Below are 57,671 nucleotides of genomic sequence, written 5' to 3'. Positions count from 1 at the left end.
TTATTCATCCACTCATAGCCACCGATTAGGTAGGCGCACTGTGTCACCAAGCCGGTCAACTGGTCGCGCAGCACAAAGGCCAAGGTTTTATAGTGATGGCTATCAGCGCGTTCCAGGTACGCGCTATCACGCCAATCCTGTAATGCACTGGCCATCAGGGGCCTAAGATAGGGTTCATGCTCACGGTAAAAAGGATTTGCGGGCAGCTCGATAAGCGCTTCCCAGAACGTGCGTATCAGCACGCCGTCGGTAACAGGCTTGTCTTTATCGATTAGATCATCGAGCGTTTGGGAAATACGAAACAGCATCTCGCAATATTGCGCGGCCGCTTCATTATTACGGAGTACGCCACGTAAAAACGTAGCTTCATTCTGACGGGGCATGCAGCACCTCACGGTGGGGCAATTTAAAGGATAATTGTAGCAGGGTTAGGGCGTTAGTTGCTCTTTGAATGCGGCAACGATGCGGTGCATCTCTGCTGGCGTAGCGGCATTTCTAATGTCTGCTTTCGCTTTAATTCGTTTTACTTCGATAGCGTGAGCGTGTTGCTCCCAAACCTCACGTTGCTGAATTACAGCCGCCGCTACAGTTGTTACTTCGACGCCGGTAGCCGAAGCTTCCGCCTCAATTAACGGTCCATAACCGTTAACCGCTTCGATCAATTTGCGCTGGTATATAGTTTCCTGTGCGGGATCAACGTGCCGCGCCTTAGCGGCTTCACTATCCACGAGAGCCAGGTAGTGACCTTCAGCATCCCTGCGGCTAATAAAAGTGTGTGCTTTAAGAGTGGTCAACAGTTACCTCCAACACTTCGTCCAAATAGTCGACCCGGCCACTAAGCGCAACCTGATAGATGCCCGGCACGTCGTATTCAATTACAAGCGGTTCGTCGTCAGTAATTATCGCCATTCCGTTTGTTTCAACATTCAAACCAGAAGGAAGTCCCGACATAGTCAAACTTAACCCATTGATTTTACTTCTTATCATTATTTTTTGTTTGGCTTTTATTTCATCATTCGATATGTCGATATAGTGAGTAGTATCATGAACATCCTCTTCTTCAGGAACTTCGATATACCGGAATCCACCAGTTATAACTTGCAAAATTTCTCCGGTTTGCTTGGCAACGGCATATTTAGGCATTAGCGATTGTCCTTGAGTGTAAGAGTACGGATGAAGCGTTGGTACGCATGGAACTGGAGCCCTCCGCCAGAAGTGCCATTTAGACGTAATTGTAGGATGAAAGTACGCCCTACGGTCCGCGCGGGGAGGACGATGGCAAAGGTATTTAGGCCCGTCCCAACCCGAGTCTGGTACCGCGTCGACTCACTGCTGCCGATCCATTCCTGGAGCCGCACTTCAGGCGAGTACCCGCCGTTGGCAGTCTGAAGAAGCACCGGATGCTGACGAGCAAGGATTCGATGCGAGTACCAATTTGCAGCACAGCGATCGGAGAACCACAGAGGTTTATTTGCGAGCCAAGAAGGTACTTCGAGTCAGCACCTTAGGGGCCGAAGAATTCATTTCTGATTAGACATTAGTCTATTGTGCACTGGTCTAGCCTGAGCTGTATAACGGTAGGTGTTCCCCTCGTTATACTTTCGCCCTTTTTTCGTACCCAGAAACGAAAAAAGGAACCAGCTAAGCAGCTGATTCCTTTCGAATAATGGCGGAGGGACAGGGATTCGAACCCTGGATAGGCTATTAACCTATGCCGGTTTTCAAGACCGGTGCATTCAACCGCTCTGCCATCCCTCCGGCTTATGGGTGCGTATAATAGCAGTATTCCCTTGGAAGTCAATACCTTCTAGCCCAATTAATACAATCGCAGGCCTACACGGGTAATCGTGCCCTTTTCCATTTCGCTGACGACCCAGTGAATACCATGCCAATCCACATCATCACCCACGACAGGATGCCCGCCCACGCGCAGTGCGACGAACTCGGCGAGGGTCATACTATGCTCACCCGGGCTTAGCGTTAAGCCATACGCTTGAGCAACGTCCTGCATAAGTGCATCGCCCTCTAATGTGAAGGTACCGAAGAATGCACGCTCATGTTTGAGGCCAGCATCGCCATTGAATAAGCGATTTAGCGCAGAAAGATCTTCTGTGCGCCCTATCACACAGATGACATCGTCTAATTTCAATCGCGTGCTGCCCTTGGGATGCAGCATGGTGTGATTACGAAACAGCGCTGAAATCAACGCACCCGACGGGAAGCGCAGCAGCCGGATGGGCACATCTTCGAGGTCCCGGTTTTCGACCACGTAAACAAACATCTCAAAATCGTTATCTGGCAAAATCCCCAGCGGCCCACGGCGGTTAGGCGTTGTGCCTACTGGCACCTCCACTTTTAATAATCGGGCTGCCAACGTGAGCGAGCCGCCTTGTATCAATAGAGACAACAACACAACCGCAAAGGCGACGTTAAAGTAAAGTGACGCATTTTCTACCCCACCAATGACGGGGAAAATAGCCAGCACGATGGGCACTGCCCCCCTTAAACCTACCCACGCGATAAAAAAGGTTTCACGCCAGCGAAATTTAAAAAATGGCTTAATGGTAATTAAGACCGCCAAAGGGCGCGCAATGAAGATAAGTGCCAGCGCAACCAAGCTTGCGGGCAATGCAACGTCCCACAGCTGGCTGGGTGTTACCAGAAGCCCGAGCACCAGGAAAAGGCCAATCTGGCTTAACCACGCCAGGCCATCGTGTACGGGAAGAATAAAGTTAAGGTGTCGGCCAGGCTGATTGCCGATCATCAGGCCTGCCAGGTAAATCGCCAAAAAGCCACTGCCTCCCAGTACGCTGGTAAGCCCGAAAACGCTAAAGCCCAGCGCCAATGCCAGCATGGCATAAAGGCCTGGCGCTAAATCCAGCCAGCGGAGAAGCTTGGCGCTTAGCCAACCACCGCCAATGCCGACAATCAAGCCAATACCAAACTGAGAAACAAAGAAGGTCAGGGTTTCAAATACCCCGCCCATATCACCGACCAAAAGCTCTACTAGCATTAAGGTCAGAAAAATCGCCATTGGGTCGTTGGTGCCCGATTCGATCTCAAGCGTTGCCCCTACCCGCTCGTTGAGGTTCACGCCACGACCGCTAAGCATTGAGAAAACGGCGGCAGCATCGGTGGAACCCACAATAGCGCCCACCAATAACCCTTGCACCAGCGTTAAATCAAACACCCACATAGCGATCATGCCCACGACCGCACTGGTGATAAAAACCCCGAAAGTCGCCAGCGAAAGTGCCGGCTTAAAACCTACCCGGAACGTTTTAAGGCGCGTACGTAAACCGCCATCAAGCAGAATCATGGCAAGCGCGAGGTGGCCAATTGTGAACGCCATTGAGTAGTCGTCAAAGGCAACGCCAAGAACGCCTTCCTCCCCTGCCAGCATACCTAGCCCCAGGAAGATGAGCAGAAGTGGCACACCAACCATTGACGAGAGCCGGCTCGCCAAAATGCTCAGTGCCATTAGAGAACCACCAATTAAAAAGAAGGTGTAAATTCCGTCCATGTCTCTCCGTCTCTACATCAATGCCACACTATTATTGCATGCTACCGGTAAATTTACTGTGCGAACTCAGCAGACCAACACGTTCAAGGCTAGTCACGCACCGTTTGTCAGGGATAAACTCCGCCATCTCGATATCAGGAGTTATGATTATGTCATGCTGCCTTTCTGGTTATAGGCACTTACGTTTTTTGATGGTGATTTTTTGTTTATTTTTCGCATATTCATTAGCTTATGCAGAACAAGACACGCCGAAGGAGGATCAGACACCGCTTTCTCTTGAAAGTGACATTATGATTCCTGACATGCTGTGGCCATCCGTTGACAGTGATGTTGTTGATGAAGTCCCCACTACGGCACTGGCACCTCCAGCTCCGCTTGAGCCGCCGCCACTGAAAAGCGTGCGTTTAATGCTGGACTGGTATCTTAGTCCTCAGCATGCGGCCTTGGTCGTTGCGCAAACGAGAGACCTGTTTAGCGCACAGGGGCTGGAAGTGGAGCTTCAAACACCGGCGGACCCTGCGATCGCCATAAAACTGCTGACAGCGGGAGAAGTGGATTTAGCGTTAACGCGCCAGCCATTGCTGCATCTACTTGCCCACGAAGATGTTCCCATCACGCGCATTGCGACACTGATTGAAACGCCGCTTAACGCCGTCATTGTCACTGGCGACGCTCAACCGGAAAATGCGACGCACCTGGCCGGACTTCATTATGGATACAACACTCGAGAAGGTGCCAACTTGCTGGTTCCCAAGCTCGTGCCGCGCTCCGTACGCCAAACCGATGCATTTTTAGAACCTCAAAGCGTTCATTTTAATGTGGTCAATGCGTTTACTGAAGAGAGCGTAGAGGCCATTGCTGACGGCTTTTATCATTTTCTGCCCGAGCAATTAACCTCAAACGGCATTGCCACGCATACCGTGCGCTATAGCGAGCTGGGCATTCCGCGCCATGATGGGCTAATTGTAGTGGCCAATAGCAACTCATTAGCCAAAAAAGCCGAGACGTGGTCGCGTTTTTTGGTGGCGTTAGAAGAAGCCAGCAACTGGATGGTGGAAAATCCGGAGTCCGCTTGGGAAACGCTGATTGGTGCTCACCCCATTCTTGATAACGCAACCAATGCCAACGCTTGGCCGGATATTCTGCGCCGGATCGCATTAAGCCCTGCTACCTTGAACGCACGCCGTTATGCAACGTTTGAAACGTATCTTTTACAGCAAGGGCTAATAGACGCTGAACTGCCCACATCACGTTTGGCCATTGACCCTTACACTCTTTAATCCGGGAGCGCTGATTGTTCAGGAGAAACTCGTAGCGGGGGCTTATCATTAAGACCTGTTAAGTGCAGGCACTGTTTTCAAGCAGCCTAGCGCTCATGGTGTTCCAAAAAGGCCTCAACGGCTTGCTGAAACGCCTCAGGCTGCTCTGCGTGAAGCCAGTGACCTGCGTTTTTAAGCGTTACTACGCGCGCCTGGGGCATCATCTCACGCAAGGCAGGCAGCATATCGTCCGTCACATAGTGCGACTGGGCGCCGCGAAGCACGAGCGTCGGGCCTTCGTAAGGGACTTCTCCCGCAGGCAAGTCAATAATATCGTCATACCCTCGCTGAATCTCATCCAGGCCTATACGCAGCCCCAACTCGCCTTCTTCGGTACGCGCTAAGTTGGTCGCCAGAAATAGCCGTGTAGATCGCGAATCAACGTGTTCAGCCAGCAGCTCATCGGCTTCACGACGATTTTTTGGCCGGCCTTCTCTAACACGCTTAAGGGCCGCAAAAATATCATCATGGCCATGCTGATAAACGACCGGGGCGATATCGCCTATTGTCAACGTCACTACGCGCTGGGGCGCCATCCTTGCAAGGCTGATAGCAACTTTACCGCCCATGGAGTGGCCAAGCACATGCGCCTGAGTAATAGAGAGACTATCGAGCAGTGCAATGACGTCCTGGGCCATCGTGGCATAACGCATATCATCGCTATGCGGTGAACGACCATGGTTACGTAAATCCACGGCAATGACGCGGCGCGAACGCTGCCAGACTTTCAAATGGGAGCGCCAGTTGTCGGCACTACCCATTAAGCCATGAATCACCACAAGCGGTGTCGCATCGGGAGCTCCTTCACTCTCCATTTCCAGATAGTGAAGGTCCACCGTGGCAGCATCAGTCATGTAAACTCCCTAAGCGTTGATTAATCATGTGATTGTCAACAAGGCCGTCATTGTTAAGCAACAACGATTAGCCGTACATTATTAAACCGTACGCGGAGATAGGTCGGTATGCCCCGTCCAAACCACCAAGCGGCGCGTCAACCAGGCAAGCAGCAAGCCGTACAAGGGTAAAAAGAACAGCAGGCTGATGGCGAGCTTTATGGCATAGTCCACCGCAGCAATTTCTAGCCAGTTTGCGGCCATAAAGGCGTCAGGGCTGTTATAGAATGCGGTGGAGAAGAACGCGTAAGTGTCAGCAAGATTGCCAAGCACTGTCGAGCATACCGGCGCTACCCACCAGGCCAATTGGCGCAAGCGATCAAATACCTGCACGTCCAGTAACTGCCCTATGACATACGCAAGAAAGCTTGCCAGCGCAATGCGCGCCACAAACACATTCCACTCGCCAAGTGCTTCAAACCCGGCAAAACTGCCTCGCGGGAATACGACCGACACAACATACGACACGACCAGAGCGGGCAACATCACGCGCAAGATGATGGCGCGTGCAGCATTTTTGCCGAAAAGGCGGACCGTTAAGTCAGTGGCCAGAAAGATAAACGGAAAACTAAACGCTCCCCAGGTCGTATGGAACCCAAAGAGCGTAAACGGCAGCTGAACAAGGTAGTTACTGGCAGCAATAATGCCGATATGGAAGGCGACCATTACCACGAGGCAACGGCGGTACTGCGTATCACTTAGTGCAAACATGCAAAATGACCTTTTTTTACAAGCCAAGAGGGGTTAGGGAACCCTCATAAGAAAGCGCATAGCGCTGCTGGCCGCGCATTATACGCGTTCTTAACTGCATTAAAAGTCGCCACCCTGCCTGTCAGCACTTAATTGACTCAATCACGCGGCGTTGCTTTATCGGCATCGCCGATAGCGCGTTCACACATGGCGATACGCACATCTTCCAGGCTTGCAGGGTCATCAATGGTGGAGGGGATCCCAAACGCCTTCCCATCTGCAATCGTGCGCAATAGCTTTCGCAATATTTTTCCAGAGCGGGTTTTCGGCAAACGGTTGACCACCAGCACCTGCTTAAAACATGCGATAGGACCAATATACTCACGGACACGCGCGATCAGCTCATTTTCAAGCGCTATTTCATCGCCGTTAAATCCATCCTTGGGAATCACCAAGCCAAGGGGGATTTGTCCTTTCAGCATATCGTGGATGCCAATCACCGCACATTCAGCCACCGCAGGGTGCGCCCCCACCACCTCCTCCATTTCTCCGGTGGAGAGCCGATGCCCTGCCACATTGATCACGTCATCGGTGCGCCCCATAATGAACAGATAACCCTCTTCATCGAAGTAGCCGCCGTCGCCAGTTAAGTAGTAACCCGGAAACGCCGCCATATAAGCGCTATGAAAACGCTGGGGGTCATGCCAAATGCCCACCAGGCACCCAGGCGGCATCGGTTGCTTGATAACCACACTCCCCTGCTCCATGGGTGCTGCGGGTTCGCCGTCGCGGCCTAACACCTGCACATTAAATCCAGGCACCGGCAAGGTCGCCGACCCCGCTTTAATAGGCATGGTTGCCAAGCCTGGTTGGTTAGCAGCAATCGGCCAGCCTGTCTCGGTTTGCCACCAGTGATCAATCACCGGCACATCCAGCAGATCATCCAGCCAATGAAATGTAGGCGGGTCAAGTCGCTCACCCGCTACAAACACGTACTTCAAGCTACTGATATCGTACAGGGAAAACAGCGCGGCATCCGGGTCCGCTTTTTTAATTGCCCGAAAAGCCGTGGGCGCGGTAAAGAAGCTTTTGACGTTGTATTCCTCAATAATGCGCCAGAAGCTACCCGCATCGGGTGTATTGACCGGTTTGCCTTCATAAACAACACTGGTACAGCCTCGCAGTAGCGGGGCGTAAACAATATAGGAGTGGCCTACCACCCACCCCACATCTGAGGCCGTAAAAAATACGTCGCCTGGCTCCAGGGCGTAAATTGCCTCCATCGAGTACTCAAGCGCCACCGCATAACCACCAGTATCACGTACCACACCTTTGGGTTTTCCCGTCGTGCCTGAGGTGTACAAGATATACAGGGGATCGGTCCCTTTTACGGGAACACATTCAGCAAAGGCGGCGCTGGCCACTAAATCCTTCCAGTTATAATCACGATCGCCCAAGGTAGCCGGTGCTATGTCACGCTGATAAATCACACAGGCATTCGGCTGGTGAGTACTTAATGCCAGCGCCTGGTCAATGATTGGCTTATAGGGAATGACCTTATCCACCTCAACACCACAGGAGGCAGCAACCACCACGCTGGGTTCAGCATCCTCGATTCTTGCCGCAAGCTCGTGAGGCGCAAAACCGCCAAAAACGACGGAATGGACGGCCCCAAGCCGCGCACAGGCGTACATCGCGACCAAGGCTTCAGGAATCATGGGCATATAAATCACCACGCGATCCCCTTTTTTTACGCCAAGTTCGGAAAGCGCACCGGCAAAGTAGGCTACCTGATCACGCAGTTGCCGGTAGGTTAGCGTTGCCTTGGCATCCGTTACAGGTGAATCCCAGTAAATAGCGGGCTGTTCCGCTCGGCCCTGCTCAACATGGTGGTCGAGCGCGGCATAGCAGATGTTGATCTCACCATCGCCAAACCAGCGAGCATGCTGCTGGTCATCATAGGTAAGAATCCGTGTGGGTGGCGTAAACCAGGGCAGGCGTTTGGCCTGCTCAGCCCAGAAGTGTTCGGGCTGACTGCTCGCTTGCAGGTAGGATTCTTGGTAGCGGCTCATAATGACCCTGTCTTTATTGTATTATCGAAGTAGCATTGAATAGCTTCTACTCTATAAAGTAATTGCCGTACTCACCCTCATACTATCGGCTAAAGACGGACAATGGGCCAGGGAAGACGTTAAAGAGCCAGCGTTATCATTGATTAACCGTTAAATGAAGATTTGGACAAAACTCACTAAATTACCGATTATTAAATTAATCATCGTTGCACTGCGGCGATGGCATAACAATTGATAAAAATGCATGTATAAACACTACAAATGACCGCTTCCCGTCCAGTGTAGGCAAGGAGATTATGATGTCTGCGTCCTCAAGCGCCGCTGCATGTCTGCTCGAAAATAACTGCCAAAACCTTGTATCAGCTACGAATTTATTAAAAGCCTTGGCGAATGAAAAACGCCTACAAATACTCTGCTTACTGGCCGAGGAGGAGCTTTCGGTCACGCAAATTAATCAGCAGCTTTCACTGAGCCAATCGGCGCTTTCGCAACATCTGGCTATTTTACGCAGGGATGAGCTGGTCAATACACGACGTGAGTCACAAACCATTTATTACTCCTTGCGTAGCGACAGCGCCAAGGCAATTTTAGACACCCTGGCGCAGCACTATACAACGTAAAAAACGCACTGTTTTTAGGGACTACCGATGCTGCCAGCCGGAGGCCTCCAGCATACTGAGAGCCTTTAGCGCGGCGTTTTCTACACCCGCCGAGACTGCCAAGCCTATTTTGCGGCTGATAGTTTTCGGCGCTTCAAGGCGCACATGGTATACATTGGCGTCGGCCATTCGTTCAACCAGATACGCCTCACTGGTGCCCAGACTATCGACCAACTGATTGGCAACGGCTTCGCTGCCGTACCAAATTTCCCCTGTTGCCAGAGTATCGATATCCATTTCAGGGCGGTGGTTACTCACGTAGTCCTTAAACAGGCGATGAGTATTTTCCAGGTTTTCTACAAATTTTTCACGGCCTTCCTGGGTGTTCTCGCCAATCACCGTTAGCGTGCGCTTGTACTTACCCGCCGTAAGTAGCTCAACGTCAATATCATGACGTTTAAGAAGGCGGTGAATGTTCGGCACCTGAGCGACCACACCAATTGAGCCAATTACCGCAAACGGCGCAGCTTTAATATGCTGAGCCGTACAGGCCATCATATATCCGCCGCTGGCCGCCACCTTATCGATACACACGGTGGTAGTAAGGCCCGCGCTTTGCAGCCTATCCAGTTGTGCGGCAGCCAATCCATAGGCATGCACAAGCCCCCCAGCAGACTCCAAACGTACCACTACTTCGTCATTGGGCTCAGCGACATCAATAATGGCCGATACTTCCTGAGCGAAAAGCTCCGTTTGAGAAGCTTTGATATCACCGTGAAAATCCAGCACCCATACTCTGTTCTTTGATGGAGTAGCCTCTTTGCTTTTCGCTGTTTTTTGACGACCTTTGTCTTCCTGGCGAAACCCCTTAAGCAGCTTTTTACGCGCGCCCTGCTCAGTGGCAGCCATGCGAAGACGGCGATTACGCGACTGACGCTGCTCATTGAGTGGCTCAATATGCAACCGAAGATCACTTTCTTGAGTTGCTTTGCTGCGCAAGATCAGCAAGGCGACGCCTCCCAGCAATCCAACAACCATCGTCGCTTGCACCAGAAAGGTGCCCATTCCTGCTATCCATTCACTCACGTATACGCTCCTGCCAAGGTTTAGCACTATCGTTCAATATCCGTTCGCACGGCTTGAACTAAACGATTGTTTAAAATACTCTCATTCACATTCATCGGGTCATTGATGATCCATTTATATATTTTACCGCCTTTGGAGAGATAGTTATGTCAAACAGCACGCTTGATAAGTTGAAAGCACGCTTTAATTCGGATGCGGCTGAGGGTATGGACGAAGTATTTCAATTTCACTTTGAAGATGCGGGTGATCACTACCTTGTTATCAAGGATCGCGCTCTGGATGTTCAGGAAGGCGAACATGATGACCCTTCGGTCAGCTTGAGCATGGGTACAGATACCCTCAAGGGTATTATGACCGGTGATATCAATGGCATGACCGCCTTTATGACTGGCAAGTTAAAAGCAACCGGCAACGTAATGCTGGCCACCAAACTCACCAGCCTGTTTCCCAACTAAACGCTCGCCGTGAACTTTTTAAGCCAGGGTGTTAGTGGCTTACTCACGCCATTTAGCCAAATGCGTTTCAATCAGTTCACGTGAAATGGAGTACGGCGGCGGCAACGAAGGTAGTTGCCGCGGCGAAAACCAGGCCGCATCGCTAATCTCTACCCCATCGATATTAATACGCCGCGTGGTCGCTTCAGCAAAAAAACCAAACATCAGTGAATGGGGGAATGGCCATGCCTGACTTTGGTGGTAGCGCAGCTTATCAACATGTACACCCACTTCCTCAAACACTTCACGATGGACAGCCTCTTCGGCTGACTCACCCGGTTCAATAAAGCCTGCCAGGGTCGAGTAACGTCCTGGCGGGAAACGTGGGCTTCGTGCTAACAGCATCGCTTCACCGCTGGTGACCAGAGTGATAATACACGGTGAAATACGTGGGTAGTTGCGATGCCCACACGCATTACAGTGCATGGCGAATTCAGCTTCAAGCCTCGTGGCCGCAGCGCCACAACGTCCGCAAAAACGGTGATTATCAAGCCATGCGCCAACCTGAAGCGCGGTAGAAATCAAGCTAAACCACCCGCTGGGAAGATCCGCCATCCATTGGCGCCCATCAATCCAGTCATCACCTGGCTCTTTATCAACCCATAGCGCTACTGGCTCGTCATTCCAGTAACACAACGGCTGCATTTGTTCAGTCCAAGGTTGATAAGGCTGAAGCGGCGTCAGTGCCTGGTCGCCCGATAGAGGGGCTGGCGCCAGTTGGCTGCGCGATAGACGAACAACGCGCCCTTCACGTACATGGTGCGGAATCTCACGCCTAAGCATTGTGATCACGTTCCTCAAACCAATTCAGCTTATGTGCCTGGCATTTTGCCTGATGAGCGGCGTGCTCTTGTGCGCTTGGACGGATGACACGCAACTGACCGGGTGTAAGCGTTAGCCGCTGAACCGATAGGCCTTCATTTGACGAATCGGCCTGCTGCTCTTCTGAAGACGTGGCAGCATCCAGCGTCAATGCCGTTTGCCCTCCCGTCATAGCCAGATAAACGTCGGCCAGAATCTCGGAGTCGAGCAACGCCCCGTGGAGCACACGGTGGCCGTTATCAATGTCATAACGCTTACACAGGGCATCCAGGCTATTACGCTGTCCTGGATGCAGCTCCCGGGCCATTGTGAGCGTATCCAGAACGCGGCAGTGCTCACGCACCGGACCTAATGGCGCTCCACTGCGCTGCTTATTTAACCGGCCAAACTCATGATCCATAAAGCCCACATCGAAGGGGGCATTATGAATAACCAGCTCTGCGCCTTCGATAAAAGCCCAGAATTCGTCCGCTATTTGAGCAAACACTGGCTCGTTTGCGACCTTTTCATCGTCAATACCGTGAATTGCCACGACTTCTGCGTCGATATGCCGCTCAGGATTGATGTATTGATGATAGGTACGCCCAGTAAAACGGCGATTCACCATTTCAACGGCGCCAATCTCTACAATGCGATGGCCATCCTTGGGGTCGATACCGGTCGTTTCGGTATCCATGATAATTTGGCGCATCACGCTCTCCTCTGCTGGTGCTCATCAATGGCTTCATTGGCGAGCGCATCAGCGCGCTCATTACCAGGGTGCCCGCTATGCCCTTTTACCCAGTGCCACTCTACCTTGTGTCGATGGGTCTCTTCGTGCAGCGCTTTCCACAGCTCGGCGTTTTTGACTGGCTGCTTGGCGGCGGTTTTCCAGCCGCGTTTAACCCAGTTGTGAATCCACTGAGTAATGCCTTGGCGAACATACTGAGAGTCGGTCCATAGCGCGATTTCACACGGCTTATTGAGCGTGCGCAGCGCCATAATGGCGGCCATTAATTCCATCCGATTATTGGTGGTGTCAGCTTCATAACCTTTTAAGGTCTTTTCATGCTCGCCGCTAGACAGCACCACCCCCCAACCGCCAGGGCCAGGATTTCCCCGGCATGCACCGTCGGTATATACCGTGACCTGCGGTAGCTGCTCGGCCGCTTGATTACTCAATCTTTCCATCCTTTATTAACAGGTATTGGCGCTACGTATCCTGATGAGACTGGTTATGCGCCGGTTTACCTCTGCGTGTAGCACCGAGCGATGAAGAGGAAACAGGGCGTTGTAGCGCAAACTTAATGCGTTTGACGTAAGCCGACTGCTGGCGGCGATGTGCCTGGATCATGTAACTTTCCCCCCAAGGCAAATTATGCCGACGCCCCAGCGCCTCTCGCCCTTCAGGGCAAGACGCATTCAGCAAGCCTCTAAAACAGCAATAGTCTACGCGTTCGACCTCAAAATCGACAAATGCTAGCCAGTCACGCAGTCGCCCAAGCTTGTGCCACTGCCCGTTCCAAGGGAATTCGGGCCGGCGTTTACGCCACTGATGTGCCAGGCCTTTAACGCTCAGAGGATTAAAACCAAAGAGCACCAGCATTCCGTTGTCCGCCGTCACTCGTGCCGCTTCTTGTAGGGTGTGGTGAGGGTTTTCCAATTGCTCTAGCCAGTGGTGGATGATAACCACATCCATACAACGATCAGGCAACGCCAAACGGTCAGGTGGGCAAACCAGCGTTGATGGGCTGGTGGCGAATTCAAGCGTTGGAACCCAGCGGACCGCGTGCGGTATCGACGACATGGTCATCAAAGAAGGCCCCATGCTTATCTCCAGGCTATGCCTACCCGCCCGGCTTTCAACCACGGGCCCCAGGCAAGCACGTTGCACGTCCCAAAGTGATCGACCAGCATCCGTTTTCCAGTAGGCCTGGCTATTTACCAAGCGGCTGGTCATCGCCTTATCGGCCGTTGTCGAATTTGACATGGACAGCGCTTCCCTCCAAAGTAACGGCTTTTTAACGCTTTCTATGTGTCTTTTCAACGTACTTATCAGCGTAATGACAGCAGGTTTGCAACCCTTAAAAGGATCTCGCCCATGATGAGCGTGACACCGATTCCCGCCCTTAGCGACAACTATATTTGGCTATTGAGACAAGATACCAGTCAAAGCGTTTGCGTGGTGGACCCTGGTGAGGCCGATCCTGTCATCAAGCTGTTAGAGCGTGAGTCGCTGACGCTGGACACCATTCTGATTACCCATCATCACCATGATCATACGGGAGGCTTGGCAACGCTCATCAAGCGCTACTCTCCCCATGTCATTGGTCCAGCGAATCCGGATATTCAGGGTATTAATCAGCATGTCGGTGACGGCGACACCGTGCGTGTGATGGGACGCCAATTTGATGTCATGGCAACCCCCGGGCACACGCTTGATCACATTAGCTTTTATACGCCGGGTATTCCGGCACTACTGTTTTGTGGAGATACGCTGTTTTGTGCAGGCTGTGGCCGTTTATTTGAAGGCACACCCGAACAAATGCACACGTCATTGAACAAACTCGCGGAACTACCTGCCGATACACTGGTCTTTGCTGCTCATGAATACACACAGGCGAATCTTGTATTTGCCCACGCAGCTGACCCAGAGAATGACGATGTGACTTATGCCTTAAGTGAGTGTGAAAAGGCTCGGGCATTAAATCGCCCCACCTTACCCAGCACAATAGGACGCGAGCTGAAAATTAATCCCTACCTGCGCGTCGGTACGCAAAGCGTACGCCAAGCGGCAGGAGAACAGGGAGCTAATGACAACGACCTCGCGACGTTCGCCACTCTACGTGAGTGGAAGAACCGATTTTAAGAACGCTCCAGAAACCAAATGAATTAAACTATGACCTATCGAACGATGCGACAGCGCTTGGTATTAAGCGCTGGCAGTACGGTAATTATGGGCTTGTTATTGGCCGCTGCCGCTAACTCACAAGCCTCAGCACTCTCATATAGCCCTTCTAATAGTGCTACTTCCTACACAGAGCACACGCCTTCAACGCAGGCGGCTTCGACTTCTTTCCACACCAGTTTTTGGGAAGACCTAGAGCTTCAGCATCAGGATGCCTGGACAGCGCTGCGTCAAACGTTTCAGTGGCAGGAGCTAACACTGCCCCCCAGCGCTCAGGCCCGCGTGGATGAGTGGATCGAATATTATCGCGCCAGCCCCGAAAACATAGCCACAATTACTGAGCGCGCCACGCCCTGGCTTGCCTGGATCACTCAACAAGTGAGTGATCGCGGCCTACCCGGCGAAATCGCCTTGATTCCGTTTGTCGAAAGCTCCTTCGACCCCAGTGCGCGCAGCCATCGTGGCGCAGCGGGGCTCTGGCAGTTCATGCCCAACACAGGTGATGCGTTGGGTCTGGTTCGTAACGGCAATTATGACGGGCGCCTGGACGTACTCACTTCCACCGCAGCGGCGCTTGATTACCTTGAGATGCAGGCGGATCAGTGGTACGAGGGCGGCATCATGCTTTCGTTGGCGGCTTACAACGCCGGAGCGGGCACCGTTAATCGCGCTCTACGCAAGGCACAAAATCAGGGGCTGGCGGGTGACTATTGGGATCTATCGTTACCGCATGAAACCATGCAGTACATTCCCAAACTAAAAGCGATCGCGACCATCATTAATGATCCGGAACGCTTTGATATTAGCCTGCCAGACATTCACATGGACCCAGCCTTTGCCAAAGTAAAACTGGAGCAACCCTTAAGTATCGCTCAAGCCTCACAGCTTTTAGATGTCAGCCAATCAGCGCTAGCCGAGCTAAACCCTGGGCTGCTTAACGGCAGCATCGACCCCCGCAATGTACAAACGCTTTTAGTACCTGAGGAAGCCGATACACAGGTATTAGCTCAGCTTTCGCAAACCACGTCTAGCGAACTTGCCTCGACACAAGCGCCCAACGTTCATCGTGTTGAACGTGGAGACAATCTATCCGCCATTGCCAGCCGCTACCAGGTTAACCAAAATGACTTGATACGCTGGAATGCGCTTGATCGACCTAATGCTTTACAACCAGGCCAACTCCTGACACTTTCAGGGCAATGAGTTGACAAGATCTGCTCACATGGGACGTAACCAATGCCACGTGGTGTGTTTGTAAAGACGCTGCTAATCGTTAGCTGCCTCATCATGAGTATGTCAGCCTTTGCAGAACCGACAGAGGCTGAACCTCAACCGCAGATCATGGCTGGCAATAGCCTAACGCCTGCAGATAGCGTCGCAAGCAACAATACATCGATTCAAACGGTGCATGGGCTGTCACTTTACGATAGCCCTGAGTTACCTGCCGACTTTGCCTATTTCCCTCATGTTAATCCACTGGCTCCCAAGGGCGGCACCATCACCCACACCGCCGTGGGCAGCAGCTTTGATTCCACCAACCCCTTTATCATTCGTGGCACGCCGGCCACCGGCGTAGGCCAGATATACGATACGTTAATGACCAGCAATCCAGGCGAACCCTTCAGCGTGTATGGATTACTGGCGGAAGGCGTCCGCTTGGACCCTGACCGGGAGTGGATTGAGTTTGACCTCCGCCCCGAAGCACGTTTTCAAGATGGCGAGCCGGTAACCGCGTACGATGTGGTGTTCTCCTTTAACCTGCTGCGTGAAGAGGGTAATCCTTTTTACGCCAGTTACTATGCCGATGTTGATAACGCCATTGCGCTAAATGAACACCAGGTTCGCTTCGAATTTAGCAGTACGGAGTCTCGTGAATTACCATTAATCGTCACACAGTTACCGATCCTCCCCCGCCACTACTGGGAACCCCGTGACTTTGCCGCCCCGACACTGACAGCACACCCAGGCTCCGGCCCTTATCGCATCAGTGACGTCGACCCAGGCCGGCGCATCGTATATCAGCGGGACGACGACTACTGGGGTAAAGACCTGCCTGTTAATGTCGGCCGCTACAATATTGATCGTGTGGTTTACGACTATTACCGAGACAGGGATATTGCCTGGGAGGCATTCAAGGCGGGCTTAACCGACTTCAGGACCGATGCCCGTGCGGCGACCTGGGCCATTGGCTACGATTTCCCGGCGTATCGCGAAGGGTTGGTGAAACGCATCACGGTGCCTGATGTAAATCCTTCGCTCATGCAGGCATTCGTATTCAATCTTCGTAAGGAGAAGTTCCAGGACCCGCGCGTACGCGAAGCGCTCAGCCTGGCGTTCGACTTTCCCTGGCTGAATACCAATATTTTTTATAACGCCTATCAGCGTACCGAAAGTTATTTCCAGAACTCAGAGATGCAAGCTGATGGCCTGCCGTCAGAGGAAGAACTCGCCCTGCTTGAGCCTTATCGAGAGGAGCTTTTAGCCTCTCATCGCTCTGAGCGAATATTTACCGATGCACTCCCTATCGACCAGCCGACGGACCTGCGCGAACGCTTACGCCGGGCGCTCGAATTGCTGAACGAAGCGGGCTACCAGGTGGAAGACGGCGTACTGGTTCATACTGAAACAGGCAAGCCCTTACAGTTAGAAGTGCTGCTTTACGATGCGAGTCTTGAGCGTGTGGTACAGCCTATGCTGCGCAATATGGCGCGTCTCGGTGTACAGACCACCATGCGGATCGTGGACATTAACCAATATCTTAATCGCCAGCGTAGTTACGATTACGATATTGTGATCAGCCATTTCCCCCAATCCAATAACCCCGGTAACGAACAGCGCGACTTCTGGAGTAGTGAGGCCGCCAAAGCGCCGCAAAGCCGTAACCGAATGGCGCTTGCTCACCCGGCAGTGGATGCATTAATCGAGGACATTATTAGCGCAGAGAGCCGGGAGAAACTGGATACAGCGACGCGCGCGCTCGACCGGGTGCTGCGCTGGGGTTTTTACACCATCCCCCACTATCACTCCGGCGAAACGCGTATTGCAGTATGGGACAAGTTCGGCTATCAAGAGCCTTTCCCGGAATACGCAATGGATTTAGATGCCTGGTGGGTCGATACCGACCGTGAAGCAGAATTACAGCGCCGTCACCGGCGTCGCTGAAGGGCTAAATAATAACGACTGGAGTGCACTCTGTGGCACGTTACACCCTACGCCGACTGCTACTGATGATACCGACGCTACTCGGCATCATGCTGCTTAACTTCATGATCGTTCAAGCCGCGCCCGGCGGCCCCATTGATCAGATGCTAGCGCGTTTTGAAGGCGCCAACGCCATGGCCAGCACACGTTTAGACATGGGCGGAGCAGATGTTCAAGTAAGCGATGATTCGCGGGGCGCACGGGGTATTGACCCCCGCTTTATCGAACAGCTGGAACAGCAGTTTGGGTTCGACAAGCCAGCCCATGAACGCTTTATCGGCATGATGACCGATTATCTTACGCTCGACTTCGGGACCAGTTTTTTTCGCGACCGCCCGGTGATCGAACTGATAATTGAGCGCCTGCCGGTATCCATTTCTCTGGGCTTATGGACCACCCTGCTGGTCTATGTGATTTCCATTCCACTAGGTATTCGTAAAGCCTTGCGCCACGGCTCACGTTTTGATGTGTGGACCTCAGGGCTGGTGGTGGTCGGTTATGCGATACCGGGCTTTCTATTCGCCATCCTGTTGATTGTGCTGTTTGCGGGCGGCACCTATTGGGACTGGTTTCCCCTCAGAGGGCTAACCTCTCCAGATTTTGCGGACCTTTCGCTAGGCGGCAAAATAAAAGACTACTTCTGGCATATCACGTTGCCCGTCACAGCGGCCGCTATCGGCAGCTTTGCCACGCTTACCATGCTGACCAAGAACAGCTTTTTAGACGAAATTCATAAACAGTACGTGCTCACCGCTCGCGCCAAAGGGGCTAACGAACAGCGCATTTTGTACGGTCATGTTTTTCGTAACGCCATGCTCATCATTATTGCGGGATTGCCGGCCGCGATGATTGGGATTTTCTTTACCGGCGCCCTGCTGATTGAGGTGATTTTCTCGCTTGATGGGCTGGGCCTTCTAGGGTTTGAAGCCGTTATGCAGCGGGATTATCCGGTCATCTTCGGCACCCTGTTTTTGTACACGGTCATCGGGCTTGTGCTAAAGCTGATATCCGATTTGACCTACGTGTGGGTGGATCCACGCATCGACTTTGCAACGAGGGAGTCGTGAAAATGAGCGCTTTTACATCACGGCTATCCCCCATTTCGCAGCGCCGTTTAGCCGCCTTTAAAGCAAATCGTCGCGCGCGGATATCACTTTGGTTGTTTGGCGTGCTGTTCATTATCAGCCTGTTTGCCGAGCTGATTGCCAATGACAAGCCGCTTATCCTGAACTACGACGGGCAGTGGTATACACCTTTACTGGTGGATTATCCGGAAACAGATTTCGGGGGCTTTCTTCCCACCCGTACTGACTATTTGGACCCGTTTATTCAACAGCAAATTAGCGACAACGGCTGGGCCATATGGCCGCTTATTCCGTTCTCCTATCAAACGCTGGATATGCAGATGCAACAACCCTCACCAGCTCCCCCGGATAGCCGCCACTGGCTGGGCACGGATGACCAAGGGCGCGATGTGCTGGCCCGCGTTATCTACGGTTTTCGGCTCTCTGTCTTTTTTGCATTAGTGCTTACGACAGGGTCGCTGGCGTTAGGCGTTCTAGCGGGCGGTGTGCAGGGGTATTTTGGCGGCAAGGTGGACCTTATAGGCCAACGGGTCACTGAAATATGGTCGGGGCTACCGGTACTGTTTTTGCTGATTATTTTAGCAAGCTTCGTGCAACCCGGTTTTTGGTGGCTGCTGGGCATTATGCTGCTGTTTTCATGGCTAGGCCTGGTCGATATTGTGCGGGCCGAGTTTTTACGAGCACGCAATTTGGAATACGTACGCGCAGCAAAAGCCATGGGATTGCCGTCTCGGCTGATTATGTGGCGCCATGTCCTGCCGAATGCCATGGTGGCTACTCTAACGTTTATCCCCTTTCTGTTTACCGGGGCGATTGGTACGTTAACAGCGCTCGACTTTTTGGGCTTTGGCTTACCACCGGGCTCTCCATCGTTGGGTGAGCTTGCCGCTCAGGGTAAGAATAATCTGCACGCGCCATGGCTGGGTATTACCGCCTTCATGACGCTTGCCGTGATGCTCTCCTTGCTTGTCTTTATTGGTGAAGGGCTGCGCGATGCCTTCGACCCACGCCACATTAATCAGCGCCAAACGCCTGCGCAGGACACCCAACATGCCTAAACCACTACTTCGGCTAACGGATTTCACGATTGCCTTTGATGATAATGTAGTGGTAGATGCGCTTTCATTAACGGTCAATGCAGGCGAAACGCTGGCGATTGTGGGTGAGTCCGGCTCGGGCAAGTCCGTTTCAGCACTGGGGGCTATTAACCTTTTACCCCGCAATGCCATGATAAGCGGCGAGCGCTGGCTAGAGGAGACTGACCTCAATCAACTTGGCAAGCGCGATTGGAACAGCGTGCGTGGCAACCGCGTAGGGTTTGTATTTCAAGAACCCATGACATCACTCAACCCTTTACACCGTATCAGTAAGCAAATTGGGGAAACCCTGCGCCTGCATCAAGGGTTAAGTGGGCAAGCGGCGCGAGCGCGGGCCAGAGAACTGCTTGAACAAGTGAAACTGCCCCGCGTTGATGAGCTGTTGGATGCCTGGCCTCATCAACTCTCCGGTGGTCAGCGTCAGCGCGTCATGATTGCCATGGCCATTGCCAATAACCCAGCACTACTAATCGCCGATGAGCCGACGACCGCGCTGGATGTCACCGTCCAGCAAGACATACTCGGCCTTTTAAAAGAGCTTCGCGATCAGCATGGCATGGGCATGTTGTTTATCAGCCACGACTTGAATCTTGTAAGCCGCTATGCCGAGCGGGTTTGTGTGATGTATCGCGGTAAGATTCAGGAAATGGGGCCAGTTGAAGAGGTTTTTCAAAACCCACAAAGTGATTACACCAAAGCACTGTTAGCAGCGGAGCCTGAAGGCCGCCCGGCAGCGCCTGCCAATACGGCGCCCTTATTAACCGCTCGCCAGCTAAGCGTTAGTTTTAAGCGACCCAAAACAGGGCTATTCAAACGCCAGCCTCCCCCCTTTGAAGCGCTTAAAGCAACCGACTTGAGTATTTCGCCCGGTGAAACGTTGGGCATTGTCGGCGAGTCAGGCTCAGGTAAAACGACGCTGGCATCCGCGATTATGCGCCTGGTGCAAAGTCAGGGAGACGTTATCTTAGGTGATGCTACCTTGAGCCAGCTTACGGGCAATGCGCTACGGCACCAGCGTCATCGATTACAAATGGTATTTCAGGACCCATACGGTGCGCTTTCACCGCGTATGCCGGTGTTTGGTATCGTGAGTGAGGGGCTACGTTTTCACTATCCTGCGCTTTCACTCGATGAAGTTACCCGCCGTGTGCAACAAACGCTGCTTGAGGTGGGTTTACCTGAAGGCTGTGCGGCACGCTATCCCCATGAGTTCTCCGGCGGACAGCGCCAGCGAATAGCCGTGGCCCGAGCCATTATTTTAGAGCCTGAACTTCTCGTGTTGGACGAGCCTACCTCAGCGCTGGACCGTACCGTACAAAAGCAGCTTGTGACGCTACTTCGTCAGTTACAGGAACGTCGTCAGCTTAGCTATCTATTTATTAGCCACGACTTAGCCGTAGTACGTGCCATGGCGCACCGTATTATGGTGCTAAAGGATGGTGAAGTGGTCGAACAGGGCCCCTGCCTTGACGTGCTGTCCTCGCCTCAGCATGCATATACTCAATCGCTGATTGCCGCCGCCCATTTGCCACGTTTTTTTGCTTAACGTTCTTTTGAAAAATGTAAGCAGGTAACTCTGATAGTAGGCGTTGCTTAAAGAAGTAAGATAACGGTATAAATTGAGTATTGAATACGCACTTGACCTACTGCCGTTTGGCCAAGTGCGCTTAGCGGCTGAATTTAGAAGCTGTCGATTTCTTCCTGCGTTAACTCGCGCCACTCCCCGGGGCCCAAATCATCCGTTAATACAACATCACCAATAGATTGACGGTGCAGCGCATTAACATGGTTACCCAGCGCGGCAAACATACGCTTAACCTGGTGATAGCGCCCTTCGGTCAGGGTAAGCTCCGCTTGTAGAGGCGTTATAAACCGGAGTAACGCAGGCTGCGTTGGTGTCTCTTCATCATCCAGCAGAATGCCCTGGGCTACCTGATTGATTGCCCACTCCGCATCGTTGCCTTCCATAGGCTCAGCCAAGTCGGCGATATAGACCTTGGCGCAACGATGACGCGGTGAGGTAACACGATGAGACCACTGGCCATCATCAGTCATCAGTAAAAGGCCAGTGGTATCAACATCCAGCCGCCCTACTGGTTGAAGACGCTCTACTTTGGGCAAATCAATCAAATCAATTACCCGTGGATACAGCCCGCGCCTGGCAGTGCACTCAACATCCGTTGGCTTGTGCATGATTACATAGCGAAGCCCGACCAGCGAAAGCGTTTCGCCGTTGAATTTCACCTCATCCTGCTCGGTATCAATCTGGGTGGCCGACTGCTTAATAGGCTCACCATTAAGCGTGACTTCGCCATTTTTAAGCGCTCGTTTTGCTAAACTACGCGTTAGCGGTGTGGTTTCACTTAAAAATCGATCAAGGCGCATTATTGGCCCACTCCTGGCAGTAACGAAAAGTGGTCGGCATCTTGCCAGGCTGGAAATCTTTCACGAAAAGCATTTAACTCCGTTTTATCAAGCGTCCCCGTTTCAATAAACGGCGTATTTTCAGGATGGTCGATGAGCGGTTCGCCCTTGAAATCGACCAGCATGGAGTCGCCACTGTAAGCAAGGCCCTTGGCATCTTCACCAACACGATTAACCCCCACAACATACGCAAGGTTTTCCACCGCCCGAGCCTGGAGCAGCGTTCGCCAAGGCTGCCGACGCGGTGCTGGCCAGTTGGCAACACACAGTAGCGCATCATACTCGAAGTGCTCTTGCGCTGCTGGCTGTTGACGCAACCAAACAGGAAAACGCAGGTCGTAGCAAACGCTTAACAGTAGCTTAAACCCCTTGAGCTCGACTATTTCACGCTGGCTGCCCATACCATAGCGTTCATGCTCGCCCGCCATACGAAACAAATGGCGTTTATCGTAATGGCGGATATCACCCTCGGGCGTGGCCCATATCATACGGTTGTAATACTGGCCGTCATCAACGATGGCCACACTCCCGGTTATGACACAGTTACGCGCTTTAGCTTGCGCTTGCAGCCAGGCGACGCTTTGACTTTGCGCCATGGGCTGGGCCATTTCGCGCGAGTTCATGGTAAAACCCGTTGCAAACATCTCGGGTAATACGATGAGATCGGTGTCACGGCTGTCCAGATCGCCCAACAAACGGACTAAATGATCATGGTTGGCCTGTGGGTCTTCCCAGCGCAAATCGCACTGTACCAGGCTCGTTCTTAGCTGACTCATGTCACGTCTCCTTTGCCAGTATGTTTTCGCAATTATGTGGTAGATTAGCATTTTTAAATAATGAGGCTGCTATGCTTTCCCCTCCAGCGCGTGATCCACAGGCCATCAAAGGCGTCACATTTGGGTTAGCAGCCTATATAATGTGGGGGTGTTTCCCGCTTTTTTTCGCGCTGTTTGACGGTATTCCAGCGTTTGAAATTCTTATCCACCGAATAGTGTGGTCGTGTGTTTTTCTTGTAGTACTCATCACGATGTTAAGCCGTTGGTCCCCCGTGATAACGGCGTTGAGCCAGCCTCGCCGTTTAGGCCGTGTACTGATTTGCGCCGTGTTAATCGGCTTCAATTGGGGGCTTTATATTTACGCGGTGGAAAGCAATCAGGTGTTGCAAGCAAGCCTTGGCTATTTTTTAACGCCACTCGTTAACGTGGCACTGGGCGTGCTGGTGCTGCGTGAAGTGATGGCACGTCTTCAGTTAGTGGCGTTAGGCCTTGCAGGCTTGGCCATTGCCATCCAATTTGCACTGCTGGGTGAACTGCCCTGGATCAGCCTGATGCTAGCACTCAGCTTTGGTAGCTACGGGCTTTTTCGAAAGCAGGTGCCGCTGGACGGTTTATCGGGACTGTTTGTAGAAACCCTCCTGCTGTTCCCGCTGGCTCTGCTCGCCCTGACATGGCTTAGCTGGCAGGGTAATTCACACTTCATGATTGATGTACCAACGAGTGTTTTACTGGCGGTAAGCGGCGTAATAACCGCTTTACCGCTGATGGCTTTCGCGGGTGCGGCTCGACGCTTACGGCTCTCGACGTTGGGCTTTTTGATGTACATCAACCCTACAATTCAGTTTTTGATCGCCTTAACCATTTTTGGTGAACCGCTGGGTACCATACAGCTTGCCACTTTTATTATGATCTGGTTTGGGCTTGCGCTCTATTCCTGGTCATCCTGGCAATCACGCCCGCACCAGGCCGCTATCCGCTAACGCTTCTTGCCCTGAATGCGATAATGTCAGGGCAGAGCTCGCCTCTTCTACCCCCTCTGGCTGATAGCCAACCCGGAAACCACCCCAGTGTTTGCCATGGATAAAAATCGGTACCGATAGATCATGCATGATCTCGCCCGTATCGCGTTTATAGGTTTGAAGCAATAATGGGTGTTGATGAGCACCACACCGACTTCCCGTCGCGTCATCAAAAATACGCTTGCTGCGGCAGTACTTTAAATCATGTTCCATATCGCCCGTGGGCTGTCGGCTAACCGCCTCATTGTGAGTAGGCACATAGCCATCACGATTACAGGCAATCGCATAGCTCAAGCTATATTCCGTTAGCAGAGGCTCTTGCACACTTGGTAAATATTGATCGGTAAAGTTGTCGAACCCTGTGCGATAGAGCGTTGGCCGAGTGTCCGGAAGTGCCTGATAATCTGGCTGAAAAAGGGCTGATTCTACGAGCTCTCCGCGGGAAATGGCCTTTTCCAATAGCTTGCCAATGCGGTCAGCCGTTTGGCGAGCCGCTTTAAATACCTGTTGATGCCGCCCCTGAAGGCGCTGCTGAGCCAGCTCACCATCCACCCCTTCAGCCGCTTCCATTAACGAACGCGCCTGCGCAGCCAAATCATGCATATTGTGATTACCTTCATCTACGTCTCTCTCTAATTGACGTAGACTCTCGGCAACGGTCTGACTATGGGTTTTGGTGCTCTCCATGGCGGTGGCGACGCTTGTGGTCTCATGCTGAACCTGATCAAACTCTTGGGTAATGGTGGCCAGACGCTTGCCTACCTGTTGCAGCCCTTCGGAGCGCTCTCGAATACGCACCATTATCGCGCCCATCGTAGAGACAACTCCCTGGCCGCTTTGATGCATATCCTTAACCAGCGTTTCTACGTTCTGCGTCGCGGTTGAGGTCTTAAGCGCCAAGCTCCGTACCTCTTCGGCCACCACGGCAAACCCACTGCCATGCTCACCCGCCCGGGCCGCTTCAATCGACGCATTAAGTGATAACAAATGGGTTTGCTCGGCAATGCCTTCAATCATTTCGGTGACATTGCGCACCCTCTCTATTTTGTCATTAAGCGCAGTCAACATTTCTAACGCCTGATCTGAGCGCTCGGCCACATGGCTCATATCGCTGACAATATCCGTCAGCTCGTCATGATTCTGATGGCTGGCATCGCGCGCCTTTTCTGCCAATGTGGCCACGTGAGTCGCGCTCGTACTTACTTGCAAAATAGCGGTATTGATTTCGTTCATGCTTGAGGATGCTTCATGCGCCATCGCCTCCTGCCTGATAAGACGTTGGTCCATAAGATCGGCATAGTGAGAGACCTCTGCCGAAGCAATGGCCGTTTTGCTTGCCCGTTTCATTAAGCGATACGCCATCGCACGAAGCGACGCGTAATCCTTGAGCGGTTTTGGCCCACGAACAGGCTGGGCAAGACGCTGCTGGTCGGCCATAAAAACACTGAGCAGCGCATTAGCAACCAGCCCCGCCCCCGCTAACGCGGCGCAAATAAGTGCCAGGTATTTAAAGGTACCCGCTTGGGCAACCAACCAAACCGATAATCCGAGCAATATCAATGGTGTCAGCACACGAAGTAGACGCATAGTGGGACTCTTTTGTAATTAAGGTTATCGAGCTGCGTTTGTCGGCGTTTTTGTGGACAGCGGTAAGCAAAACGCCAAGAGGCGCCCAATTTTCTTAACGAGCTTAACGGGTTATGCTGATGAAATAAGTAACACTTTGGGGGAAGAGAGGTGGCTTATTTAAGAAGCCGAGCCGTAATTACTGGCATAACGCGTTAATATAAGGATTAATAAAAGAACCAACGGTTCTTAAAAACCATTGATGCCTGATGGCCCGGAGCCCATGTTTAAGCGTTATTTACCTATTCTCACTTGGCTGCCGCACTATCATAGACGCCTGCTGGGTGCTGATGTGCTTGCTGGGATCATTGTGACCATCATGGTCATTCCGCAATCGCTTGCTTATGCATTACTAGCTGGACTGCCAGCCGTTGTCGGATTATATGCCAGTATCCTGCCGCAGCTTCTATACACCCTAATGGGGACAAGCCGTACGCTCGCCGTGGGCCCCGTTGCCATTATCGCGCTGATGACTGGCGCAGCGCTCGCTTCCGTAGCGCAGCCAGGCACTGATGCCTACTTACAGGCAGCCTTGGTACTTTCATTACTTTCTGGCGCTATATTAGTCGCGATGGGCGCGCTACGGATGGGCTTTTTAAGTAATTTTTTAAGTCATCCGGTCATTTCTGGCTTTTTAACCGCCTCCGGAATACTCATTGCAGCAAGCCAGTTAGGGAGTCTCTTAGGCGTCTCCAGTAGCGGCTTCACACTAACTGAGCGTGTGATGACGCTACTCCCCAACCTGCCTCAATTTAACCCCTACACATTTGCGATTGGCGCAGGCACGTTGGTATTTCTTATTGCCATGCGTCGCTATGGGAAGCAAACGCTTAGCGCACTGGGCCTTCCTGCCGCGCTTGCTGACTTAATCACCAAGGCGGGGCCTGTTTTTGCCGTCGTTACAACTACGTTTATTACCTGGCATTGGCAACTCACAGAGGCAGGCGTTGAGGTAGTAGGCGCTATTCCAAGCGGCTTGCCAGCGCTTAGCTTTCCGTGGGAGGACGCCTCCTTATGGCGAGCATTGTTAATTCCGGCGCTGCTGATTAGCCTGGTAGGTTTTGTCGAGTCCGTGTCCATGGGCCAAATGCTGGCGGCAAAACGGCGCCAGCGCATCTCACCAAACCAGGAACTGATCGGCTTGGGAGCCGCCAATCTGGCAGCGGGTGTTACCAGCGGAATGCCGGTAACGGGGGGGCTTTCAAGGACGGTGATCAACTATGACGCCGGAGCCCAAACCCCAGCGGCCGGGGCGTTTGCGGCTCTGGGCATTGCACTTATCACCTTATCATTTACCGACTGGCTTTATTACCTGCCGATTGCCACCCTGGCCGCCACCATTACGGTGGCTATTTTAACGCTGGTAGATATTTCCATGCTGCGTCAAACCTGGTGTTATTCGCGCAGCGATTTTGCCGCAATGGCCGTGACCATTTTATTGACGCTGGTCGAGGGAGTTGAAGCCGGTATTATGAGCGGTGTTGCATTATCGATAGCGCTATTTCTTTACCGTACCAGTCGCCCACACAGTGCACTGGTTGGCCGGGTACCGGATACCGAACATTTTCGTAATACCCACCGCCATAATGTAGAAACCATTAGCCATGTGGCACTGCTACGTATCGATGAAAGCCTCTACTTTGCCAATGCTCGCTACCTGGAAGATACTGTTTATAATCTGGTGGCCAGTCATCCTGAACTTGAGCATGTGGTACTGATTTGTTCAGCGGTTAACCTAATTGATGCCTCTGCGCTGGAAAGCCTTGATGCCATCAATGCGCGACTCAAAGATTCCAACGTCAAACTTCATTTATCGGAAGTGAAAGGTCCTGTCATGGACAAGCTTAAAAAGAGCGCCTTTCTGGACGCTCTAACAGGTCGGGTTTTTTTGAGCACTTATGCAGCTTGGCGAGAGTTTTCGTAGATAAGATGGATAACATGCGTATAACTGGCTACTCTAAACGGCGATTAATCAGCTACAGTATAATTACGAAGGAGTAAGTAATACGTTGTTTTGAGAGGGCTTCTCTAGATGGTTCGATTAAAGTAATGTGAATATTTTAGCGAGCCAACGGCGTTTAGGAGCAAAAATGCCAAGTGAGTGGATTATAAAGCGGGACGAAAAATTAGTATTACAGGGCGAATGGACGCTTTCTAATTACAAGCAGCTAAAAAATGCGGCTCAAAACTATTCCCAACCAAACGATATATCCCTTACCGGTATTGAGCGACTGGATACCGCAGGAGCCGCTGTCATTGTTGGCATGATCGGCATTGAAAAGTCTCGCGCAATAAGCGATTGGGCAGGCGAGCTCCCTCTGGAACAACAAGCGCTTTTAAAGCGTATCGCTGAAGCGATGGACGCCCCGATCGAAGCCGTGCAGCATAGTTCCAACCGTCTCACTGATGCGCTGGCAAGTATTGGGGAGCACATGGCGGGGTTATGGTCGCAGCAACGCCAGTTGCTGGCCTTCATCGGGCTCGTCATCGCGACACTGGTACAGGTCGCTTTTAAACCAAAGCGTTGGCGAATAACGGCCACCGTCGCCCAAATACAGCAAAGCGGCCTTAATGCCGTTCCCATTGTTGCTTTGTTAACCTTCATGGTGGGTGCGGTCGTTGCGTTTCTGGGCGCCACTGTTCTCGAACAATTTGGCGCGACTGTTTACACCATTGACCTGGTGGCATTTTCATTTCTACGTGAATTTGGCGTTTTGTTGGCAGCAATTTTATTGGCAGGCCGAACTGCCAGTGCATTTACGGCTCAGTTGGGGTCGATGAAATCCAATGAAGAAATTGACGCGCTACAGACGCAGGGGCTAGATCCTGTTGAGTTATTAGTGCTGCCACGGATCATAGCGCTTCTCGTTAGTCTGCCTCTACTTACCTTTATAGGAATGATGTGTGGCTTAATGGGAGGCGCGCTTGTCGCAGTGCTCGCTTTGGATATATCAACGGGGCAATTTCTTTACATACTGCAAAAAGATGTTGCGTTGAATAATTTCCTGGTAGGGATGAGCAAGGCCCCCATATTCGCCTTTGTTATTGCCGTCATTGGCTGTCTGGAAGGCTTCAAGGTTAGTGGTAGTGCACAATCAGTAGGTTCTCATACCACATCCAGTGTCGTGCAATGCATTTTCATGGTTATTTTGATTGATGCACTTGCCGCTCTGTTCTTTATGGAGATGGGCTGGTGAGCGAATCTACTGACTCCTCAAACCAATCACCCAGCCACTCGTCTGGACGACCGGTGATTGAAGTTCGCGGCCTGGAAAACCGCTTTGGTAACCACGTCGTTCATGAATCGCTGGACCTTGATCTACTCGACGGCGAGATTCTCGGAATCGTGGGCGGATCAGGCACGGGGAAATCTGTTCTTTTGCGCAGTATCGTGGGGCTAAAACGCCCCAATGCAGGCAAAATTAATGTATTGGGTAATGATCTTAACCAGCTAAGCAGTAAGGAGCGCAGCCAGGTTGAGCGACGCTTTGGCGTGCTTTTTCAACAAGGCGCCCTGTTTAGCTCGCTTAGCTTACAAGAGAATGTGGCGCTGCCCATTATTGAGCATGCCAAATTACCACGAGAAGATGCGGAATATCTGGCGCGGGTAAAACTCTCGCTGGTGGGGCTTGAGCCCGAAGCTGCATTGCAGTATCCAGAGTCGCTCTCTGGGGGCATGATTAAGCGTGCCGCCTTGGCTCGCGCACTGGCATTAGACCCTGACATTCTGTTTCTTGATGAACCTACTGCAGGCTTGGACCCTATTGGCGCCGCTGCGTTTGACCAATTGCTGGTCACGTTGCGTAATGCGCTAGGCTTTAGCGTTTTCCTGGTAACACACGACTTGGATACACTTTATGCCGCTTGCGATAGAGTGGCCGTACTTTCTCAGAAACGTGTTTTAGTAACGGATACCATTCAAAATGTTGCCCGGACGGATGATGAATGGGTTCAGAACTACTTTAACGGGCCTCGTGGCAGAGCCGCCAACAAGACCGCCCACTCAAATGATCGTCAGCTAAGGAGTGAGTAGCACATGGAAACACGCGCTCATCACGTTCTAATTGGTTTATTTACAGTAATAACGGCGGCAGCGGCTCTGCTATTTACGCTCTGGATCAGCCATGCAGCGGGTCAGCGCGACTATCAAACGTACCGTGTCTTGTTTGAACGCAGCGTTAGCGGGCTGACAGTAGGAAGTGCAGTGCAATATAACGGCATCAGAGTAGGCGATGTAACAACGCTGAATCTCAACCCTGCAGATCCTCGTCAGGTTATTGCCAAAATTCGTGTCGAAAAAGATACCCCCGTCAAAGAAGATACTCACGCGCAGCTAGCGTTTGCGAGTATTACTGGCAGCATGTCGATACAGCTCTACGGTGGAACACCGGATAGTCCTGCGTTAATTGATCATGCGGGTGATGAAATACCCGTTATTCATGCAGACCCTTCCCCGCTCTCCACTTTTTTAGAAGAGGGTAAAGAAGTGGTTGATAACGTTAATTCAATTTTGGCCAATGTGAATAACCTCTTCGATGATAGTAATCGTCAGAATGCAAGTAACGTACTGACGAATATAGACCAAATTACCGAAATGATAGCGTCACAGCGTGAAGCGTTTGAAGAGAACTTAGCCCTATTAGGCACTGCATCACGCCAAGCGACCACCACGATGGCCAGTATTAACGTACTGAGTGAGCAAGTTACCCAGCTGCTCGAACAAGATGGACAAAACGTTATGCAAAATGCTGCCAATGCCAGCCAGGATATCGCCCGCGCAGCGCAGCGGATGGAGCAACTGATAGAGCAAAATGCTGACGCAGTTGATAGTACCTTGCAAGGCACCCGCGATATTGGTCCTGCGCTTTCTTCCTTGCGTTCAACGCTTAACTCATTGGATCGTATCGCCCGTGAGCTGGATGAAAACCCAATTGAATTCTTGTTGGGCCGGGACCAGATAAAGGAGTTTAGCCCATGAACTTACGCCCTGTTTTTGCCGTACTCACTGTATCCGTACTCTTGTTGAGCGCTGGGTGCTCCATCGTCCCTAAAAACGACCCGGCGACGCTTTATCGCCTCCCCTCCACTAACGTGCCTGACATAAACATGCCCTCCAATGCAGCGACTGAAACATTGGGCATTGCTACGCCAGAAGCCGGATACCTGCTGAGCGGTAATCGCATAGTGGTCTATCCGGAAAAAAATATCGTTAATGTGTATGAAGGCGCTCGCTGGTATGAAGATACCCCCGCTCTCGTTCAATCACGGTTAATAGAAGGTTTGCAGCAAAGTCAGCTCTTTGGCAATGTCGGGACCGATCAACTGCCCTCTCAGCTGCAGCTACTCAGCTCACTGCGTAGTTTTCAAAGTGAGTATGAAAATGGGCGCCCTAATGCCGTTATTCAGCTCGATGTCCAGCTTGTAAACACCCATGACCGAATGCCTATTGCTTACCGCACGTTTACCACGACCAGTCAGGCAACCGATGTTGATATATCTTCAGTGGTCGACGCCTTTGGCCGCGCAAGCGACACTCTGGTTGAACAGCTGATCACATGGCTGCAAGCCAACAGGTCTTCTTTTTAGACCACTGTTTGACGCCACTTTAAGCCTGCTGATGTCTATCCGTAAGAGATCAGCAGGCTTTTATGTTTTTAACGTGTTCTCGTGGGTTTTGTGGGTAGTAGCGCTCGGGCTGCCGCTCCAGATGGGTAAAAAAGCGGGTGTCTTTATAGGGCATCTTCATAAAACCAGAAACGCCCAACCCCTGGATCTGGTTAACCGCGCCTAAAATATGGGTAAGCAATGTTTGAAACTCGCGCTCCCTTGCGGGGTCAAGCAGTCGGTAATAACTGTGTATTTTAAGATGCTGAGGGAGCGCCTCGAAAATAATCATTCCGGTATGATGAATATCGTTAAGTTGCTGCAGGATCGTCATAATCTCGGAGGGCAATATCAACAGCTCTTCCGGATCGGGCCCATCTTCAAAATAACTATGCTGGCGGCTCCGATCCTCCAGCTCTGGCACCGCGCTCATTTCGTAGTTAATCGCCATATCAGGCTGGCAGTAAAACGGCTCACGCTCCGTTTCCCGCTCTATATGCAGCGTTTGGCGCGCATTAAATAAGCAGCTTTTGAAAACGCCTTGGCGATGAATGGCGCGCGCCAAGTGAACCGTATTATTAACAGCTTCAATAAAGGCGGGCTTCACGTCTGGGTCATGCAAGTTAAGGGAAGAATCAATATATACCCCTTCGCGCTCCCAACGTACGGCCAGCCCTCCTACTACCGGATATTTACCCAGCCGACTTACCGAGGCTAAAAACGCTTTTTCTGTCTCCCCCATCCCCTGCATAAACTGTTTATAGTAACGGTCCAGCTGTACATCGTTAACCTCGTTAAGCGTTTCCTCAACGCTGGCTTCTCGCAGAAACGCCTTGCGAGAGCTATACACCACGGTATCAATTTCCTGCTGCACAGGGCGAACCCATACGGGCACAAGAGGCGCCTCGGGGCTGGGGGGAAAATCAAGCATTACCACGTTTGCCATGCGCGGCATTGTGTCGATAAAGTAACTGCCTGCAGTAAGGCGAACCTGCGGGTCGGGGTCCAGCATACCATCCAATGTACGGGCAAATTCCATAGGCAACCCCAGGGAGCTTGCGGGAATAGCGCGATGACCAAACCGGCACGACTGTGCTGATGCCAGCGCATACAACGTGCCCGCCACGCCCTGTTCATCAAAACGTGGCGAAGAGAGCGCACCGTTTAGCTGCTCTTCACCAATAAAATAGACGTCACCCAAACGTGCATTGGTTTGCTGTAGGTTATCGGACATCAGCTCCATCACATTCGCCCCAACGAACTGTAGTTGAGCATCCAATTGAGCAAAAACAGACGATCCCCAATCAATCAGTGCAATAGACTCCGTGTCAGGGTCGAAGACCAGGTTGGAGGGTTTGATATCACCATGTACCACTGGCCGGCCATGGGCCCCAGCGTCGCGGCGAAGCGCGATTAAAATATCAACAAGCTGACGCGCTATACGCATAATCAAGCGTGGTGACAAACGTCCTCTTTTGAGGGATATCTGCTCCAGATTCCAACCGGGTGCGCGCTCCATGACTAAAATCGACTGACCTCTTGCGCGCTGGTAGGTGATTAACTTGGGAATGCGAGCATGAGACACTTGATCCAGCATAAACGCCTCTTCTTCGAGACGTTCCTGTAAGTGTGTAGGCAGCGTAATGCGAGAAAATTTGAACACGTAGTGCGCCAGCGTATCGCCACTGGGCACACTGCCAGAAAACACAAAACCGTAGGCGCCTTTGCCAATCAGCTCAATACCCTGATACCCAAGCTGACTAAGCTGGGCTTGGCAGAGCGCTACCCAGTCTTTAAGCTTTTGAGCATCATTATGGCTCAGCAGATAGACCGACTGCTCTTCAGGTATATAAAATTGCTGTAACGGCGCCTGCGGCATCTTGTGTCCTAAACGTGCATTTATCCCAAATAAAGCAGCATTGTTTCAGGCGCTTCCAAAAAGCCTTTCCATGTATTACAAAAGCGCGCAATGGTGCCGCCATCAATAAACCGATGATCTCCTGCCCAGGTAATTGTCATAATGGCGCGGCGCTGAACGGCGCCTTGCTCATCAAAACGCGGCAGCCACTGCGTTTTGCCTATCGCAACAATAGCCGCTTCGGGGGCATTAATAATAGGCGTGGCATAAGTCCCCCCTAGGGCACCGATATTGGAAATACTGATCGTCCCTCCCTTTAGATCAGCCTGGTCGACACGGCCTTCACGTGCAGCAACGGTCAAGCGGCCCACTTCACGAGCGATATCAAGCAACGTCAAACGCTCAACGCCTTTAACATTGGGCACTAATAATCCGGTTTTGCTATCTACCGCCATACCAATATTGCACTGAGGATAGTAGTGAAGCTCGTCACCGGCTTCATTGAGTTGCGCATTAAGTATCGGCGTTTCGGCCAAGGCGAGTGCTAACGCCTTCATAAAAAAGGGCATCAGCGTAAGGCGCTGCCCTTGAGCATCTGCCTGAGGCTTTAGCCGCTCGCGGAGCGCCAATAGCTCAGTAACATCAAGCTCTTCGCCATAGTGAAAATGCGGAATAGTCGTTGCAGAGGCAACCATGCGTTTTGCCATCACGGCACGCACGCCGCGTAAGGGCTCTATACGTGGCGCGTCCTGCTCTGGGTTGTGCGTCTCACCGATAGTAGGCGCTGGCGATGTCTCTACCTCGTTGTGGTGAATATGCGCCAGCACGTCTTCCTTAAGCACTCGCCCCTCTTTGCCACTACCAGCCACCTCGGTAATTGTTAACCCATGCTCTCGTACTAGCCGCCTTACCGCCGGGCTCGCGGGCACTTTGCCATAAGCTCCCTGTGCAGTTGGGTTACTGGGCGGCGTAGCGACGGGTAACTCAACAGCGTCATCCGGCACATCCGGTAGCTCGCTTATTGACGATGCATGATGCGAAACAGAGCGGCCTCCTTCCCCTTCGTTCTCATCCAAGCCCTGGTAGGCGTAGAGTGGAGCATGCACTTTGGCAATTTGCCCTTGTGGCACATAAAGCCGTGTTACCACACCCGCTTCAGGGGCGGTGATTTCCACCAGCGCTTTGTCGGTCATTACCTCAACGATGGGCTGGTCTTCCTCGATATGATCACCTTCCGCAACCCGCCACTCCACGACTTCACACTCAACGATGCCTTCGCCAATATCTGGCAATTTAAAATCGCTCATTGCTCTTCTCCTTGGGCGCTAGAAATTAACGCTTTCACGAATCGCTTCAAAAATCTTCAAATGATCGGGAAAATACTCTTTTTCCAATACCAAGGGGAAAGGAGTATCCAGCCCGGTCACCCGCTTTATCGGCGATTCGAGATAGAGAAAACAACGCTCTTGAATGGTCGCTGCTATTTCGCCGGCAAAACCTCCGGTTAGCGGTGCTTCATGGCTGACGACGAGCCGACCTGTTTTCAGTACAGACTCAGCAACGGTATCGGCATCCCAGGGAAGCAGGGAGCGCAGGTCAATCACTTCGCAGGCAATGCCTTGCGCTTCAGCAAGCTCTACTGCTTTCTCAATTACTTCCATCTGGGCGCCCCATCCTACCAGGGTAATATCGCTGCCCTCTTTGATGATGTCTGCTTCACCTATCTGCAGCTGATAATCCTCTTCCGGCACCTCGCCCACTGAAGCGCGGTAAAGACGCTTGGGTTCTAAAAAAAGCACCGGATCTGGATCGCGGATGGAAGCCAGCAACAGGCCTTTTGCCTGGTAGGGATTACGCGGCACCACCACTTTTATCCCTGGCGTATGGGTAAAGTAGGCTTCCGGAGACTGAGAGTGATAAAGCCCACCGGATATCCCCCCACCATACGGGGTACGGATCGTTAGTCCGCCGACGTTAAACAAGTCGCCTGAACGATAACGATATTTGGCCGTTTCGTTAACAATCTGGTCAAACGCGGGAAAGATATAGTCGGCAAACTGGATCTCGGCGACAGGCACCGAACCCTGTGCTGCCAAACCGTTGGCAAAGCCAATAATGCCTTGCTCTACCAGGGGCGTATTAAAACACCGCGCTTTACCGTATTTTTCCTGTAGATGGCTGGTGGCGCGAAACACACCACCGAAAATGCCGACGTCCTCACCAAAGCAAATGACCTTTTCATCCTCGGCCATGGCGATATCCAGCGCATTATTAATGGCCTGCAACATGTTCATCGTGGGCATGTTACGCCTCCCCTTTAGAGTCAGTGGGCGTCTTCACGGTCAAGTCTAACGACCGGGAGCCTTGGGGGTAGGCCTCAGGGTAGCGACGAATATGGCTTTTAAGTTGGTCGAATTGACGCTGAAGCGCTGGGGTTACATCAGCATAAACATCACTCACCAGGCTATCCAATGAGGGTGGAGGCCGCTTTTCAGCACGCTTCATGGTTTCAAGCACATCACGGCGCAGTGATTCCTGCTGCTGGGTTTCCTCCTCTTCGCTCCACCAACCTTTTTTCAACATCCATTTTTGCATTCGCAGCACGGGGTCCTTGAGGCGCCATGTCTCTTCTTCGCTTTTTAAGCGATAGCCAGAAGGATCATCAGAGGATGAGTGAGCGGCAAGGCGATACGTCATCGCCTCAATCAGCACCGGGTGATTATGCTCAACCGCCAGTTTGCGCGCCTGCCGAGTGGCTTCATATACGGCAAGTACATCGTTGCCATCTACACGAATAACGTGCATGTGATAACCAAACGCACGCGGTGCAATGCCATCCGCGGCAAACTGCTCAACGGCAGGAGTGGAAATGGCATAGCCATTATTACGGCAGAAAAAGATGACGGGCACTTTATGGACAGAGGCCATATTAAGCGCCGCATGAAAGTCGCCCTCTGACGCTGCGCCTTCGCCAAAAAAGGTCAACGTACACTGCCCATCGCCTGCGAGTTTTTGACCGTAGGCATAGCCGGTTGCCTGGGGGATTTGGGTCGCCAAGGGTGACGAAATCGTCATGTAGTGAAGTTTACGCGAGCCATAGTGAATCGGCATTTGGCGGCCCTTGCCATAATCCAGCTCATTGCCGAATAGCTGGTTCATAAACTCATCAATGGAAAAACCGCGATACATCAGTGCACCCTGCTCACGGTATTGCGCCATGATCATATCCGCATCGTCCAGGGCGGCGGTGGCGCCCACCACCGCCGCTTCTTCTCCTACGCACTGCATGTAGAAGCTAAGCCGCCCCTGGCGCTGTGCGGCCATCATACGTTCGTCAAGAATACGAGTGGATAGCATGGCCTGGTAGAGCCTGCGTGCGTGTTCACGCTCTAGCGCAGGCGCTTCGGCACCGCTATAAAGTTCGCCTTCAGGGTCGAGCAAGCTGAAGGTGGAGATGGAAAGCTCATCGCCCGTCAGAAACGTCGGCTGGTGTACGTAGCGAATCATCATTATTGTCCTTGTTATGCCTCTTTTGAAGGCAGTATTGTCGGAGATGACTGTTTATGCCAGTGGATTTATCTGGTTTCAGTCAACGCAACGACTACGACAGTAACGCAGCACAAGAACTTTAGGCATACCACTTAAGACGAAGAGACCAACGACGACAAGATAATCTGGAACGGTTCAAGGAGATGGCGGTTTAGGCTCTGTCTGAAAAGTGTCTGCGCTCGACAATACGGCGTTAAAAATTGGCTCAAAATACTCATTTACACATGTAAACTCCGTTTTTTCGCCAATTTTTGCCTTGTCTTGTCTTCGCTCGTCGACTTTTCAGACAGACCCTAGAAGCAAGGCGTTAGGAAGAAGAGAGTCGTAAGCGCAGCCTGGTTTGAAGTGCATCAAACATGCTATCAACCGTAAGCGCCAGAAGCGCAATCACCAAGGCCCCCTGAAGGACGTAAGCCATATTGTTATTAATAATGCCGGCAATGATCGGGTCCCCCAGGTTGCTGGCACCCACCGTGGCACCGAGTGCAGCGGTCGCAATATTGATAGTCACCGAGGTACGAATACCCGCCAATATGACGGGCGCAGCCAAAGGCAGCTCTACCTGGTAAAGCACCTGAAGGGGCGTTAGCCCCACTGCACGGGCTGCGGTTTTAATGTCCTTATCAACATCCTGAAGCCCTGCCAGGGTATTGCGTACAATCGGCAGCAGACCATAAAGCATTAACGCCACAATAATGGGCAAGGTGCCAAAACCCAGTACCGGCACGGCTAAGGCCAATACCGCCACGGGGGGAAACGTTTGTCCAAGTGATGCAAGTTGCGACACTAACGGCAAAAAATCCTGCCCTTTTCGACGCGTTACCGCAATACCTGCGCCAACACCCAGGCTTATGGTAACAACCGCGGCAACTCCAACGACCAGTACATGGCGTTCAAGCAACACATAAAAAGGCGTACGTTGATAGATAACCTGCCGAACATCCGGCTCTATCCATTGAAAGATACCCTGAGCGTGCGGTATTCCCACGATACAGATAGCCAACAGCGTGCCCCATAAGAATGGCCACAACCAGGCCGTCATTGCGGTGGCTTGGGTCGAACGGATCACACGCTTCACATCAGGCTTCACGCATGCTTCCTTTTTCCAACTGGGCCTCTTTTACTATCTTACGCAGAGAAAGCTCGCCAATTGGAACATCCTGCTGATCGACCACGGCAAGACGATCCGTATGGTCGCGCAGCATCATGGAAAGCGCTTGGCGCAACGAAAAGTCAGCGGGTATACGAAACTGCGAGGGCAACGTTGGGCCCATCGAAGACATGTGGTCCTTGACTCGCGTTAAGGCCGCTTGCTTTAAACCACGCTCAAGCCCACCCAAAAGCGATTCAACAAAAGGGTCCTTGGGGTGCTGTAATAGTGAAAGCGGTGTCCCCTGCTGCACGATATGGCCATCGCGCATCACGACAAGATGATTAGCCAGCTTAAGCGCTTCATCCATATCATGTGTGACAAACACAACGGTTTTATGTAACCGTGCCTGAAGGCCTGCCAGCTCATCCTGCAATTTGACGCGCGTGATAGGGTCCAGTGCGCCAAAAGGCTCATCCATTAATAAAATATCCGGATCAGCCGCCAGGGCTCGGGCAACACCTACGCGCTGAGCCTGCCCACCAGAAAGCTGATGCGGATACTTATGTGCGAACTCAGCAACGGGCAAGCCAAGCAAGCCCATTAGCTCCTCAACCCGCGCCTGAATATCTTTCACAGGCCATTTCAGTAGGCGTGGTACCAGCCCAATATTGCGAGCAACCGTCCAGTGAGGGAATAGCCCCGTGCTTTGAATCACATATCCGATCCGGCGGCGCAGCTTGACCGGGTCATACGCTTCAATGGCCTGGCCATCCAGAGTAATTTCACCATCACTTTTTTCGATTAAGCGATTGATCATGCGCAACGTAGTCGACTTGCCACAGCCAGAGGTACCTACCAGCGCACAAAACTGGCCTTTTTCCACCTTTAGATTAATGGCATCAACTGCCGTTTCAGCACCGAAACGCTTTGAGACGTGAGAAAGTTCGATCATTGGACGCCTCCTGGGCGCAGTGCTTCTGCCAAGGCACCCAAGCCCGCATCCACTAACAAAGCTAATATCAAAATGGGCAGTGCACCCAGCAGCACCATGTCCATGGCGGCCTGGCCTAGCCCTTGAAAGATGAAGGTACCTAAGCCCCCTGCGCCAATCAAAGCCGCTACTGCCGTGAGCCCAATGGCTTGAACCGTCGTAATGCGCACACCCTCCAACAGCACAGGCAGCGCCAAGGGCAGGCGAACCTGCCAAAACCGCTGAATACGGTGCATGCCCATGGCGCTTGCGGCTTCCAGAGTATCCGGACTGACCTCTTCCAAGGCAGTGTAGGTATTACGCACCATGGGCAGCAGGCTATAAGCCACCAGCGCAATCAGCGCGGGCGTATTACCAATTCCACTCACCCCAACCTTAGCCAGGAAAGGCACATTGGCGGCAAGCCACGCCAGCGGCGCCAGCAAAAGGCCAAAGAGTGCCAGGCTAGGGATGGTTTGGAGGAAATTAAGCAGCGCAAAAGCAACCTTTTGCAGCCTGGCAAAGCGACGCATCAACAGGGCAAGCAGCGTGCCCATTACCACACTCATACTCACAGCGGTGCTCACCAGGAAAATATGCTGCCTGATCGCCTGTATGAATTGATGATCACGCGCTTTAAATTCCTGAACCAGAGCCAAGTCGCTTAACCAGAGCCACGCGCAAAGCCACCAAATCAGTCCAACGCCTGACAATATGAGAACCGGCCATAAACGTTTTAAACCAAGCCGCAGGCGTAGTTCAACGATACCTAACAATGAGATAAACAAGACAACCCAATAACCGCCCCCGATGCCTAATCGCGCTTGAGGAAGCTCTGGGTCTATTAAAAAGTGGCTGGCGACCATTAATCCAAACGGCATCAGCGTCAGTAGTAATACCACTACGCCCAAGGCCGCCCAATAGTGGGTACGGCTGGGCTGATACGCCAGGCTTCCCAACGCAATGACCAGTAATGAGACAAGCACAGCACCGGGCCAGCCGAAGGCGCCCTGAACGTTAACACCCTCTCCTTGCACAATTCGGTTAGGTGCAACGCTGACGGTATCCACCCCCCAAACCGCTGCCAGCATCACCACACTTAAACTGATTAAAACAGCATTAGGGTAACCACCACGCCCCAAGCGAGGCGTGGGCAGCGCATCCAAAAGCGACATTTATTAGTTATCCAAACGGTCGAGATAGTCGTTAGCGACCTGACTTGCCGATAAACCGTTAACGGCTACATCCGCGTTAAGCGCTTGCAGCGTTACCTCGTCCAGGGTTGTAAATACATCATGAAGCAGCGGCTCGATATCCGGATAGGCTTCAAGAATACTTTCTCGTACGACCGGTGCGGGCTGATAGACAGGTTGAACGCCTTTCGAATCTTCCAATACCACCAGGCCCAGGGCACTTAAGCCGCCATCCGTTCCATAGGTCATCGCTGCGTTAACGCCACTGGTTTGTTGAGCCGCGGCACGCATTGTAGCCGCTGTATTACCGCCTGAAAGCACCAGCAGTTGTTCATCCGTTAACTCAAATCCGTACGCATCTTGAAAAGCGGGTAACGCCTGAGCGGATTCAACGAACTCTGCACTGGCCGCAAACTTGAAATCACCGCCATCGGCAATATAAGCAGTAAGATCATCCAGTGTTTTCAAATTATGCTCATCTGCAACATCCTGACGAATACTCATGGCCCAGGTATTATTCGCGCTCGCGGGCGTTAGCCATACCAACCCATTTTGCGCATCCAACTCACGTACGGTTTGATGTGCCTGGTCAGCATCTTTCCATACATCGCTATCCGCCATATCGAAAAAGAAAGCACCGTTTCCGGTGTATTCAGGATATAGATCAATTTCTCCAGCAGTTAGCGCGGTACGCACCACATTCGTAGCACCCAGTTGAAGGCGGTCTTGCGTTGGTATGCCGTTGCGCTCTAGCGTCTGAATGATTAACTCACCCAGCACCGCCCCTTCCGTGTCGATTTTGGAGGCAACGACAACGGGCTCATTGGCATTCGCTTGGCTTAATGTTGTCAACGACAGGGCAGCGACAGATAGCAGAGATTTGATAGTAAAGCGCATCTTGGCAATCCTTTAGTAGACGTCTTTTAGTGAGGGGAGGCATTACTAGTATAAGTGGCATTTGAGTGGCTGCCAGACGCCGCTATAGCGACGCCTGGCACACCGGCTCTTGCTAAGGAGATTCAATGACCCACGTAGTTCCTTCACGTGAGTCTTTTAACACGATACCTAGCGCCGCCAACTCATCACGAACGGCATCTGCCTGAGCAAAATCCTTATTCGCTTTCGCTGCCTGACGCTGGGCAATTTTTTCCTGGATAGCCGTTTCGCTAAGCGCTACCCCTTGCGACTGAGAGCCTTTTAAAAACGCAGCGGGCGTTTGCGTGAGAAGCCCCAACACACCAGCGAGCTGTTTTAATTCACCAGCCAGCCCCACGGCCTTTTCAGGTGTATCGCTTTTGGCACGATTAACCTCTCGCGCCAACTCAAATAGTACAGCGAGCGCCTCCGGGGTATTGAAGTCATCGTCCATGACCTGGGTGAAGCGGTCACGATAAGGACTAGCGGCTTCATCCATTTGAGCCGCAGTGTCGACGCCATCCAGCGCGGTATAAAGGCGCGTTAACGATTTACGCGCCTCTACGAGGGAATCAACCGAGTAGTTAATCGCACTCCGGTAATGGCTGGCGACCAACAGGTAACGCACCACTTCCGGATCATGCTCGGCCAATACGTCTCGAATGGTGAAGAAGTTGCCTAGCGACTTCGACATCTTTTCCTGATCCACACGGACAGCGCCCGCATGCATCCAGGTGTTAACGTAGGTTTTCCCCGTCGCGGCTTCTGACTGAGCAATTTCGTTTTCGTGGTGCGGGAAGGTCAAATCGGGCCCGCCACCGTGAATATCAAAGGTATCCCCCAAACAGCAGGTCGACATGGCCGAACACTCGATATGCCAGCCAGGACGGCCATCGCCCCAGGGTGATGACCAGTGCGCCTCACCCGGTTTTGCCGCTTTCCAAAGCACAAAATCAAGCGGATCTTCTTTATGAACATCCACATCAACCCGCGCACCTGAACGCATATCGTCTAGCTGGCGGTTATTGAGCTTGCCGTACGTGGCGAATTTGCGCACTCGGTAGTACACATCGCCATTTCCGGCAGGATAGGCAAAACCTTTTTCGATCAACGTTTCGATCATGCCGACGATATCCCCAACATGCCCCGTTGCACGGGGCTCTTGGCTGGGTGGCAGCACGTTCATCCGCGCTTCGTCTTCATGCATGGCATCAATCATGCGCTCGGTTAGCGCCGTAATGCTTTCACCATTCTCCTCAGCACGCTTAAGGATTTTATCGTCGATATCGGTGATGTTACGCACGTAGGTAACGTCATAGCCACGGTGGCGCAAATAGCGAGTAATGACATCAAATGCGACCATGACACGGGCGTGGCCAAGGTGACAATAGTCATACACCGTCATGCCGCAGACATACATGCTTACCTTACCCGCGACCAGCGGCGTAAATGGCTCCTTGCGACGCGTCAGCGTATTGTAAATTTGCATATGACGATCCTTAACCTTTCTGTTTGATTTTCGCCCAGCTATCTTTCAACCCTACGGTACGGTTAAACACCAGTTGCCCCGGCTTGGAGAGATGACGGTCAGCACAGAAGTAACCCATGCGTTCAAACTGGAAACGATCTTCCGGCACGGCTTCGGCCAGACTTGGCTCGCCGATTGCTTGGCAGATGACCAATGATTCTGGGTTCAGGTGCTCAAGGAAATCGACATCCTTGTCACGGTCCGGTTGCTCGACCATGAACAGATTGTCATACAGACGCACTTCTATGGGCACACCGTGAGTGGCGCTGACCCAGTGAACCACGCCTTTCACCTTGCGCCCTTCCGGGTTTTTGCCGAGCGTGTCGAAGTCCACCGAACAGTGCAGCTCAACCACTTCACCGGCGTCGTTCTTGATCACCTCGTCACACCGGATGACGTAGCTGTTGCGCAAGCGAACTTCCTTGCCTGGCGCCAAGCGGAAGAACTTCTTGGGTGCATCTTCCATGAAGTCATCCTGGTCAATGTACAGCTCGCGACCAAACGGTACCTTACGCATCGGCATGTCGTCACGCGCGGGGTGTCCCGGCACGTCGTACACTTCCTCGTGGTCTTCTGCCACATTAGTCAGTACGACCTTGAGCGGTTTCAGCACGCACATGGCACGCGGCGCGTTATCTTCAAGGTCCGAGCGAATAGCGTGGGTCAGCATGGCGATATCGACAAGCCCGCCATCAGCACGCGTCACGCCGATCATTTCGCAGAATTTACGAATAGAAGCGGCGGTATAACCACGGCGGCGCATGCCGGAAATCGTCGGCATCCGTGGGTCATCCCAGCCGTCTACGATCTGCTCGTCCACCAACAGTTTCAATTTGCGTTTAGAGGTCAGCGTGTAATCCAGGTTTAAGCGAGCAAACTCAATCTGACGTGGTTTAGCGGGAACCGGGAGATTATTCAGGAACCACTCATATAGCGGACGGTGGTCTTCAAATTCCAGCGTACAGATTGAGTGGGTGATACCTTCAATCGCATCCGACTGCCCATGAGTGAAGTCGTAGGAAGGATAAATTTTCCATTTATCGCCGGTTTGGTGATGATTCGCATGACGAATGCGATACAAGATGGGATCACGCAAGTTGATATTAGGTGATGCCATATCGATTTTGGCACGCAGCACTTTTTCACTTTCGCCAAATTCGCCAACGCGCATACGCTCCAGCAAATCCAGGTTCTCCTCAACGCTACGTTCGCGATAAGGGCTTGGCTTACCAGGAGCCGTTAACGTACCGCGATACTCACGAATCTCATCGGGAGAGAGATCATCCACGTAGGCTTTGCCTTCGCGAATTAAATGCTGTGCCCAGGCATAAAGCTGGTCAAAGTAGTCAGAAGCAAAACGAACGGGCCCCGCCCAGCTAAAACCTAACCAACTGACGTCTTCTTTGATGGCATCAATATAAGCCTGCTCTTCTTTCGCCGGGTTGGTGTCGTCAAAACGCAGATGACACTCACCACCCATTTGCTCCGCCAATCCGAAATTTAAGCAGATCGACTTTGCGTGGCCGATGTGCAGAAAACCGTTCGGCTCTGGGGGGAAACGCGTCACGATTTTTGTGACCTGGCCGCCCTCGATCTCGTCGCGTACTTGGTTGCGAATGAAGTTCGGCGCTGGGGTGGTCTCGTTGGTCATGGTGGTGTTGAAAACCTCGTGGTGGATGGCGTGCCAAGCAACCTCTGCTTACGCTATCAGGTTAGCGCTTCGCGGTGCCAAGCAAAACCGCTATTATAGCGTGACGCCGATGCACAGCGCCAAGGCGAACGTCTTCATTGAACAGGAATTTATTCATGATCGTATTACAGACAAACCACGGTGACATTACTATCGCGCTTAATCATGAAAAAGCGCCGGTAACAGCGGCTAACTTCGAGCAGTATGTTCGTGATGGATTTTACGATGGCACACTGTTTCACCGCGTCATTGACGGGTTTATGGTGCAAGGCGGTGGCTTTGATCAGGACTTCAACCAAAAGCCGACACGTGATTCAATCGAGAATGAAGCGGATAATGGCTTAAAGAACACCATCGGCACGCTTGCCATGGCTCGAACGCAAGACCCCCATTCGGCGACTGGCCAGTTTTTTATTAATGTTGGCGACAACGGCTTTTTAGATCACAGCGGAAAAAGTCTTCAAGGTTGGGGTTACGCCGTTTTTGGTGAAGTAGTTGATGGTATGGACGTGGTCAATGCCATTAAGGGTGTGAGCACAACCCGCCGTGGCATGCATGCGGATGTGCCTGCGGAAGATGTGATCATTGAGCGTGCTTATGTAAAAGAAGCAGAATAACTCTTCGGGAGCATCATGCGCACACTGCTTGTAGCTGACATGCACTTAAGCAGCGACACCCCTGAGATCAATCAGGGGTTTTATCGCTATCTAGAACAAACCGCCCAGGGCGCAAGCGCCCTTTATATTTTGGGTGATCTTTTTGATGCGTGGATTGGCGATGACTTACTCGACACTCAGCATCCCCTTAGCGCCGTGGCGCTTGAGGTCATCCAGCGGTTACACAAGCTGAGCGATGACGGCACAGCTATTTATCTGTCCCATGGTAATCGTGACTTTCTGCTGGGCGACCGGTTTGTTAATGCCTGCCAGGCAACACTTCTCTCCGATGTGCAGGAAGTGGAGTTGGAAGGTGTGCCGCTTGTGCTGCTGCATGGCGACAGCCTGTGCACCCAGGATGACGCCTATATGGCATTCAGGCAGCAGTCGCGCAATCCTGAATGGCAAGCACAGATTCTAGCGCTGCCTCTTGAGCAGCGCCTGGAGCTTGCCAAAAGCCTACGCCTGCAATCAGGTGATGCCAACGCCAACAAAGCCGAAGCGATTATGGACGTGACCCATGCTGAAGTCGTGCAACTAATGGAGCGCTATGGCGTTGCCACCATGATCCATGGCCATACGCACCGCCCTAAGGTTCATGATCTTACGGTGGAGGACGTACCCGCCAAACGCTTTGTACTGGGTGACTGGGATGACCAGCACGGCTGGGACGTGATTATCGAGGAGTCTGACCGCCCTGAACCCAAGCTACGTCAATTCTCCTTGGCCACGCCGCCCGCGGCGTAACTGCCTTCAGCAAACACAAAAAAGCCGATCAATCGATGATCGGCTTTTTTATTCATACCTGAAACGTTAGCGCTTGATATCCGCATCCTGATACAGGGTGTCAATCAAGCCCTGGATCACTGCTTGGGCTCTTAACTGCTCAGCCATTTGCGCGACAAAACCCGCTATTTGATCATTATCTTCGCCTGCCGATACGTCATCCAACGCGATGACCGCAACATCTTGCGACAGCGTAACAGCCCGGTACTGGCTTTCACCTTCATCCGGATTCGGCATACGGAAGACTTCCGACACCAACCCTTGAGGCAAAGAACTATTCTGCTGACGACTAACGTTAGTGGCTTCAAGCCAATTGACGTCGAGCGTCTCACCCGCATTAAGCGAAGCTGTCATTGCTTGAGCCTGCTCAAGCATGGCTTGTTGACGCTGCTGGGCGGCAACGGACTGCTCTACCTCATCGCGAACGTCATCCAGGCTTATCAACGTCGCTTCACGGTGTTCGGCCACACGCAAGACCAAGCGTCGATCATCGTCGAGCTCAATCACTTCACTGTTATAGCCATCAGTCAGCACCTCTTCGCTGAAGGCTTCATCCAGCACGCCCGGCTCCGAAAGAACGCCTTCGCCTTCACCACGCGCGAGCCAATCGGTCTGCGTCAACGTTAAACCAATATCATCAGCGACGCTTTGCAAATCGTCCGCAGCAAAGCTCTGGTCAATCAGCTGCTGGACGTTAGCGTTAAACGTATCGTTAACTTCTCCTAACGCCACGTTTTGACGCAGAGTGTCGCGCTGCTCTTCAAACGAGGGGGCATCAACATCGGTCACTCGCAGAATGTGGAAGGCACCATCAACTTCAACGACCTGCGACGTTTCGCCTTCAGCAAGAGAGAATGCAGCCTCATCAAATGCATTGCCGAAAATACCGCGCGAAATCGTACCTAGATCGCCTCCTTCCTCGGCACTTGCTGTGTCATCAGAGTAGCGGAGTACCGTATCAGCAAAGGATTCGCCATCTTCCAGGTCATCATAAGCAGTGTCAGCAATGCTGCGTGCTTCTTCACGGGAACGTTCATCACCAAAGGTCACCATGATATGTGAAATACGCCGATCTGCATTTTGATTCTGTTCACGCCACGCCTGGCGAAGCGTCTCTTCATCAATTTCACTTTCAGCAGCCATGGCTTGGCGATCAATCAGCACATACTCAACGCGTACCTGCTCAGGCCGCTCGAAACGCTCCTGATGGGCATCATAGTAAGCCTGTACCTGCTCGTCGGTGACATTGATATCAACATCTACGTCGTCGTTGTTCATCAGCACATAGCGAAAACTGCGCTGCTGATTTTGTAACTCGGCCAAACGAGCCTGTTCGCTGGGCAGGCTAAAATCGCTGAATGCCAAGCCTTGCTGCAAATGCTGACGCTTAATGTCGACGCGCAAGTCCTGACGAAACGAGACAGGTGAATAGCCTGCACCCGCTAGCCGGTTACGGAAAATGTCGGCCGAGAAATGACCATTTTGATCATGAAACTCGGGGAGGCCTACAATAATTTGGTCTAACTGTGCATCGGAGACGTAGAACCCGCCGTCATCAGCGTACTGAGTAAGCAGTTGCTGGGTGATCAACTGGTCCAGCATATCATTGCGCAACGCACGCTCTTGTTCCGGCGGAACCTGGCCTGACCGAAGCGCTCGCTGCACCTCCAGCTCAACCTGCTGACGCATGATGGGCTGGCCATTGACACTTGCGACTTCATTGGGATCGCTGCCAAACACACTAAACAGTGATTCCACCCCAAACAGCGCCATGGCAGCCACCATGAGACCGATAATAATTTTGGCGCCCCAGCTTCTGGAGCCATTTCGAATACTTTGCAGCATGCTAGCCTCAGATAAACACAGCCATATAAATAAACCTTCACGTTGCCCGAAATCGTTTTCGGATAACCCCTTAAATACCAGGCCAAAAAATAACATGGGCGCATCGCGGATGCGATGCGCCCATTAGATTACATAAACACAGAACAATTAATTAACGGCGTCTTTCAGCGCCTTGCCTGCTTTGAAGCCAGGTACTTTCGCCGCTTTAATTTCGATAGGCTGGCCCGTCTGCGGGTTACGGCCTGTACGCGCAGCACGCTCTTTAATAGCGAAGGTACCAAAACCTACCAGTGAAACGCTTTCACCTTTTTTGAGGCTATCGGTGACAGACTCCACCATGGCATCCAATGCGCGGGTTGCCGCTGCTTTAGGAATATCGGCAGACGCGGCAATGGCTTCAATCAGCTCAGACTTATTCACACTTCACCCCTTAACTGTTTCAAAAAAATGGCTCTGTACGGCATGGCCACCAGAAGGTAAGACCTCAAAGCATAGCTGCGTTTTATAGCAATGCCTTGAAACACCTGTCAAGCAAACACACCGTGGAATGCCCGCTGCACAAGGCTTTGGGCAAATTCTTTAAGTAAACATTAAAGACCAATGGCTTTAATATTAGTGTGTATTGGCTACGGTGGAGGAAGTAAACGATGTTTTAGCACCCTTTTCAGCACTTTTTAAAGACGTGCCATCATCGTTTTCATCGCTCACTAGCGCCACCGCCAATACATCATCTATCCAGCGTACCGGACGAATATCAAGTGCACCCTTGATATTTTCCGGTACTTCCTTGAGATCACGACGATTTTCTTCAGGAATCAAGACGGTCTTTATACCACCGCGACGGGCTGCCAGCAATTTCTCCTTCAGGCCGCCTATCGGCAACACCTCGCCCCGAAGGTTAACTTCACCGGTCATCGCCACATCACAGCGCACTGCACGCTGCGTATAGGCCGACACCATAGCCGTTACCATCGCGACACCAGCGCTGGGGCCATCTTTAGGCGTAGCCCCTTCTGGCACATGGATATGCAGGTCTTCATTCTCAAAACGCACAGGGTCAATACCGAACCCGTGAGCACGCGCCTTAACAACGGTTTGCGCGGCACTAACGGACTCTTTCATTACATCGCCGAGCGAGCCCGTTTTGTTAATTCGCCCTTTACCTGGCGTCACCACAGACTCAATGCTGAGAAGCTCTCCACCGACTGATGTCCACGCAAGCCCTGTTACACGGCCAATCTGGTCGTCCTGCTCAGCCAGCCCGTAGCTGTAACGTCGTACGCCGGCATAGGCTTCAATTTGCTCAGCAGAAAGGGTTTGCGTCTCTTCGAGGTCTTTACGCTCCAAGCGCTCGCGAAGCACTTTACGGCAGACTTTAGCAATCTGGCGTTCAAGTTCACGCACCCCCGCTTCACGCGAGTAGTAGCGAATAAGCTCCAGCAGCGCATCATCCTGAAGTGCCAGCTCATCTGTCTTCAGTCCATTGGCAGCGAGCTGCTTCGGCAACAGATAACGCTTGGCAATCGCCAGCTTTTCATCTTCGGTATAGCCTGGCAGACGAATAATTTCCATACGGTCCAAAAGCGGGCCAGGAATATTCATCGAATTGGCCGTACAGATGAACAGCGTCTCTGAAAGGTCGTAATCCAGTTCCAGATAGTGATCGCTGAAGCTGTTATTTTGCTCAGGATCCAATACTTCCAAAAGTGCTGAGGCTGGGTCGCCACGATGATCCATGCCGAGCTTATCCACTTCATCCAGCAGGAACAGTGGATTCTTGACACCTGCACGGCTCATGCGCTGCATTAGCTTACCGGGCAATGAACCAATATAAGTACGTCGATGGCCACGAATCTCCGACTCATCCCGCACTCCGCCCAATGCCAAGCGCACATACTTGCGATTGGTCGCCCGCGCGATAGATTGGCCCAGCGAGGTCTTACCCACCCCCGGTGGGCCTACCAGGCACAGCACAGGGCCTTTCATCTTGCGTACGCGCTTTTGTACAGCCAAGTACTCAAGGATACGTGCTTTTACCTCTTCGAGGCCGTAATGGTCCTCATCAAGCACTTCTTGCGCTTTCACAAGATCATGCTTCACGCGCGTACGCTTTTTCCAAGGGACCGCTATCAGCCAATCCAGGTAGGAGCGCACGACGGTCGATTCTGCAGAGTTAGCAGCCATCATTTTCAGCTTGTTCAGCTCTTGAGTCGCTTTATCAGCAGCCTCTTGTGGCATGCCCGACTCTTTGATCGCTTTCTCGTACTTTTCGGCTTCATTTGGTACGTTGTCGAGCTCGCCCATCTCCTTCTGAATGGCTTTCATCTGCTCGTTTAAGTAGTACTCGCGCTGGGTCTTTTCCATCTGCTCTTTAACACGAGAGCGGATGCGCTTTTCTACTTGAAGCAGATCAATTTCAGATTCGATTAAGGCCATCAGATGCTCAATACGATCGCGCACCCGATCCATCTCTAAAAGCTCCTGTTTATCGCCAATTTTTAGCGATAAATGAGCACAGATGGTGTCCACTAGTCGGCTTGGATCTTCAATCCCGGAAAGCGAGTTAAGCACCTCATTGGGCACTTTTTTCGACAGTTTAACGTACTGCTCGAACTGATTAAGCAGCACGCGTACCAGCGCTTCCTGCTCGCGGCTGGTTAAGGGCTCGCTCTCTCGAGGAGAAAGATGGGCTTGCGTATAGCCCGCTTCGTTCTCTTCGATGTCCAGTACATCCGCGCGAAAGCTGCCTTCAATCAACACTTTTACAGTGCCATCGGGAAGCTTGAGCAGCTGCATAATGTCCGCCACAGTGCCCATGGCGTAGAGGTCAGCATTGTCCGGCTCATCCTGGGCAGCTTCTCGCTGAGCCACTAGCAATACGCGCTTATCAGCTTCCATCGCAGCTTCAAGCGCCTGAATCGACTTTTCACGTCCTACAAACAGAGGGATAACCATTTGCGGATACACGACGACGTCCCGCAACGGCAATAAAGGTAGACATTGAGTCTGTTCGGCGTTCTGCTGCATCGCAGACGTTCCTCAACAAATCGGAAGAGTACTTGATGGAACACCAAGGCAAGTACATCACTGTATGAAAAGTACTACGCAGTGTAGAGCAAACTACGCAGTGACACCCATGAACAACAAGGGGCCGCCTAGGCGACCCCTTGGTTTAGCGCAAGCGGCTGAAGTCACGCCGTTGGCCTATTACTAGCCATCCGTGCCATCAACGCGAGCATCTTCCTGCTTTGAATACATCAAGAGCGGCTCGCTTTCACCTGCGATTACCGATGCATCGATAACCACCTTGCTGACATTTTCCAGTGATGGAATTTCATACATGGTGTCAAGCAATACCGACTCAAGGATAGAGCGCAGGCCGCGTGCACCTGTCTTCCGCTCCATCGCCTTCGCAGCAACCGCTCGCAACGCTTCGTCTCTAAACTCAAGCGTCACGCCTTCCATTTCGAAGAGCTTTCCATACTGCTTGATGAGCGAGTTTTTGGGCTCTGTCAAAATCTGGATCAACGCGTCTTCGGTAAGCTCCGTCAACGTAGCAATGACCGGTAGGCGTCCAACAAACTCTGGAATCAAACCGAACTTCACCAGGTCTTCCGGCTCAACGTCTGCAAGCAGCTCACCGACACCACGTGCTGACTCTTTGCTCTTAACGCTGGCGTTAAAACCGATCCCGCCCTTTTCAGCCCGGTCACGTATAACCTTGTCCAGACCCGCGAAAGCGCCGCCCACAATAAACAGTATGTTACCGGTATTTACCTGAACAAACTCTTGCTGCGGATGCTTGCGGCCACCCTGAGGCGGCACAGAAGCCGTCGTGCCTTCGATTAGTTTGAGTAACGCCTGCTGTACACCTTCACCCGATACATCACGCGTGATAGACGGGTTGTCGGACTTACGAGAAATTTTGTCAATTTCATCGATATATACAATGCCGCGCTCGGCCTTCTCTACATCGTAGTCACACTTTTGAAGCAGCTTCTGGATGATGTTTTCAACATCTTCACCCACATAACCCGCTTCGGTCAGCGTTGTTGCATCCGCAATGGTGAAAGGTACGTTTAATAAACGTGCCATGGTCTCCGCTAGCAATGTTTTACCACTACCAGTGGGGCCGATGAGCAGAATATTGGATTTACCTAATTCAACATCGCCTTCACGTACGTCCGGTCTCAGACGCTTGTAGTGGTTATAAACCGCTACGGACAGCACCATTTTGGCGCGGTCTTGTCCAATGACGTAATCGTCCAGGGTATGACGTATTTCGCGAGGCGTAGGTAAACGCTCCTCATCGCTCTCGGCATCGGCTTCGAGAACTTCCTCGCGAATGATGTCATTACACAAGTCGACACACTCATCGCAGATATATACGGACGGGCCAGCAATCAGTTTACGTACTTCGTTCTGGTTTTTTCCACAGAACGAGCAGTAAAGTAATTTACCACCTTCATCCTTGCCTTTGCCGTCGGCCATTAGCGTACCTCTGTCACTGCGGCGGCTTCCACCGCCATAAAAGCTCGTTAGAAAAGCAAAACCTCATCACGCTATCAGGATGTAGGCCGCTTATCCAGCACTGCGTCAATCAAGCCATACTCTTGAGCTTTATTGGCGCTCATGAAGTTGTCACGGTCGGTATCACGGGCAACCGCTTCCAGATCCTGACCGGTATGATGCGCAAGAATCTGATTCAACTTTTCGCGGATTCCCAGAATCTCGCGGGTATGGATTTCAATGTCAGATGCCTGACCTTGATACCCCCCCAGCGGCTGATGAATCATGACCCGTGAATTAGGCAAGCAGTAACGCTTACCGGCTGCGCCTGCTGTTAAAAGCAGCGCGCCCATACTGGCCGCTTGACCAATACATACGGTTGATACATCGGGCTTAATAAACTGCATGGTGTCATAAATCGACATGCCTGCCGTTACCGAGCCACCCGGCGAGTTGATATAAAGATGGATATCCTTGTCGGGGTTTTCCGACTCAAGGAACAACATCTGAGCGACCACAAGGTTAGCCATGTAGTCTTCAACAGGGCCTACCAGGAAAATGACACGCTCTTTTAGCAGACGCGAGTAAATATCGTAGGCTCTTTCCCCTTTGGCGCTCTGCTCAACCACCATGGGCACTAAACCGCCGGCGTTTTGAATATCAAATCCACTCATTTGGGTGATTCCTTGCGTCCGATAAGGGAAAGGCGCACCGAGAACAGTGCGCCGCGCTGATGGGATTGCTTAGGCGCCTGCTTTCTCGCCTTCTTCAGCACCCTCGTCTTGTGCAGCCTGCTGCTGAGCGGCAGCTAATGCTTGCTGATAAGACATTTCAACGTCTTTAACGTTCGTTTGCTCAAGCAGTTTATCGACCGCTTTCTCTTCGAGAATGGCAGACTTAACCTGCGTTTTCAGCTGGTCGTTGCTCATGTAGTACTCAACAACCTCAGAAGGGTCCTGGTACTGCTCGGCCAGCTCTTCAACTTTTGCTTTAATCGCAGCATCGTCAGCGTCAAGCTCATTGACCTTGATCACTTCAGCCAGCAAAAGACCTACTTGAACGCGGCCCTTGGCCTGCTCTTCAAAAAGCTCATTGGGCAGCTGGCTAACATCAAAGTCTTCGCCAAGGCCAAACTGTTGAGCAGCCTGACGCTTCATTGCATCCGTTTCTTGCTGAACTAACGAGCTTGGCACCAGAATGTCGTTGGCTTCTTTAAGCGCGTCCAGCACCTGCTGCTTAACACGATTATCAACGGCCTGAGTCGCCTCACGCGTCATGTTCTTTTTGATTTCAGCGCGGAATTTATCCTGGTCGCCATCGTCTACGCCAAAGCGCTCAATGAAAGCAGCGTCAATTTCAGGCAGCTTCTGCGTGCTGACTTTATGCACCGTTACATTGAAGGTGGCTTCCTTACCTGCCAGATGCTCGGCCTGGTAATCTTCCGGGAAAGTAACCTTGATGGTTTTCTCTTCGCCAGCCTTGGCACCGATTAACTGCTCTTCAAAGCCTGGGATAAAGCTGTTGGAGCCAATCACTAGCGCGTGACCTTCAGCACTACCGCCTTCAAACGGCTCATCGCCCAGGAAACCTTTAAAATCAATCGTTACCTGATCGCCATCTGCTGCCGGTGTATCCGCATCTTGCCAATCGGCATTTTGTTTACGCAGCGTCTCGATCATTTCATCAACGTCAGCATCGCTTACGCTAACCACCGGGCGCTCAACGTCAGTGCCTTCGATAGAGGTCAACTCGATCTGCGGATAAATTTCCATGATCGCTACGAATTCAAGATCTTTACCGGCTTCATTAATTTGCGGCTCAATCTGAGGGTAGCCAGCCGGGTTAAGGCCTTCTTCAGTGATGGCACGTACGTAACGTTCACGCATTACCTCGCCCACTACTTCACTGCGAACGCTGTCGCTATAGCGTTGGCGGACAACAGACATTGGTACCCGGCCTTGGCGAAAACCATTCAGCCGCACGTTTTTCGCGGTGTCTATCAGGCGAGCACTGACAGCCTCGTCGATTTCGGCAGCCGGTACTTGGATAGAAATACGGCGTTCGATCTGGGAGGTCGTCTCGACGGAAACTTGCATGAATTGTCCTCTAGCGGCTGGGCGTTGTATTAACAGTGTTTAAATAAATTCCAAGGGGCAATTTTAAGAACCCTAGCGCACGGTGGCAAGCGCCATGCTCGCAAGATGGGGGCGCTGCGGTTAATTACAAGGGAATAAGTGACTAATTTATTACTTTTAGACCTCGGACAAAGAATTACGTGCTCATTACGATAGGCTACCTGCCACTTAGCAACCTTTACTGGCTATCGTAACGATACTCATGACTATTCATCAAGACTTACCTATTTCACGCATTATGCAAACCAGCATTTTGCACTGCACACCCGACATCCCGCTTTGCCAAGCGGCAAAGCGTATGGCGAAGCGCCACTGCAGCTCTATTGTCATTATGGAGAACCACCAAGCGTTAGGTATTTGGACAGAGCATGACGCCTTGATGATCAATTTCAGCACGCCCTCGGTTCTAATGCGGCCGATCGCGGAATTTATGACATCACCCGTGCATACCGCGCCGCATCAAATGTTGCTTAGCGAGGCCGCCCTACTCCTCAATACGCATAAGCTGCGTCATCTTCTAGTGCTGAATGATAAACAGAAGCCCGTCGGAATTTTGTCGCAAACGGATATCGCCGTTAACCAAGGGTTAGAGCCTTATCTACGCCTCAGGGAAGTACATGCCGCGATGCGATGCGACCCATTGATATTGGATGGGTCGTTAAGTTTAGCGGACACAGCCTTTCAGATGCGCACGCATCAGCAAGATGCCGCCATTATTCTTTGCGATGATCAACTGGGCATTCTCACCGAGCGCGATATTGTATCGTTTATCGCTAACCAGTCGAATGACACGCCTGTCAAACACCTGGCTAGCCAGCCATTGATGTCGATTGAGGCATCCGAACCCTTAATCAACGCACGAAACCTCTTGATTGATCACCGAGTGCGACACCTGACGGTTCGCAACCGCCAAAACGATATTATCGGTTTACTAGGTTTTTCCAACATTCTAAGCGATGCAGAGCACCTGTACCTTGGCGATTTGCGCGATGCTTTAGAACAGCGGGATCAGGCGCTTGCGCGCTCCAATCAAAACCTTCAGCTGGCAGAGCGCGTGATTGAGTCATCACTTGAAGGCATTATTATTACCGATGCTGACGCACGCATAGAATTCGTAAATCCCGCCTTTACGCATCTTACCGGCTATACCCTGGATGATGTATTAGGTAAATCGCCCAGCGTACTCGGCTCGGGTCGCCAGGACGCAACATTCTATAAGCAACTGTGGAATACCTTAAAAACGGATGGCTATTGGCGAGGAGAGGTATGGAACCGACGTAAATCGGGCGAGCTCTATCTTGAGCGGCTGACCATTACCGCTATCTGCGACGATCAGGGTATAACACAGCACTATGCTGGGCTGTTCTCAGACATCACCCATATGCGTGAAAATGAAGAGCAGATTCGCCATCTGGCCTACTATGATGTGTTGACACGCCTACCTAATCGTCGCCTGCTTGAGGATCGTATCACCCTGGCTATCCGCCACGCCCATCGCACCTCAGAACAACTTGCAGTGATGTTTATCGACTTGGACCATTTCAAGCAGGTGAACGACACGCTTGGGCATGCCCTAGGAGACGATCTTCTATTAAGCGTTGCCGAGCGCATGGCAAACAGGCTACGAGAAGATGATACGCTCGCCCGCCTGGGTGGCGACGAATTCATTGCGCTACTGCCTAATATTAACGGTTTTTGCGAAGCGTCTAGCGTTGCCAAGCGCCTGATTGAGGCCGTCAGTGCCCCTTATTCATTACAGGGCCACAACTTCCGCATCGGCTCCAGCATTGGCATCAGCCTGTACCCTGATGACGGCAGTACGCCTGAAATATTGATTCAACATGCCGACGCGGCAATGTACCGCGCCAAACACGAAGGCCGAAACACCTATCGCCTTTTTCAGGCAGCCGTCGATCAGCAGGCACGCGACCAATTAAGCATGGAAACAGCGCTGCGTAATGCGCTTGAAACCGGCGATGGCCTGTATATGGCTTACCAGCCTATCGCCCAGCGCGACAGTCGCCATTTGGCTTCTGCAGAGGCATTAGTTCGCTGGGCACACCCACAACAAGGGTTGATAGCACCTGGCGAATTTATCCCTCTTGCGGAGCGCTCAGGCTTGATTTTGCCCTTGGGCGAAAAGGTGATCGACCTGGTGCTTGCGGATATGAGCGCGTGGCAAGCTGCGGGAAGGACGCTAGTGCCTGTTGCGATTAATCTATCCGCTGCGCAGTTTTGGCAGCCCAATTTTGTTGATCATATCTCGCGGAAATTACGCGACAGCAGCATTTCACCGGCGCTGATCACATTTGAGCTTACCGAAAGCATGCTGCTTAATCGCCAAGTAGAGGGCACTGACCTTCTCAAGCAATTACGCGTACTGGGTTGCGGTATCGCTCTGGATGACTTTGGTACAGGCTACTCATCACTAAGCTACTTACATAATATTCCCGCCCAAAGTCTCAAAATAGATCGCAGTTTTATTGAGGCCTTGCACCAGCAGGAGCACAACAGCCGCGCTATCGTTGCGGCAATTGCAAGCCTTGCTCGTGAGCTAGGCTTGAAGGTGGTCGCCGAAGGCGTTGAAACGGAGCAGCAATGGGACCTACTGGGTGAATACGCTATCGATTTCATCCAAGGGTTTTACATTTCCAAACCCCAGCCCGCCCATTATTTTGGAGAACGACTTGCTCCTTAATGCAGGCAGCATAAAGGCGCCATTGCGGGGCGCCTTTGCCTTTTTACTACCGGGCCTAATGGATTATTTATGACGCTTAGGGCGCCACCATAAACTTACCGCATGCATTAAAAGACCACAGGTAGCGGCATGAGAGATAAAGACTTCCCAGCTGATCCATGTGGTAAAAAGCGCGTGCCAAGCCCCCATGACTAAAGCACCCGCTAACAGCATGAGCACCAACCGTAGGCAAAGACGAGGCAATTGCTTGCGCGCGTCACGGGATAATAAACGCCATTGCGCTACCGTCGCGCCGGCAACCAATACGATACCCATCACAATAAGCGTTTGACGGGTACTGTGCCCGCCTGCCATAAAACGCGGCAAAGATGCCAGCATCACCACACACAAACCGAGCGCAACACTAATGCGCTCTGCTGAAAAAGGCATCGGCTGCATTGATTAGGCTACCTTTAGCTGCTGCTCTTCAATCCACGTCTCGACCCACGGTAGTGCGGCATCATCTGCCATAAATGTTTCCATGGCATCAATTTCCAACCGGTCACCCAAACGGCGTGCCCCATGGTCTTCAAGTAACGCATCAAGCGCTCTGCCCGCACCACAGTATGTATCACCGTAGGAGCTGTCGCCTAACGCAATCATGCCGTAGCGTAATTCCGTAAGGGCTGGGCTTGTATCTTTTAAGCTGCGCACAAAAGGCACAAAATTACCGGGAAAGTCACCACTGCCAGTGGTAGAGAGCACGAATAATGAGAGATCTTCATGGCTCGTTAGATCATCAAGTGTCGGCTGCTCAACAATATTAACGGCAAAGCCCGCTTGCTCGAATAATGGCTTCACCTGCTCAGCCACATCTAACGCACCGCCATACATCGTGCCAACCAATATGTTCAGTTGAGGCATTGTTGCTATCCCCTATTAAGTGTCACGGCGTTGATAAATAGCCGTTGAATTTACAGGAATATTAACATACTTCATTTATACGGCACATTTCGCAAATGAACAGACAAGGCTGTATGCACCGTGGCG

Annotated in this window: 51 protein-coding genes and 1 tRNA gene (1 of these 52 running past the window's edge); 18 read left to right on the top strand and 34 right to left on the bottom strand. The window is 52.0% G+C overall.

Going from position 1 to position 57,671, the window contains the following annotated elements; translation table 11 throughout:
• From ACT3TY_RS12335 to ACT3TY_RS12315, 5 genes are all read right to left on the bottom strand, one after another.
• Nucleotides 1-383, bottom strand: the 5' portion of a protein-coding gene (locus tag ACT3TY_RS12335; RefSeq protein ID WP_444628449.1) for a hypothetical protein. The gene continues 130 nt to the left of window position 1, outside the view; 383 of the gene's 513 nt are visible here — the first part of the coding sequence; its start codon is at nt 381-383; the stop codon falls past the left edge of the window.
• Nucleotides 384-428: 45 nt separating this feature from the next.
• Entirely contained in the window at nt 429-794 is a 366-nt protein-coding gene (locus tag ACT3TY_RS12330) for a hypothetical protein (protein WP_444622356.1), read from the bottom strand.
• Nucleotides 781-1,143: a hypothetical protein gene (locus tag ACT3TY_RS12325; RefSeq protein ID WP_444628447.1), complete on the bottom strand. Its 363-nt coding sequence runs from the start codon at nt 1,141-1,143 to the stop codon at nt 781-783. The genes ACT3TY_RS12330 and ACT3TY_RS12325 overlap by 14 nt, the downstream gene beginning before the upstream one ends.
• Nucleotides 1,144-1,667: 524 nt before the next feature.
• Nucleotides 1,668-1,758: transfer RNA gene (locus tag ACT3TY_RS12320), tRNA-Ser, on the bottom strand.
• A 58-nt stretch (nt 1,759-1,816) separates the two neighbouring features.
• The gene (locus tag ACT3TY_RS12315; protein WP_193057185.1) at nt 1,817-3,523 is read right to left on the bottom strand and encodes a potassium/proton antiporter; all 1,707 of its coding nucleotides are present in this window, start codon (nt 3,521-3,523) and stop codon (nt 1,817-1,819) included.
• Between the two features lie 302 nt (nt 3,524-3,825).
• Here ACT3TY_RS12315 and ACT3TY_RS12310 point away from each other — a divergent pair, with 302 nt between their 5' ends.
• Nucleotides 3,826-4,803 carry an ABC transporter substrate-binding protein gene (locus ACT3TY_RS12310; RefSeq protein ID WP_444628446.1) on the top strand — a complete coding sequence of 326 codons (978 nt, stop codon included), beginning with the start codon at nt 3,826-3,828 and terminating at the stop codon, nt 4,801-4,803.
• 86 nt (nt 4,804-4,889) lie between these two features.
• Here the strand turns inward: ACT3TY_RS12310 and ACT3TY_RS12305 are convergent, their stop codons facing one another.
• The 3 genes from ACT3TY_RS12305 to ACT3TY_RS12295 form a co-directional block, all read right to left on the bottom strand.
• Nucleotides 4,890-5,696, bottom strand: a complete 807-nt coding sequence (locus tag ACT3TY_RS12305; protein ID WP_444628444.1) for an alpha/beta fold hydrolase — start codon at nt 5,694-5,696, stop codon at nt 4,890-4,892.
• Nucleotides 5,697-5,777: 81 nt separating this feature from the next.
• Nucleotides 5,778-6,446: a 7-cyano-7-deazaguanine/7-aminomethyl-7-deazaguanine transporter gene (locus ACT3TY_RS12300; RefSeq protein WP_172118764.1), complete on the bottom strand. Its 669-nt coding sequence runs from the start codon at nt 6,444-6,446 to the stop codon at nt 5,778-5,780.
• Between the two features lie 137 nt (nt 6,447-6,583).
• On the bottom strand, nt 6,584-8,497 hold the full coding sequence (locus ACT3TY_RS12295; RefSeq protein WP_444628442.1) for a propionyl-CoA synthetase: 1,914 nt from the start codon (nt 8,495-8,497) through the stop codon (nt 6,584-6,586).
• Nucleotides 8,498-8,796: 299 nt separating this feature from the next.
• Here ACT3TY_RS12295 and ACT3TY_RS12290 point away from each other — a divergent pair, with 299 nt between their 5' ends.
• Nucleotides 8,797-9,117 carry an ArsR/SmtB family transcription factor gene (locus ACT3TY_RS12290; RefSeq protein ID WP_087111368.1) on the top strand — a complete coding sequence of 107 codons (321 nt, stop codon included), beginning with the start codon at nt 8,797-8,799 and terminating at the stop codon, nt 9,115-9,117.
• A 21-nt stretch (nt 9,118-9,138) separates the two neighbouring features.
• Here ACT3TY_RS12290 and sohB read toward each other — a convergent pair whose 3' ends face one another.
• A complete protein-coding gene (gene sohB / locus ACT3TY_RS12285) occupies nt 9,139-10,182 on the bottom strand; it encodes a protease SohB (RefSeq protein WP_444628441.1) in 1,044 nt (347 codons plus the stop codon).
• Nucleotides 10,183-10,328: 146 nt separating this feature from the next.
• Here sohB and ACT3TY_RS12280 point away from each other — a divergent pair, with 146 nt between their 5' ends.
• The gene (locus ACT3TY_RS12280) at nt 10,329-10,637 is read left to right on the top strand and encodes an SCP2 sterol-binding domain-containing protein (RefSeq protein ID WP_444628439.1); all 309 of its coding nucleotides are present in this window, start codon (nt 10,329-10,331) and stop codon (nt 10,635-10,637) included.
• A 39-nt stretch (nt 10,638-10,676) separates the two neighbouring features.
• Here ACT3TY_RS12280 and nudC read toward each other — a convergent pair whose 3' ends face one another.
• The 4 genes from nudC to ACT3TY_RS12260 are packed head-to-tail and all read right to left on the bottom strand — an operon-like array spanning nt 10,677 to nt 13,467.
• The gene (gene nudC / locus ACT3TY_RS12275) at nt 10,677-11,459 is read right to left on the bottom strand and encodes an NAD(+) diphosphatase (protein ID WP_444628438.1); all 783 of its coding nucleotides are present in this window, start codon (nt 11,457-11,459) and stop codon (nt 10,677-10,679) included.
• Complete coding sequence (dnaQ, locus tag ACT3TY_RS12270) at nt 11,452-12,189, bottom strand: DNA polymerase III subunit epsilon (protein ID WP_172118769.1); 738 nt, start codon at nt 12,187-12,189, stop codon at nt 11,452-11,454. Before dnaQ ends, nudC begins: the two co-directional genes overlap by 8 nt.
• The gene (gene rnhA / locus ACT3TY_RS12265; protein ID WP_406565437.1) at nt 12,189-12,668 is read right to left on the bottom strand and encodes a ribonuclease HI; all 480 of its coding nucleotides are present in this window, start codon (nt 12,666-12,668) and stop codon (nt 12,189-12,191) included. Before rnhA ends, dnaQ begins: the two co-directional genes overlap by 1 nt.
• 22 nt (nt 12,669-12,690) lie before the next feature.
• A complete protein-coding gene (locus tag ACT3TY_RS12260) occupies nt 12,691-13,467 on the bottom strand; it encodes a class I SAM-dependent methyltransferase (protein WP_444622348.1) in 777 nt (258 codons plus the stop codon).
• Between the two features lie 111 nt (nt 13,468-13,578).
• Between ACT3TY_RS12260 and gloB the strand changes: the two genes are divergently transcribed.
• From gloB to ACT3TY_RS12230, 6 genes are read left to right on the top strand one after another with little or no spacing between them, the layout of a single operon-like run.
• The gene (gene gloB / locus ACT3TY_RS12255) at nt 13,579-14,346 is read left to right on the top strand and encodes a hydroxyacylglutathione hydrolase (protein WP_193054592.1); all 768 of its coding nucleotides are present in this window, start codon (nt 13,579-13,581) and stop codon (nt 14,344-14,346) included.
• A 30-nt stretch (nt 14,347-14,376) separates the two neighbouring features.
• Nucleotides 14,377-15,588 carry a transglycosylase SLT domain-containing protein gene (locus tag ACT3TY_RS12250; RefSeq protein WP_193054593.1) on the top strand — a complete coding sequence of 404 codons (1,212 nt, stop codon included), beginning with the start codon at nt 14,377-14,379 and terminating at the stop codon, nt 15,586-15,588.
• Between the two features lie 33 nt (nt 15,589-15,621).
• Nucleotides 15,622-17,547, top strand: a complete 1,926-nt coding sequence (locus ACT3TY_RS12245) for an extracellular solute-binding protein (protein WP_444628436.1) — start codon at nt 15,622-15,624, stop codon at nt 17,545-17,547.
• A gap of 32 nt (nt 17,548-17,579) precedes the next feature.
• A complete protein-coding gene (locus ACT3TY_RS12240; protein ID WP_441679365.1) occupies nt 17,580-18,653 on the top strand; it encodes a microcin C ABC transporter permease YejB in 1,074 nt (357 codons plus the stop codon).
• Between the two features lie 2 nt (nt 18,654-18,655).
• Complete coding sequence (locus ACT3TY_RS12235) at nt 18,656-19,729, top strand: ABC transporter permease (protein WP_444628434.1); 1,074 nt, start codon at nt 18,656-18,658, stop codon at nt 19,727-19,729.
• The gene (locus ACT3TY_RS12230; protein WP_444628433.1) at nt 19,722-21,314 is read left to right on the top strand and encodes an ABC transporter ATP-binding protein; all 1,593 of its coding nucleotides are present in this window, start codon (nt 19,722-19,724) and stop codon (nt 21,312-21,314) included. The genes ACT3TY_RS12235 and ACT3TY_RS12230 overlap by 8 nt, the downstream gene beginning before the upstream one ends.
• 134 nt (nt 21,315-21,448) lie before the next feature.
• Here the strand turns inward: ACT3TY_RS12230 and ACT3TY_RS12225 are convergent, their stop codons facing one another.
• Together ACT3TY_RS12225 and ACT3TY_RS12220 are read right to left on the bottom strand one after the other, a co-directional pair.
• Entirely contained in the window at nt 21,449-22,153 is a 705-nt protein-coding gene (locus tag ACT3TY_RS12225) for a pseudouridine synthase (protein WP_444628431.1), read from the bottom strand.
• Nucleotides 22,153-22,968: an amidohydrolase gene (locus ACT3TY_RS12220; protein ID WP_444628430.1), complete on the bottom strand. Its 816-nt coding sequence runs from the start codon at nt 22,966-22,968 to the stop codon at nt 22,153-22,155. The genes ACT3TY_RS12225 and ACT3TY_RS12220 overlap by 1 nt, the downstream gene beginning before the upstream one ends.
• 71 nt (nt 22,969-23,039) lie before the next feature.
• Between ACT3TY_RS12220 and rarD the strand changes: the two genes are divergently transcribed.
• Nucleotides 23,040-23,948 (top strand): EamA family transporter RarD, encoded by a 909-nt coding sequence (gene rarD / locus ACT3TY_RS12215; RefSeq protein WP_444628429.1) that lies wholly within the window; start codon nt 23,040-23,042, stop codon nt 23,946-23,948.
• On the opposite strand, the gene ACT3TY_RS12210 is transcribed toward rarD, so the two are convergent.
• Entirely contained in the window at nt 23,919-25,574 is a 1,656-nt protein-coding gene (locus ACT3TY_RS12210) for a methyl-accepting chemotaxis protein (protein WP_172118780.1), read from the bottom strand. The two genes, rarD and ACT3TY_RS12210, sit on opposite strands and share 30 nt — an antisense overlap.
• A gap of 262 nt (nt 25,575-25,836) precedes the next feature.
• On the opposite strand from ACT3TY_RS12210, the gene ACT3TY_RS12205 reads away from it, so the two are divergent.
• The 5 genes from ACT3TY_RS12205 to ACT3TY_RS12185 all read left to right on the top strand — a co-directional run bounded on the left by ACT3TY_RS12205 (nt 25,837) and on the right by ACT3TY_RS12185 (nt 31,199).
• Nucleotides 25,837-27,537: a SulP family inorganic anion transporter gene (locus ACT3TY_RS12205; RefSeq protein ID WP_193054600.1), complete on the top strand. Its 1,701-nt coding sequence runs from the start codon at nt 25,837-25,839 to the stop codon at nt 27,535-27,537.
• A 166-nt stretch (nt 27,538-27,703) separates the two neighbouring features.
• A complete protein-coding gene (locus tag ACT3TY_RS12200) occupies nt 27,704-28,810 on the top strand; it encodes an MlaE family ABC transporter permease (RefSeq protein ID WP_444628427.1) in 1,107 nt (368 codons plus the stop codon).
• Nucleotides 28,807-29,646 (top strand): ABC transporter ATP-binding protein, encoded by an 840-nt coding sequence (locus ACT3TY_RS12195; RefSeq protein ID WP_172118783.1) that lies wholly within the window; start codon nt 28,807-28,809, stop codon nt 29,644-29,646. The genes ACT3TY_RS12200 and ACT3TY_RS12195 overlap by 4 nt, the downstream gene beginning before the upstream one ends.
• Nucleotides 29,647-29,649: 3 nt before the next feature.
• Nucleotides 29,650-30,591, top strand: coding sequence for an MlaD family protein (locus tag ACT3TY_RS12190; protein WP_444628426.1), 942 nt, complete (start codon nt 29,650-29,652; stop codon nt 30,589-30,591).
• Complete coding sequence (locus ACT3TY_RS12185; RefSeq protein ID WP_193054603.1) at nt 30,588-31,199, top strand: ABC-type transport auxiliary lipoprotein family protein; 612 nt, start codon at nt 30,588-30,590, stop codon at nt 31,197-31,199. Before ACT3TY_RS12190 ends, ACT3TY_RS12185 begins: the two co-directional genes overlap by 4 nt.
• A gap of 49 nt (nt 31,200-31,248) precedes the next feature.
• Here the strand turns inward: ACT3TY_RS12185 and ACT3TY_RS12180 are convergent, their stop codons facing one another.
• From ACT3TY_RS12180 to ACT3TY_RS12135, 10 genes are all read right to left on the bottom strand, one after another.
• On the bottom strand, nt 31,249-33,096 hold the full coding sequence (locus ACT3TY_RS12180; protein WP_444628424.1) for a protein kinase domain-containing protein: 1,848 nt from the start codon (nt 33,094-33,096) through the stop codon (nt 31,249-31,251).
• Nucleotides 33,097-33,116: 20 nt separating this feature from the next.
• Nucleotides 33,117-34,382 carry a 2-oxo acid dehydrogenase subunit E2 gene (locus ACT3TY_RS12175; RefSeq protein WP_444628422.1) on the bottom strand — a complete coding sequence of 422 codons (1,266 nt, stop codon included), beginning with the start codon at nt 34,380-34,382 and terminating at the stop codon, nt 33,117-33,119.
• An 18-nt stretch (nt 34,383-34,400) separates the two neighbouring features.
• Nucleotides 34,401-35,378: an alpha-ketoacid dehydrogenase subunit beta gene (locus ACT3TY_RS12170; RefSeq protein ID WP_087111445.1), complete on the bottom strand. Its 978-nt coding sequence runs from the start codon at nt 35,376-35,378 to the stop codon at nt 34,401-34,403.
• 1 nt (nt 35,379) lies between these two features.
• Nucleotides 35,380-36,582: a thiamine pyrophosphate-dependent dehydrogenase E1 component subunit alpha gene (locus ACT3TY_RS12165; protein WP_444628454.1), complete on the bottom strand. Its 1,203-nt coding sequence runs from the start codon at nt 36,580-36,582 to the stop codon at nt 35,380-35,382.
• 349 nt (nt 36,583-36,931) lie between these two features.
• Nucleotides 36,932-37,714, bottom strand: coding sequence for an ABC transporter permease (locus ACT3TY_RS12160; protein WP_444628421.1), 783 nt, complete (start codon nt 37,712-37,714; stop codon nt 36,932-36,934).
• Nucleotides 37,704-38,669 carry an ABC transporter ATP-binding protein gene (locus tag ACT3TY_RS12155; RefSeq protein ID WP_444628420.1) on the bottom strand — a complete coding sequence of 322 codons (966 nt, stop codon included), beginning with the start codon at nt 38,667-38,669 and terminating at the stop codon, nt 37,704-37,706. The genes ACT3TY_RS12160 and ACT3TY_RS12155 overlap by 11 nt, the downstream gene beginning before the upstream one ends.
• Entirely contained in the window at nt 38,666-39,862 is a 1,197-nt protein-coding gene (locus tag ACT3TY_RS12150) for an ABC transporter permease (RefSeq protein WP_444628418.1), read from the bottom strand. Before ACT3TY_RS12150 ends, ACT3TY_RS12155 begins: the two co-directional genes overlap by 4 nt.
• Nucleotides 39,863-39,865: 3 nt before the next feature.
• Nucleotides 39,866-40,777, bottom strand: a complete 912-nt coding sequence (gene osmF / locus ACT3TY_RS12145; protein WP_444628417.1) for a glycine betaine ABC transporter substrate-binding protein OsmF — start codon at nt 40,775-40,777, stop codon at nt 39,866-39,868.
• Nucleotides 40,778-40,889: 112 nt separating this feature from the next.
• Nucleotides 40,890-42,284, bottom strand: coding sequence for a cysteine--tRNA ligase (gene cysS, locus ACT3TY_RS12140; protein ID WP_441679356.1), 1,395 nt, complete (start codon nt 42,282-42,284; stop codon nt 40,890-40,892).
• A gap of 10 nt (nt 42,285-42,294) precedes the next feature.
• Entirely contained in the window at nt 42,295-43,974 is a 1,680-nt protein-coding gene (locus ACT3TY_RS12135; protein WP_444628416.1) for a glutamine--tRNA ligase/YqeY domain fusion protein, read from the bottom strand.
• A gap of 155 nt (nt 43,975-44,129) precedes the next feature.
• Here ACT3TY_RS12135 and ACT3TY_RS12130 point away from each other — a divergent pair, with 155 nt between their 5' ends.
• A complete protein-coding gene (locus tag ACT3TY_RS12130; protein WP_087111461.1) occupies nt 44,130-44,630 on the top strand; it encodes a peptidylprolyl isomerase in 501 nt (166 codons plus the stop codon).
• Between the two features lie 15 nt (nt 44,631-44,645).
• A complete protein-coding gene (locus ACT3TY_RS12125) occupies nt 44,646-45,416 on the top strand; it encodes a UDP-2,3-diacylglucosamine diphosphatase (RefSeq protein WP_444628415.1) in 771 nt (256 codons plus the stop codon).
• Nucleotides 45,417-45,482: 66 nt separating this feature from the next.
• On the opposite strand, the gene ACT3TY_RS12120 is transcribed toward ACT3TY_RS12125, so the two are convergent.
• The 6 genes from ACT3TY_RS12120 to tig all read right to left on the bottom strand — a co-directional run bounded on the left by ACT3TY_RS12120 (nt 45,483) and on the right by tig (nt 53,905).
• Nucleotides 45,483-47,300 (bottom strand): SurA N-terminal domain-containing protein, encoded by a 1,818-nt coding sequence (locus tag ACT3TY_RS12120; RefSeq protein ID WP_444628413.1) that lies wholly within the window; start codon nt 47,298-47,300, stop codon nt 45,483-45,485.
• A 147-nt stretch (nt 47,301-47,447) separates the two neighbouring features.
• Complete coding sequence (locus ACT3TY_RS12115) at nt 47,448-47,720, bottom strand: HU family DNA-binding protein (protein ID WP_087111465.1); 273 nt, start codon at nt 47,718-47,720, stop codon at nt 47,448-47,450.
• A gap of 192 nt (nt 47,721-47,912) precedes the next feature.
• Entirely contained in the window at nt 47,913-50,327 is a 2,415-nt protein-coding gene (gene lon / locus ACT3TY_RS12110) for an endopeptidase La (RefSeq protein ID WP_444628412.1), read from the bottom strand.
• 183 nt (nt 50,328-50,510) lie between these two features.
• Nucleotides 50,511-51,791, bottom strand: coding sequence for an ATP-dependent Clp protease ATP-binding subunit ClpX (gene clpX / locus ACT3TY_RS12105; RefSeq protein ID WP_172118799.1), 1,281 nt, complete (start codon nt 51,789-51,791; stop codon nt 50,511-50,513).
• A gap of 74 nt (nt 51,792-51,865) precedes the next feature.
• A complete protein-coding gene (clpP, locus tag ACT3TY_RS12100) occupies nt 51,866-52,483 on the bottom strand; it encodes an ATP-dependent Clp endopeptidase proteolytic subunit ClpP (RefSeq protein WP_193057203.1) in 618 nt (205 codons plus the stop codon).
• A 69-nt stretch (nt 52,484-52,552) separates the two neighbouring features.
• On the bottom strand, nt 52,553-53,905 hold the full coding sequence (gene tig / locus ACT3TY_RS12095; RefSeq protein ID WP_444628411.1) for a trigger factor: 1,353 nt from the start codon (nt 53,903-53,905) through the stop codon (nt 52,553-52,555).
• A 241-nt stretch (nt 53,906-54,146) separates the two neighbouring features.
• On the opposite strand from tig, the gene ACT3TY_RS12090 reads away from it, so the two are divergent.
• Nucleotides 54,147-56,642 carry an EAL domain-containing protein gene (locus tag ACT3TY_RS12090; RefSeq protein WP_444628409.1) on the top strand — a complete coding sequence of 832 codons (2,496 nt, stop codon included), beginning with the start codon at nt 54,147-54,149 and terminating at the stop codon, nt 56,640-56,642.
• Between the two features lie 63 nt (nt 56,643-56,705).
• On the opposite strand, the gene ACT3TY_RS12085 is transcribed toward ACT3TY_RS12090, so the two are convergent.
• Nucleotides 56,706-57,080 carry a hypothetical protein gene (locus ACT3TY_RS12085; RefSeq protein ID WP_444628408.1) on the bottom strand — a complete coding sequence of 125 codons (375 nt, stop codon included), beginning with the start codon at nt 57,078-57,080 and terminating at the stop codon, nt 56,706-56,708.
• A 3-nt stretch (nt 57,081-57,083) separates the two neighbouring features.
• Entirely contained in the window at nt 57,084-57,545 is a 462-nt protein-coding gene (locus ACT3TY_RS12080) for a flavodoxin (protein WP_444628406.1), read from the bottom strand.
• Nucleotides 57,546-57,671 lie beyond the last annotated feature (126 nt).

Source organism: Halomonas sp. AOP22-C1-8 (assembly GCF_052378905.1).
GTDB classification, from domain to species: Bacteria; Pseudomonadota; Gammaproteobacteria; order Pseudomonadales; family Halomonadaceae; genus Vreelandella; species Vreelandella citrativorans.
The sequence above is the reverse complement of the archived record's forward strand: the minus strand, read 5'-3'. Positions and strand labels throughout refer to the sequence as shown.

Coding starts and splice junctions, on each gene's coding strand:
- ACT3TY_RS12325 (WP_444628447.1), bottom strand. CDS start 1,143: ATGCCTAAATATGCCGTTGCCAAGCAAACCGGAGAAATTTTGCAAGTT.
- ACT3TY_RS12315 (WP_193057185.1), bottom strand. CDS start 3,523: ATGGACGGAATTTACACCTTCTTTTTAATTGGTGGTTCTCTAATGGCA.
- ACT3TY_RS12310 (WP_444628446.1), top strand. CDS start 3,826: ATGCTGTGGCCATCCGTTGACAGTGATGTTGTTGATGAAGTCCCCACT.
- ACT3TY_RS12305 (WP_444628444.1), bottom strand. CDS start 5,696: ATGACTGATGCTGCCACGGTGGACCTTCACTATCTGGAAATGGAGAGT.
- ACT3TY_RS12300 (WP_172118764.1), bottom strand. CDS start 6,446: ATGTTTGCACTAAGTGATACGCAGTACCGCCGTTGCCTCGTGGTAATG.
- ACT3TY_RS12295 (WP_444628442.1), bottom strand. CDS start 8,497: ATGAGCCGCTACCAAGAATCCTACCTGCAAGCGAGCAGTCAGCCCGAA.
- ACT3TY_RS12290 (WP_087111368.1), top strand. CDS start 8,797: ATGTCTGCGTCCTCAAGCGCCGCTGCATGTCTGCTCGAAAATAACTGC.
- ACT3TY_RS12280 (WP_444628439.1), top strand. CDS start 10,329: ATGTCAAACAGCACGCTTGATAAGTTGAAAGCACGCTTTAATTCGGAT.
- nudC (WP_444628438.1), bottom strand. CDS start 11,459: ATGCTTAGGCGTGAGATTCCGCACCATGTACGTGAAGGGCGCGTTGTT.
- dnaQ (WP_172118769.1), bottom strand. CDS start 12,189: ATGCGCCAAATTATCATGGATACCGAAACGACCGGTATCGACCCCAAG.
- rnhA (WP_406565437.1), bottom strand. CDS start 12,668: ATGGAAAGATTGAGTAATCAAGCGGCCGAGCAGCTACCGCAGGTCACG.
- ACT3TY_RS12260 (WP_444622348.1), bottom strand. CDS start 13,467: ATGTCAAATTCGACAACGGCCGATAAGGCGATGACCAGCCGCTTGGTA.
- gloB (WP_193054592.1), top strand. CDS start 13,579: ATGATGAGCGTGACACCGATTCCCGCCCTTAGCGACAACTATATTTGG.
- ACT3TY_RS12250 (WP_193054593.1), top strand. CDS start 14,377: ATGACCTATCGAACGATGCGACAGCGCTTGGTATTAAGCGCTGGCAGT.
- ACT3TY_RS12245 (WP_444628436.1), top strand. CDS start 15,622: ATGCCACGTGGTGTGTTTGTAAAGACGCTGCTAATCGTTAGCTGCCTC.
- ACT3TY_RS12235 (WP_444628434.1), top strand. CDS start 18,656: ATGAGCGCTTTTACATCACGGCTATCCCCCATTTCGCAGCGCCGTTTA.
- ACT3TY_RS12230 (WP_444628433.1), top strand. CDS start 19,722: ATGCCTAAACCACTACTTCGGCTAACGGATTTCACGATTGCCTTTGAT.
- ACT3TY_RS12225 (WP_444628431.1), bottom strand. CDS start 22,153: ATGCGCCTTGATCGATTTTTAAGTGAAACCACACCGCTAACGCGTAGT.
- ACT3TY_RS12220 (WP_444628430.1), bottom strand. CDS start 22,968: ATGAGTCAGCTAAGAACGAGCCTGGTACAGTGCGATTTGCGCTGGGAA.
- rarD (WP_444628429.1), top strand. CDS start 23,040: ATGCTTTCCCCTCCAGCGCGTGATCCACAGGCCATCAAAGGCGTCACA.
- ACT3TY_RS12210 (WP_172118780.1), bottom strand. CDS start 25,574: ATGCGTCTACTTCGTGTGCTGACACCATTGATATTGCTCGGATTATCG.
- ACT3TY_RS12205 (WP_193054600.1), top strand. CDS start 25,837: ATGTTTAAGCGTTATTTACCTATTCTCACTTGGCTGCCGCACTATCAT.
- ACT3TY_RS12200 (WP_444628427.1), top strand. CDS start 27,704: ATGCCAAGTGAGTGGATTATAAAGCGGGACGAAAAATTAGTATTACAG.
- ACT3TY_RS12190 (WP_444628426.1), top strand. CDS start 29,650: ATGGAAACACGCGCTCATCACGTTCTAATTGGTTTATTTACAGTAATA.
- ACT3TY_RS12185 (WP_193054603.1), top strand. CDS start 30,588: ATGAACTTACGCCCTGTTTTTGCCGTACTCACTGTATCCGTACTCTTG.
- ACT3TY_RS12180 (WP_444628424.1), bottom strand. CDS start 33,096: ATGCCGCAGGCGCCGTTACAGCAATTTTATATACCTGAAGAGCAGTCG.
- ACT3TY_RS12175 (WP_444628422.1), bottom strand. CDS start 34,382: ATGAGCGATTTTAAATTGCCAGATATTGGCGAAGGCATCGTTGAGTGT.
- ACT3TY_RS12170 (WP_087111445.1), bottom strand. CDS start 35,378: ATGCCCACGATGAACATGTTGCAGGCCATTAATAATGCGCTGGATATC.
- ACT3TY_RS12165 (WP_444628454.1), bottom strand. CDS start 36,582: ATGATTCGCTACGTACACCAGCCGACGTTTCTGACGGGCGATGAGCTT.
- ACT3TY_RS12155 (WP_444628420.1), bottom strand. CDS start 38,669: ATGATCGAACTTTCTCACGTCTCAAAGCGTTTCGGTGCTGAAACGGCA.
- ACT3TY_RS12150 (WP_444628418.1), bottom strand. CDS start 39,862: ATGTCGCTTTTGGATGCGCTGCCCACGCCTCGCTTGGGGCGTGGTGGT.
- osmF (WP_444628417.1), bottom strand. CDS start 40,777: ATGCGCTTTACTATCAAATCTCTGCTATCTGTCGCTGCCCTGTCGTTG.
- cysS (WP_441679356.1), bottom strand. CDS start 42,284: ATGCAAATTTACAATACGCTGACGCGTCGCAAGGAGCCATTTACGCCG.
- ACT3TY_RS12135 (WP_444628416.1), bottom strand. CDS start 43,974: ATGACCAACGAGACCACCCCAGCGCCGAACTTCATTCGCAACCAAGTA.
- ACT3TY_RS12130 (WP_087111461.1), top strand. CDS start 44,130: ATGATCGTATTACAGACAAACCACGGTGACATTACTATCGCGCTTAAT.
- ACT3TY_RS12125 (WP_444628415.1), top strand. CDS start 44,646: ATGCGCACACTGCTTGTAGCTGACATGCACTTAAGCAGCGACACCCCT.
- ACT3TY_RS12120 (WP_444628413.1), bottom strand. CDS start 47,300: ATGCTGCAAAGTATTCGAAATGGCTCCAGAAGCTGGGGCGCCAAAATT.
- lon (WP_444628412.1), bottom strand. CDS start 50,327: ATGCAGCAGAACGCCGAACAGACTCAATGTCTACCTTTATTGCCGTTG.
- clpX (WP_172118799.1), bottom strand. CDS start 51,791: ATGGCCGACGGCAAAGGCAAGGATGAAGGTGGTAAATTACTTTACTGC.
- clpP (WP_193057203.1), bottom strand. CDS start 52,483: ATGAGTGGATTTGATATTCAAAACGCCGGCGGTTTAGTGCCCATGGTG.
- tig (WP_444628411.1), bottom strand. CDS start 53,905: ATGCAAGTTTCCGTCGAGACGACCTCCCAGATCGAACGCCGTATTTCT.
- ACT3TY_RS12090 (WP_444628409.1), top strand. CDS start 54,147: ATGACTATTCATCAAGACTTACCTATTTCACGCATTATGCAAACCAGC.
- ACT3TY_RS12085 (WP_444628408.1), bottom strand. CDS start 57,080: ATGCAGCCGATGCCTTTTTCAGCAGAGCGCATTAGTGTTGCGCTCGGT.
- ACT3TY_RS12080 (WP_444628406.1), bottom strand. CDS start 57,545: ATGCCTCAACTGAACATATTGGTTGGCACGATGTATGGCGGTGCGTTA.